General features: G+C 62.0%; 42 protein-coding genes and 2 pseudogenes (1 of these 44 running past the window's edge). 13 read left to right on the plus strand and 31 right to left on the minus strand.

What is annotated here, in order from left to right:
• The 3 genes and pseudogenes from RFM40_RS23560 to RFM40_RS23570 all read left to right on the plus strand — a co-directional run.
• Window positions 1-161: pseudogene (locus RFM40_RS23560) on the plus strand (5-aminolevulinate synthase); the annotation flags it as partial.
• A gap of 158 nt (window positions 162-319) precedes the next feature.
• Window positions 320-769, plus strand: coding sequence for a pyridoxamine 5'-phosphate oxidase family protein (locus tag RFM40_RS23565; RefSeq protein WP_320278317.1), 450 nt, complete (start codon window positions 320-322; stop codon window positions 767-769).
• Between the two features lie 337 nt (window positions 770-1,106).
• Window positions 1,107-1,282: pseudogene (locus RFM40_RS23570) on the plus strand (carboxylating nicotinate-nucleotide diphosphorylase); the annotation flags it as partial.
• Between the two features lie 232 nt (window positions 1,283-1,514).
• On the opposite strand, the gene RFM40_RS23575 reads toward RFM40_RS23570, so the two are convergent.
• The 4 genes from RFM40_RS23575 to RFM40_RS23590 are packed head-to-tail and all read right to left on the minus strand — an operon-like array spanning window position 1,515 to window position 6,816.
• Window positions 1,515-2,585 carry an adenylate/guanylate cyclase domain-containing protein gene (locus tag RFM40_RS23575; protein ID WP_320278318.1) on the minus strand — a complete coding sequence of 357 codons (1,071 nt, stop codon included), beginning with the start codon at window positions 2,583-2,585 and terminating at the stop codon, window positions 1,515-1,517.
• A 3-nt stretch (window positions 2,586-2,588) separates the two neighbouring features.
• On the minus strand, window positions 2,589-3,083 hold the full coding sequence (locus RFM40_RS23580; protein ID WP_320278319.1) for a Rab family GTPase: 495 nt from the start codon (window positions 3,081-3,083) through the stop codon (window positions 2,589-2,591).
• Between the two features lie 12 nt (window positions 3,084-3,095).
• Window positions 3,096-6,143, minus strand: coding sequence for an OmpA family protein (locus RFM40_RS23585; RefSeq protein ID WP_320278320.1), 3,048 nt, complete (start codon window positions 6,141-6,143; stop codon window positions 3,096-3,098).
• A gap of 7 nt (window positions 6,144-6,150) precedes the next feature.
• Window positions 6,151-6,816 carry a hypothetical protein gene (locus RFM40_RS23590; RefSeq protein WP_320228998.1) on the minus strand — a complete coding sequence of 222 codons (666 nt, stop codon included), beginning with the start codon at window positions 6,814-6,816 and terminating at the stop codon, window positions 6,151-6,153.
• Between the two features lie 741 nt (window positions 6,817-7,557).
• Between RFM40_RS23590 and RFM40_RS23595 the strand changes: the two genes are divergently transcribed.
• The gene (locus RFM40_RS23595; protein ID WP_320278321.1) at window positions 7,558-10,488 is read left to right on the plus strand and encodes a trifunctional glycosyltransferase/class I SAM-dependent methyltransferase/polysaccharide deacetylase; all 2,931 of its coding nucleotides are present in this window, start codon (window positions 7,558-7,560) and stop codon (window positions 10,486-10,488) included.
• A gap of 152 nt (window positions 10,489-10,640) precedes the next feature.
• Here the strand turns inward: RFM40_RS23595 and RFM40_RS23600 are convergent, their stop codons facing one another.
• Both RFM40_RS23600 and RFM40_RS23605 read right to left on the minus strand, forming a co-directional pair.
• Complete coding sequence (locus tag RFM40_RS23600; protein WP_320228996.1) at window positions 10,641-11,321, minus strand: redoxin domain-containing protein; 681 nt, start codon at window positions 11,319-11,321, stop codon at window positions 10,641-10,643.
• 18 nt (window positions 11,322-11,339) lie between these two features.
• Entirely contained in the window at window positions 11,340-14,639 is a 3,300-nt protein-coding gene (locus tag RFM40_RS23605) for an ATP-binding protein (RefSeq protein ID WP_320228995.1), read from the minus strand.
• Window positions 14,640-14,879: 240 nt separating this feature from the next.
• On the opposite strand from RFM40_RS23605, the gene RFM40_RS23610 reads away from it, so the two are divergent.
• On the plus strand, window positions 14,880-16,649 hold the full coding sequence (locus RFM40_RS23610) for an adenylate/guanylate cyclase domain-containing protein (protein WP_320228994.1): 1,770 nt from the start codon (window positions 14,880-14,882) through the stop codon (window positions 16,647-16,649).
• Window positions 16,650-16,764: 115 nt separating this feature from the next.
• On the opposite strand, the gene RFM40_RS23615 is transcribed toward RFM40_RS23610, so the two are convergent.
• The 3 genes from RFM40_RS23615 to RFM40_RS23625 all read right to left on the minus strand — a co-directional run bounded on the left by RFM40_RS23615 (window position 16,765) and on the right by RFM40_RS23625 (window position 19,969).
• Window positions 16,765-18,150 (minus strand): hypothetical protein, encoded by a 1,386-nt coding sequence (locus tag RFM40_RS23615; RefSeq protein ID WP_320278322.1) that lies wholly within the window; start codon window positions 18,148-18,150, stop codon window positions 16,765-16,767.
• Window positions 18,151-18,342: 192 nt separating this feature from the next.
• Complete coding sequence (locus RFM40_RS23620) at window positions 18,343-18,867, minus strand: GNAT family N-acetyltransferase (protein ID WP_320228992.1); 525 nt, start codon at window positions 18,865-18,867, stop codon at window positions 18,343-18,345.
• A 73-nt stretch (window positions 18,868-18,940) separates the two neighbouring features.
• Window positions 18,941-19,969 (minus strand): hypothetical protein, encoded by a 1,029-nt coding sequence (locus tag RFM40_RS23625; protein ID WP_320228991.1) that lies wholly within the window; start codon window positions 19,967-19,969, stop codon window positions 18,941-18,943.
• Between RFM40_RS23625 and RFM40_RS23630 the strand changes: the two genes are divergently transcribed.
• Window positions 19,968-21,383 (plus strand): adenylate/guanylate cyclase domain-containing protein, encoded by a 1,416-nt coding sequence (locus RFM40_RS23630; RefSeq protein WP_320228990.1) that lies wholly within the window; start codon window positions 19,968-19,970, stop codon window positions 21,381-21,383. The two genes, RFM40_RS23625 and RFM40_RS23630, sit on opposite strands and share 2 nt — an antisense overlap.
• A gap of 22 nt (window positions 21,384-21,405) precedes the next feature.
• Here the strand turns inward: RFM40_RS23630 and RFM40_RS23635 are convergent, their stop codons facing one another.
• The 7 genes from RFM40_RS23635 to RFM40_RS23665 form a co-directional block, all read right to left on the minus strand.
• A complete protein-coding gene (locus tag RFM40_RS23635) occupies window positions 21,406-21,885 on the minus strand; it encodes a class I SAM-dependent methyltransferase (RefSeq protein WP_320228989.1) in 480 nt (159 codons plus the stop codon).
• A 197-nt stretch (window positions 21,886-22,082) separates the two neighbouring features.
• Window positions 22,083-23,264, minus strand: a complete 1,182-nt coding sequence (locus RFM40_RS23640) for an ABC transporter permease (protein WP_320228988.1) — start codon at window positions 23,262-23,264, stop codon at window positions 22,083-22,085.
• On the minus strand, window positions 23,261-24,259 hold the full coding sequence (locus RFM40_RS23645; protein ID WP_292300796.1) for an ABC transporter permease: 999 nt from the start codon (window positions 24,257-24,259) through the stop codon (window positions 23,261-23,263). Before RFM40_RS23645 ends, RFM40_RS23640 begins: the two co-directional genes overlap by 4 nt.
• 2 nt (window positions 24,260-24,261) lie before the next feature.
• On the minus strand, window positions 24,262-26,160 hold the full coding sequence (locus RFM40_RS23650) for an ABC transporter substrate-binding protein (protein WP_320228987.1): 1,899 nt from the start codon (window positions 26,158-26,160) through the stop codon (window positions 24,262-24,264).
• Window positions 26,157-28,052: an ABC transporter ATP-binding protein gene (locus RFM40_RS23655; RefSeq protein ID WP_320228986.1), complete on the minus strand. Its 1,896-nt coding sequence runs from the start codon at window positions 28,050-28,052 to the stop codon at window positions 26,157-26,159. The genes RFM40_RS23650 and RFM40_RS23655 overlap by 4 nt, the downstream gene beginning before the upstream one ends.
• A gap of 141 nt (window positions 28,053-28,193) precedes the next feature.
• Window positions 28,194-29,534: an adenylate/guanylate cyclase domain-containing protein gene (locus tag RFM40_RS23660; protein ID WP_320278323.1), complete on the minus strand. Its 1,341-nt coding sequence runs from the start codon at window positions 29,532-29,534 to the stop codon at window positions 28,194-28,196.
• A 477-nt stretch (window positions 29,535-30,011) separates the two neighbouring features.
• On the minus strand, window positions 30,012-31,190 hold the full coding sequence (locus RFM40_RS23665; RefSeq protein ID WP_320228984.1) for a DUF3095 domain-containing protein: 1,179 nt from the start codon (window positions 31,188-31,190) through the stop codon (window positions 30,012-30,014).
• 77 nt (window positions 31,191-31,267) lie between these two features.
• On the opposite strand from RFM40_RS23665, the gene RFM40_RS23670 reads away from it, so the two are divergent.
• Together RFM40_RS23670 and RFM40_RS23675 are read left to right on the plus strand one after the other, a co-directional pair.
• Complete coding sequence (locus tag RFM40_RS23670) at window positions 31,268-32,356, plus strand: glycosyltransferase family 4 protein (protein ID WP_320278324.1); 1,089 nt, start codon at window positions 31,268-31,270, stop codon at window positions 32,354-32,356.
• Entirely contained in the window at window positions 32,353-33,123 is a 771-nt protein-coding gene (locus RFM40_RS23675; RefSeq protein ID WP_320228982.1) for a polysaccharide deacetylase family protein, read from the plus strand. The genes RFM40_RS23670 and RFM40_RS23675 overlap by 4 nt, the downstream gene beginning before the upstream one ends.
• A gap of 51 nt (window positions 33,124-33,174) precedes the next feature.
• Here RFM40_RS23675 and RFM40_RS23680 read toward each other — a convergent pair whose 3' ends face one another.
• The 3 genes from RFM40_RS23680 to RFM40_RS23690 form a co-directional block, all read right to left on the minus strand.
• A complete protein-coding gene (locus RFM40_RS23680; protein WP_320271425.1) occupies window positions 33,175-34,029 on the minus strand; it encodes an MBL fold metallo-hydrolase in 855 nt (284 codons plus the stop codon).
• Window positions 34,030-34,162: 133 nt separating this feature from the next.
• On the minus strand, window positions 34,163-34,612 hold the full coding sequence (locus RFM40_RS23685) for a cyclic nucleotide-binding domain-containing protein (RefSeq protein WP_320228980.1): 450 nt from the start codon (window positions 34,610-34,612) through the stop codon (window positions 34,163-34,165).
• A gap of 103 nt (window positions 34,613-34,715) precedes the next feature.
• Entirely contained in the window at window positions 34,716-37,430 is a 2,715-nt protein-coding gene (locus RFM40_RS23690; RefSeq protein WP_320278325.1) for an ABC transporter ATP-binding protein, read from the minus strand.
• A gap of 228 nt (window positions 37,431-37,658) precedes the next feature.
• On the opposite strand from RFM40_RS23690, the gene RFM40_RS23695 reads away from it, so the two are divergent.
• Window positions 37,659-38,330: a class I SAM-dependent methyltransferase gene (locus RFM40_RS23695; protein WP_320218921.1), complete on the plus strand. Its 672-nt coding sequence runs from the start codon at window positions 37,659-37,661 to the stop codon at window positions 38,328-38,330.
• Between the two features lie 201 nt (window positions 38,331-38,531).
• On the opposite strand, the gene RFM40_RS23700 is transcribed toward RFM40_RS23695, so the two are convergent.
• Genes RFM40_RS23700 through RFM40_RS23710 form a run of 3 tightly spaced genes read right to left on the minus strand, consistent with a single transcriptional unit; the run spans window position 38,532 to window position 42,185 of the window.
• On the minus strand, window positions 38,532-39,728 hold the full coding sequence (locus tag RFM40_RS23700) for a glycosyltransferase family protein (RefSeq protein ID WP_320278326.1): 1,197 nt from the start codon (window positions 39,726-39,728) through the stop codon (window positions 38,532-38,534).
• The gene (locus RFM40_RS23705) at window positions 39,725-40,969 is read right to left on the minus strand and encodes a glycosyltransferase (protein WP_320228976.1); all 1,245 of its coding nucleotides are present in this window, start codon (window positions 40,967-40,969) and stop codon (window positions 39,725-39,727) included. The genes RFM40_RS23700 and RFM40_RS23705 overlap by 4 nt, the downstream gene beginning before the upstream one ends.
• A 1-nt stretch (window position 40,970) precedes the next feature.
• Entirely contained in the window at window positions 40,971-42,185 is a 1,215-nt protein-coding gene (locus tag RFM40_RS23710) for a glycosyltransferase family protein (protein ID WP_320228975.1), read from the minus strand.
• A gap of 493 nt (window positions 42,186-42,678) precedes the next feature.
• Here RFM40_RS23710 and RFM40_RS23715 point away from each other — a divergent pair, with 493 nt between their 5' ends.
• Window positions 42,679-44,895, plus strand: coding sequence for a mechanosensitive ion channel family protein (locus RFM40_RS23715; RefSeq protein WP_320278327.1), 2,217 nt, complete (start codon window positions 42,679-42,681; stop codon window positions 44,893-44,895).
• A gap of 135 nt (window positions 44,896-45,030) precedes the next feature.
• On the opposite strand, the gene RFM40_RS23720 is transcribed toward RFM40_RS23715, so the two are convergent.
• Genes RFM40_RS23720 through RFM40_RS23740 form a run of 5 tightly spaced genes read right to left on the minus strand, consistent with a single transcriptional unit; the run spans window position 45,031 to window position 50,677 of the window.
• The gene (locus RFM40_RS23720) at window positions 45,031-45,693 is read right to left on the minus strand and encodes a TetR/AcrR family transcriptional regulator (protein WP_320278328.1); all 663 of its coding nucleotides are present in this window, start codon (window positions 45,691-45,693) and stop codon (window positions 45,031-45,033) included.
• Between the two features lie 51 nt (window positions 45,694-45,744).
• Window positions 45,745-46,269 (minus strand): hypothetical protein, encoded by a 525-nt coding sequence (locus RFM40_RS23725; protein WP_320278329.1) that lies wholly within the window; start codon window positions 46,267-46,269, stop codon window positions 45,745-45,747.
• Window positions 46,262-49,144, minus strand: a complete 2,883-nt coding sequence (locus RFM40_RS23730; RefSeq protein ID WP_320278330.1) for a sarcosine oxidase subunit alpha family protein — start codon at window positions 49,142-49,144, stop codon at window positions 46,262-46,264. The genes RFM40_RS23725 and RFM40_RS23730 overlap by 8 nt, the downstream gene beginning before the upstream one ends.
• The gene (locus RFM40_RS23735; RefSeq protein WP_320278331.1) at window positions 49,141-49,410 is read right to left on the minus strand and encodes a sarcosine oxidase subunit delta; all 270 of its coding nucleotides are present in this window, start codon (window positions 49,408-49,410) and stop codon (window positions 49,141-49,143) included. The genes RFM40_RS23730 and RFM40_RS23735 overlap by 4 nt, the downstream gene beginning before the upstream one ends.
• Before the next feature lie 13 nt (window positions 49,411-49,423).
• Window positions 49,424-50,677 (minus strand): sarcosine oxidase subunit beta family protein, encoded by a 1,254-nt coding sequence (locus RFM40_RS23740; protein ID WP_320278332.1) that lies wholly within the window; start codon window positions 50,675-50,677, stop codon window positions 49,424-49,426.
• Window positions 50,678-51,145: 468 nt separating this feature from the next.
• On the opposite strand from RFM40_RS23740, the gene RFM40_RS23745 reads away from it, so the two are divergent.
• Window positions 51,146-51,586, plus strand: a complete 441-nt coding sequence (locus tag RFM40_RS23745) for a hypothetical protein (protein ID WP_320278333.1) — start codon at window positions 51,146-51,148, stop codon at window positions 51,584-51,586.
• Window positions 51,587-51,678: 92 nt separating this feature from the next.
• Window positions 51,679-52,164 carry a hypothetical protein gene (locus RFM40_RS23750; RefSeq protein ID WP_320278334.1) on the plus strand — a complete coding sequence of 162 codons (486 nt, stop codon included), beginning with the start codon at window positions 51,679-51,681 and terminating at the stop codon, window positions 52,162-52,164.
• 97 nt (window positions 52,165-52,261) lie between these two features.
• Here RFM40_RS23750 and fhuB read toward each other — a convergent pair whose 3' ends face one another.
• Window positions 52,262-54,310 (minus strand): Fe(3+)-hydroxamate ABC transporter permease FhuB, encoded by a 2,049-nt coding sequence (gene fhuB / locus RFM40_RS23755; protein WP_320278335.1) that lies wholly within the window; start codon window positions 54,308-54,310, stop codon window positions 52,262-52,264.
• On the minus strand, window positions 54,303-55,169 hold the full coding sequence (locus RFM40_RS23760) for an ABC transporter substrate-binding protein (RefSeq protein WP_320278336.1): 867 nt from the start codon (window positions 55,167-55,169) through the stop codon (window positions 54,303-54,305). Before RFM40_RS23760 ends, fhuB begins: the two co-directional genes overlap by 8 nt.
• A 224-nt stretch (window positions 55,170-55,393) precedes the next feature.
• On the opposite strand from RFM40_RS23760, the gene RFM40_RS23765 reads away from it, so the two are divergent.
• Window positions 55,394-56,158, plus strand: a complete 765-nt coding sequence (locus tag RFM40_RS23765; protein WP_320278337.1) for a pseudouridine synthase — start codon at window positions 55,394-55,396, stop codon at window positions 56,156-56,158.
• Window positions 56,159-56,433: 275 nt separating this feature from the next.
• On the opposite strand, the gene RFM40_RS23770 is transcribed toward RFM40_RS23765, so the two are convergent.
• Both RFM40_RS23770 and RFM40_RS23775 read right to left on the minus strand, forming a co-directional pair.
• The gene (locus RFM40_RS23770) at window positions 56,434-57,015 is read right to left on the minus strand and encodes a histidine phosphatase family protein (RefSeq protein WP_320228965.1); all 582 of its coding nucleotides are present in this window, start codon (window positions 57,013-57,015) and stop codon (window positions 56,434-56,436) included.
• 129 nt (window positions 57,016-57,144) lie between these two features.
• Window positions 57,145-57,671: the 3' end of a dicarboxylate/amino acid:cation symporter gene (locus RFM40_RS23775; protein WP_320278338.1), read on the minus strand. Its footprint extends 808 nt past the window's final position; the window shows 527 of its 1,335 coding nt (coding positions 809-1,335); its start codon lies beyond the right edge, outside the window; the stop codon is at window positions 57,145-57,147.

Genomic DNA, 57,671 nt, shown 5'->3' on the forward strand with positions numbered 1-57,671 from the left:
CGCCGACGCCGTTCCATTCCGACGCGCTGATCGCCGAACTGCAGGACGCGCTGGTCGAGACCTGGGACGCGCTCGGCATACCCTATGCCACCTCCGGCCGGCCTGCCGTCGCCAAGAGCGACCGGATCATTCCGCTGCTGGTTCAAAAGGCAGGAGGGTGAGGGGCGAAAGGCAAAGAGATCGATCTGACGTCTCGTCATCCGATCCCGGATAATGCCGCTCGAATGCAAAGTGCTGGCCGGCGTAGCGATCCGAAGTCCGCCGGCTACGCGAACCAAAAGAAGCACGCAGCAACGCGAAGGAATAGGAGGCCGCGCCAATGATCATCCGTACGCTTTCCACCCTGGAATGCACCAAGCTGCTGGCGGCCAACCGCTTCGCTCGCTTGGCCTGCGCAAAAGACGGACAGCCATACGTCGTGCCGCTCTACTACGCCCATTCGGATCATCATCTCTACGCGTTCTCGATGCTGGGCAAGAAGATCGATTGGATGCGCGTCAATCCGCTGGTCTCGGCCCAAGTCGACGAACGCGGCTCAGGCAGAGCCTGGAAGAGCGTGATCGTCGATGGACGCTATGAGGAACTGCCCGACCGGATCGGGCACAAACTCCAGCGGGATCAGGCCTGGGCCCTACTCAGCAAACATGCCGACTGGTGGGAGCCAGGCGCGCTGAAGCCGGGTACCTCGCCAACCGCGGACGACCTCCCGCATGTCTTTTTCCGGATTTTCATCGCGAATGTTTCGGGACGTCAGGCGATGGAAAGCTGATCCTCGCCACGAAGCGACCAAACGAAAGCACACCCACACCGGCCGCTATCCCGACGGTTGGGCGCATATGCAGCCTATCTAACGACAGTCTATTGCGAGTTCGCCCGCAGCCCAGCTTGGGGTCACCTTGGCGACAGGGCTGCTCGTTGGGTTGGAACGCGGGCACATGTTTACTGCCATTCAGTGCAGATTCGAAAAACGCGCTCTCCACCTAGAGCAGTTCACCGTTTCACGGAAACGCCGAACTGCTCTAACTATTTGTTTCTACGCAATTCCGGACGGAAAACCGTTACACACTTTTCCTGGAATTGCTCGATGGCGCCTTGCCTGTCGGCTTGAACTGCGCCAGGCGGTTGGCATGGTAGCCGGCCGGGCGATCACCGAGGCGTCGGGCAGGTAACGTCCGCGTCGGCGCCGGCCATCGCCGCGACCGGCGTCGACCTGATCTCCATCGGCTGGTTGACTCACAGCGCCCCGATCCTCGACATCGGACTCGACTATCGGGAACTCTGAACGCGGCTCCTCTCGATTTGGAGCCGGAAGCAGCAGGTCCGCTTGTGGTGCAGAGAAGAACGATGGCGACGTTGAATCTCAGGAGATGATTCCCTGAGTTGACCCAGGACAGACCTTCGGCGCTCGCCCGGTGGTCGACTGCTTCGCGCACCGCTGCGGACATTCGAAACGATGATGTTTGACTGGCTTGAGATGCAAAGCGCTCCAAGGTCGACACTGCCAACCGGCAAAATCAGGCCGGGAGCCGCCACATTCGCACACGACCGGTGCCACGTAATTCCGTTTCCCCGAGTGGGTCGCAAGCAAAATCCGGTCCGAGCAATTGGTGGGTTGCATCCGAAATACGGATTTCATCGGGTTCCGCGGCCTTTTGAATGCGCGCGGCGAGATTAACGGTGTCGCCCCACAGGTCATAGACAAACCGCCTTTTGCCTATGACGCCCGCCACGATCGGTCCTGAGTGAATTCCAATTCTGAGGCTCAGCGGTTCTCCTGCGAAGCGTTCACGCCTGGCCGCCTCCCGGAGTTCAAGTGCATAGTGCGCAAGGGCTTCTGCATGATCGGATCGCGCGGTGGGCAGGCCAGCGACGGCCATGACACAATCGCCGATGGTCTTGATTTTTTCGCAGCCGTATTGTTCCGAGAGCAGATCCGCCGTCTTGAAGAAGTAATTTAGAATAGCGAGCGTCGTCACGGCTCCGACGCTCCGCGCTCTTTCCGTAAAACCGACGATATCGGCAAAAAGCACGCTGACCTCCGCGTGGTTGTCTGCAATTTGCTCGTCCGCCTTCAGCCGCTCCGCGATCGACGCCGGAAGAATGTTGAGGAGCAGGGATTCGGCGCGCCGGTATTCGCGCGACAAACCCTCCTGGCTCTCCCTCAATGCCTCGTTCGTCGATTGCAGCTTCGCATTGAGTTGACGCTCCCTCTCCTGCAGGAGCGTCATTTCATAAGCCTTCTGTTGAAGCCGCTGCTGGTTGTCGCGTTCGGGAGTGGCGTCGAGAAAGAGCAGCCACACCGAGCCGCCGTCGTCAAAGAGATGTAGGTTTGCGACACGCCCGCCGGGCAGTTCCACCATGGGCAAATGAAATGGAAGCTCCGGGCAAGGCAGCAGCCCTTCCATGAATTCAAGCTGATCGGCAACGAGCTCGCCTTTGCGAAGCAACGAGAGCCCGTAATGTTCGAGGTTGCCGCCCTTCTCTTCTATGCATTGCCGGGCATCGATTTTCAGATAGGCCGCAAAGCGCTCGTTAGAGAAGAAATCGTATATCCAGCTTCTGACTTCTTTCGGCAATCTGGCCATGGTCTACTTGGCGACCATCGAAGCAAGCTGACGAAACGCATCGTCGACATGTTCGCCTGAAAGCGCGCTTGTCAGATAGATTTGCCATCCACGTTGCTTCAGTTCGTCGATCTCACCGTCCGATATCGCCCACCGATCGGCCAGATCGGATTTGTTGAACAGCAATACGAACGGCATAGCGCCGAATTCGGCCTGGACCCGCTCGCGCAGTGTGAGCGCCACGGCGAGAGTAGAGGGCCGGGTCCCATCGACGACAAGCACGAGCCCGGTCGCGCCTCGCACATAGCTGACGCGGAATGAGCCGATATCGTCTTCGCCGGCCAGATCCCACAAAATCAGGTCCACTGTCTTATCCGGAAACGCGACGCTTTTCTTGTCGATCTTCACGCCCACCGTGGTCAGGTAGTTTTCCGAGAAGATGCTTTGCACGAACCTGCGCACCAGGCTCGTCTTCCCGACAGCGAACCCGCCCAACATGCAGATCTTTTTTTGCAGCATCCTGGCTCCGCACTACTCCAGGTTCACCGTAACCGAAACCCGGCGATTGGTGGAGTTCCCAGTTCGACTATTTTCATTTTCGGGCACCGCCGGCTCAAAGGTGCCGGCGCCCCGAACCAGCAGCAGTTCCGGAGCGACGCCGCGCTTGTTGAGAAGCGCGCGAACTGTCTCGGCGCGGGCGGCGCTGATCGACGCGTTGGCCGTCTCACGGCCCGTTGTGTCCGAATGGCCGGTCAACATGAACCGCGCTGTCACGCCTGCCTTGCGGGCATTTTCGGCGAATTCCTTCAACTGATCAGCCAATCTGTCGAGCACCGGCGTCTGCTCCGGTCCTGGGACAACTCTACCGGAAGGGAAGAAAATATCGGTCGTCTGGATGGCCTCTCTCAAATGATTAAGTTCTGCAAGGTTCAGCTCGCGCAGCTGCGAGACATCCAGAACCACTCCGTCCGCCGAAAGTTGGTCGGCGGCGGCCTGCGCCCGGCTGATCCAGCCGGCAGGTGCCTCGCCCACGACAACGATGCGACCCTGGACGATCGAAAGCCGAACCGATTTCGGCGGGGACAGCGACGCCGTCAGCCGCTTCACCACGAACTTCGGATCAAGACTCTGATAGAATTGCCACTGTGAATGAACGCGGGCAGGATCAACCTCCGTTCCGGACAGCAGAGCTTGCGGGTCGGCGGCAAGAGGGTCTCTCAGACCGGAAATGTAGAAATGTCCGCCCCTCGCCGTTTGTTGAGCGACGATGATTCCCGGTTGGGCCTCAAGTCGCGACACATAATACTGCCAATGCTCCGCCGCGCGTGCATCGGGGCTCACATCACGAACCTTGGAGATGTCGAACTCCGGTCCACCTGCTGAAAGCTGTCTTGCCGCTGCGCGCGCCCGATCTATCCAGGTGTCGGGAGCCTCACCCTCGGCAACGATGCGGCCATTGACGATCGAAAGTCGCACTTTATCCGTCGGATACAGCGACGCCGTCAGCCGCTTCAGCACGAATTCCGGCTCGAGGCTCTGATAGAATTGCCAGCTTGCATGAACGCGAGCGGGATCGACCTGCGTCCCGGACAGCAGCGACTGCGGGTCGACGGCAAGCGGGTCTCTCAGACCGGTAATATAGAATTGGCCATCGCGCACATTCTGTTGGGCGACGATGATGCCGGGCTGCGTCTCCAGTCGCGACACATAGGCCTGCCAGCGCTCCTCGGGGCTCACATCGCGGACCCCGGAGATGTCGAAGACCGGACCGCCGGCTGAAAGCTGCTGGGCGGCCGCCCGCGCCCGGTTGATCCACGCGGTGGTGGCCTCACCCTCGGCAACGATGCGATCATTGACTACTGAAAGCCGCACCGAATCCGGCGGCGCCAGCGACGCCGTCAGCCGCTTCAGCACGAACTGTGGCTCAAGGCTCTGGTAGAATTGCCAGCTTGCATGAACACGCGCGGGATCGACCTGCGTTCCGGCCAACAGCGACTGCGGGTCGGCGGCAAGCGGGTCTCTCAGGCCGGTAATATAGAATTGGCCGTCGCGCACATTCTGATCGGCGACGATGATGCCAGGCTGGGTCTCCAGTTGCGACACATAGGCCTGCCAGCGCTCCTCGGCGCTCACATCGCGGACCCCGGAGATGTCGAAGACCGGGCCGCCTGCCGAAAGCTGCTGGGCAGCGGCCCGCGCCCGGTTGATCCACGTGGTGGTCGCCTCACCCTCGGCGACGATGCGACCATCGACGACCGAGAGTCGTACCGAATCCGGCGGCGCCAGCGACGCCGTCAGCCGCTTCAGCACGAATTCCGGCTCGAGGCTCTGATAGAACTGCCAGTTTGAATGAACGCGGGCGGGATCGACCTCCGTTCCCGACAACAGCGACTGCGGGTCGGCGGCGAGCGGGTCCCTCAGCCCGGCGACATAGAACTCGCCGCCACGGATTTTTTGGTCCGAAACGACGATGCCCGGCTGGGCTGTCAGCCGCGACAGGTAGGTCTGCCAGCGGTGTGCGGATTGCCAGGACAGAAAAAACCAGCCGCCCGCCACGATCAAAACCAGCAGGACCGCCGTCACCACCAGCCACGGAAATCCCTCTTTCGAATCCATGTGCTGCAACTCGACGCAGGTCTGCAACTGCGTCTCCACGCCGGGCAACTGGGAACTGTCGCCGTCGAACCGCTCCAGGGCCCGCGAGGATTCTTGATGGATGCGAAGCAGTACATCGCGGATGACTTCATGCAGTTCCTCCGGGGGATTTCCCCGGATCACCGCAACCAGGGTCGCAAACTGTCCGACTTCCGACCAAAGGCGAAGTTCCCCGAACCGGATGGTGTCGAGGCCGCTATTTTCCTTCTCTTTGAAAGAGTCCTTCACAAAATCCTGGATCGCGCTCAGCATCGAGGAAATCAGTTGAGGGTCTTCGCTGGTTGCGTCTTGGGAAGTTACATGCGCAATCAGGAGCCCGGAGGCGCGACTGATGAGAAAGACATGTTCCACGCGATAGATAAGAGAATGCTTGAGAACAACTGCCGAGAAGCTTGTCCCCGTTCGCCAGGCTTCAAACCTCCACTTCAACCCATGCCATGTGAATATATGCCTTAGAGACTCATTCAATGCCTGGAAGGTCTGGTCGATCTTTTCGCCGATCGACTTGCGAATGGCCGGCAGAAACACCGGATACAATATATCCGTCAGCGTGTTCGGGTTCTTCTGGATGGACCGCTGCGCGGCCCTCTCGACAGCCGGGGCAAGGGCCTCGCCGAGTTGCGCATGGGACGCGCGCGCGGTCGCGTCGGGGAGAACGTTCCCTACAGCGGCCGCAAGCTGCTCGGGTTCGTCGAGCAGGTGCGTAACGCGTGACAGCTCCGAGATTTCGCCGCCGACGAGCAACTGGCGGAGCCTTTCCAGCCGATGGTCGGCGGCTGGAACTCCTTCGTAAAGAGCATGGTTGTCCGGATCGACGTTCCGGGCAATTTCCACCAAAAGGCGGGCCAAAGCCTCGCGATCAATCCCGGTATCGTTCGAAGCTGCTTTTTGAGGAAGGCTGATTGGTTCGACGCTCGACGTCAACTTCCGATCAACTCGCTTTCCAGCCACGCTCCGAATTGCCCTTGCTGCCGACGGGATCCTGGTTGAGACATTTCGCGACCTCGACAAACAGGCCGGCCAAAAGATTTCGGTCGGTCTTGACGTTGCTAAGGTCGGAAAAGATCTTCTCCATCAGCATTTGAGCGCTTTCGTTCTTTTGCTTGATTTCCTCGCGCAGCAAATGGTCACTTCTGTTCATGCGATCCGCTATTTCGCGCTCGAGCTCGCTCAATTGATCAGACAAAGCGCGCACCTGCTTTTCAAGCGCCTGATTTTGATCGCGAAGATTGCGGTCGATCTCCTTGTCGGCCTCGGCCCGCGCATCTTTTTCGTTCCGCAACTGCGTCGCCAGCGAGTCAACCTGCTTCTTGGCATTCGACTCGTAGGTCTCAAGATTGCGCTTGGCCTCGGATTCGACATCCTTGAACCGCTGCAGGAACCGTTCTTCAAGCTTGGAGAAGCGGCGATCATAGTCCTGCATCTGATTGCCGAACAGCAGATCACGTATCTTGTCGACACCTGGAGCGTCACCGCCGGGCCCACCCTCGCGAGCCTGACCCGCCATGAAGTTCAGCCCGTTTCCCTCTGCATTACCTATCAGATTTGCGTCCGCTTTATTTGCTGAAGAAGCGGCACTCGAAGATTCCTTAGCCATCACTATGCCCCAATTGCCCAGTGCAAAACTCGGAAGCCAGAAATTATGTCAGACAAATACCCGACCCGCAAGCCGAAATCCTGTTGGTTCGAGCCGATTCGTGCGTCGCTTGTACGCCTGTCTGACTAACAACAAATGCGCGAGCTCCGATTGATGTCGCTCTTTACCTCTTTTGATAGCGGAAATAACCAGATATCCAAATTGACCATTCGATGCAATCTACTATCGAAAAGAGTAATGCCAGGCTATATCTACTGAATCAAAAATAAATTTATAATAGTCCTTTGATGCATTGCAAATATTTGACCTAGAGGCGCAGGTACTGTCTCGCACCCGGATGTATACTGTGGCCGTCGGCCTCCGACGCGGGCCCAACCCTGGAAGGAAGCTCTTCTTTCGGACGGAGAATGGCTGTTCGAGAATGCAGGGACAACGGCTGTTATTGGCGCGAGGCTGCTTGCGACCTTTGCATTAGCGATGTCTACTTTTGATGAATCGACAGGACCTTAGAAATGACTGCCATGCGGCGCACCCCAAACAGACAGCTTTGAGGCCGGCACCGGACTGTCAGGTTTCGGGACAGCCGGGCTTTCAAATGGAAGCCGCTGTGGTATCTCGGGAGAGTTCGCAGGAGACTGTTTGGGCGCAGCGTCCCTGAGGACCGTTTCCGTTGGCAGGAAATTGCCGGCTATGTTTCGGGACCTCTTGCCATACTTTCGAACCAGGAGCGGGTAAGACGGCGTGGCGCATAATCCCTTGGTTTCAATCGTGGTTCCTGCGCACAACGCGGAGGCAACGCTGGCGCGCGCGCTCGATTGCCTTCTCGATCAGGAAATATTGGATTGGGAGGCGATCGTCGTCGACGACGCCTCCACGGATCGCACCCCCGCGATCATCGCCGGTTATGTGGAGCGCGATGCCCGATTTCGGACGTTGAGCTCTTGCGTGCATAGCGCCGCCGGCGCGCGCAATAGCGGCATTTCGACAGCACGCGGCCACTGGCTCATGTTTCTGGATGCGGACGATTGGGTGGATGCCAGCTTCCTTGCGAAAATGCTGGCCGCACTGAAAAGCGCTCCCGATGCAGTGGCAGCCTATTGCGGTTCTCGGCGCGTGATGCCCGATGGCGAGCTCGCCCCGTCGAGCATCTCGACGGAAGTTGCGATCCAGCCCTTCGAAACATTCGCCCGCCGGTGTGCCATCCGCACTCATGCGCTGCTGGTCGACCGGGAGACAATTGACGAGCTGGGCGGTTTCGATGTGTCGCTGCGCACTTGCGAGGAGTGGGATCTGTGGCAGCGCCTCGCGCGTCTAGGCAAACGTTGGGTGATGATCGACGAGCCGCTCGCTTTCCATCGGGTCAGCCCCAACTCGCTCTCCCGCAATTCGACGCGGATGCTGGCAGATGCGGAAATCGTGATCGCCCGTGGCTTTTCTCCTGATCCCAGGGTCAAACATCCAGCATCGGCACACGCCAATGGAGCGATCGAGGCGAACGGCTGCCCTGCTTCCGAGGCACTCGCGTGGTTCGCGTTGTGGAACGCCGCGTCGGATTGCGGCCGCGGCGCGCGCTCGATCGACCCGCAGTCCCTGCGCGCGCTCCCGGCAGGACGTAAGTGGGCGGGTGAGATCGCCAAGGTGGTCTTCGATGGCCTTATGGCAGGAAGCCTATCGGCGCCAGCGCAATTGGCTGCCAGGTGGGACAGGTTCGGCGGCTCCCTCACCGAGTTGATCGTTGAACTCGGCAAGGTCTGGAACGATCCCGAAGCGGGTCGCCGCGTCCAGTATCACCTTGAGCAAATGCTTCTCGACTTCGACGACCTTGCCGCGCCGCGCAGACTGGCGCGGACACTTGGAATCCGCGTCGACGCTCGAAATCCGGCCTCGACCGAGCTTCCGGAAGGAATCGATCGAATTTATGCTTATCTGATGATGGATGGCCAGATCGAGGCCCGCGTGCAGTTCGGCGCACTCGGGAAAGTGACAAAGCGTCATTGGATTGAGTTGGCCCTGAATTTCGTGCCCCCTGAGCGGCTTGCACCGCAAACGGGCGCCGGTGCCGACAAGTCAGACATGTTTGCAGCCAAGGCACCGTTGTCGATAGCGGGACGCCGGCCTGATCGGGACAGCCACTTCGGCAAACTCGCGCGATTGGCCGCGGAGGCGCGGCGGCTGGTTCGGTCGAGCGCCGAACCTGCAGAGGGTCTTGCAGCGCCGCGCCGCGCACGAGCCGCGGATGGACACGACAATGATCGTACGTCGTTCTGGAATCGCCGTTTCGCGACCGAGGATCCCTGGAACTATCGTTCGCCCTATGAGCAGGAAAAGTATGAGCGGCAGCTCGAAATTCTGCCTGCCGGTCCCATCGGACGGGCGCTCGAGCTGGCCTGCGCGGAGGGCCACTTCACGCAGCATCTGGCGGCGCGAGTGGGCCGTTTGACCGCAACAGACATCTCCGATGTGGCCGTCGGGCGGGCGCGCGCGCGATGCAGCGGTCGGCCGAATGTTGAGTTCGGCGTACTGGATTTTTCTGCGGACACGCTGCCGGGCGAGATGGATCTGATCGTCTGTTCGGAAGTGCTCTACTATCTGGATGATCTCGCCGAGTTGCAGCGCATCGCCAAAAAAATCGTTGCGGCGTTGACGCCTGGCGGCAGTTTCGTCAGCGCACACGCATTCGTGCTCCGTGACAATGTCGAAAGGACGGGCTTCGACTGGAACACTTTCGGTGCACAAGCGATCTCGGAGACGCTGGCAGCGACCGAAGGTCTCGTCCTCGAGCAATCGATCCAGACCGAGCTCTATCGCATAGATCGCTTCCGCCGCCTGTCACCAGACGACGTGGCTACGGAACCGGTGATCGATCATGTGCCAATCCGCGCGCCCATCGGTATTGGAGTCGCGCGAAATATCGTCTGGGGCGGGGCACGGGCCTTGCGCCGCGACGTCGCGCGCAGCGAGCGGCGGCAGCGTATGCCTGTCCTCATGTATCACGGCGTCGCCGATGATGGTCCGGCCTCGCTCGCCCGTTTTCGGCTCACGCCCGCCGCATTCGGCAGCCAGATGGCGTGGCTGCGCGCCAATGGCTTTCACGCGATCACGTCCGAGCAGTTGGGATGGTCCATCGCCAACCGTCAACTTTTCGCTGGCCGCCCGGTGCTCATCACATTCGATGACGGCTTCCAGAATTTTGCCGACTATGCCTGGCCGATCTTGCGCGCGAACGACATGACCGCGGAGGTGTTCCTGGTAACGGACTTGGTAGGTGAAAGTGCACAGTGGGACGTCGACAGCGGTCCGCCGACGCAGCTTATGGACGCCGGGACGGTGCGACGCCTCGCCGGCGAAGGTGCGTTCTTCGGAAGCCATCTGGCGACGCATCGCGCGATCGATGGTCTGTCGAGTTCTGACTTGGCCGCCGAGCTCCTGCGCTCTCGCATGTTCGTCGAACGGTGGACCGGTCGGCCGACCACGGCGTTCGCGGCACCCTTCTCTGTCACCGACCGACGGCTTGGCCGGCTGGCCAAGGAATGCGGCTATCGGATCGGCTTCGGCGGCAAACACGGGCCGGCGGACCTCGATTGCGATCCCATCGACCTTCCGCGCATCGAGATTCGCGGGGATCGCTCGCTCGATGACTTTGTTGCCCGTGTCGAGGCCGTGCTCGAATGAACGGTGAACTTGTCTGCAGGGTGCGAGCTGGCACGCGCATGCGGGTCATTGCCAGAACGGTACATTCAGGCTCGCCGAGGCCAATGTCTAGTTTTGTGACAAATCGGTTCCGCTTTTCGTTCCGTGTCCCGCCCGTCACCTCGTTAGCAAGTCTATTGGGCGACTTGGGACACGGCCGACATCAGCTCCTGCGGGCTCGCCGCCCCAAACATATATCGTCCACCTTCTGGAACCTCCGTGAAGCTCCAGCGAACGATCCCCTGCCGGTCCAATAGGAACTGACCGATCAGTTGTCCGTGTCCCGTCGCCATCATCTGCTCGTCGGCTTCGGTCACTTCGTAATTGTCCTTCTTGTCGAGGAATTCGCTGGCCGCAAAAGGATCCATTGGACCGGGCAACTCGCCTGGTATGTCGACCCGCATATCCTTTGCCGCTGCCATCGAGACCTTGTACGGCCAGTTCGTCTCGTCTTGGGTGAATTCGAGATTGGGCAGTCCAAAGGCACGATGTGAAGCGCGTTCAGGGTCGGAGGCCGCAAGCAGATTCGGCATCGGGTGGTAGCGGAAATAGAGACGCGCCCGTTCGATCGGCGTGTTGACCACCGTCAGGCTCTGCACGCCCTTTTCACGCAGCTCCGGATCGAGCCGCGCCTGGGCGGCGATATGGCGCCGGCAAAACGCACAATGCAGACCTCGAAACAGGCCAACCAGCACCGGCTTTTGTCCGCGAAAGTCGTCAAGCGCGATCTTGCCTTCCTGGGTAATGGCGTCGAGCACCACGTTCGGCGCACGGTCGCCCGGTTGAAGCGGTAACAAGTCAATACGCGCGGACATTTTCAACCTCCCGCCCGGCTAGTCGAGAAAAGGCAGCACCACAAGCGCTTCCGGGTCGAGCCCGTGCTGGGCGCATATACCCTGCGCCAGGGAAAAGTAGCGTTCGGCCTCGGCCAGATTGTCGAGGTCGAGATTAAGCGTTGCGAGACCATCATAGCACGGAAACAGCAGTTGGGGCTCGCCCGTTTCGCGGGCTACGTCCAGTGCTTCGTGGAACAAGCCAACCGCCAGTTCCGGACGGCCGTTGCACTGGTGGATCTGCCCAAGCACGATCAACGGCACCGGCAGGTGCTCGCGCTGGTCGAGCGCCCGGTCGATCTCGATGGCCTTCTCGGCAGCAGGCACGCCCTCCGTCGGGCAGCGATCCGTAAAAGTACAACAAGCGACCGCCAGATTGGCCAGGAGGCGCGCCTGGAAACCCAAATCACCAATATGGCGCGCCACTTCAAGACCGCGCCGGCAGACCTCCATCGCCTTTGCCGGATCGATGGTCGTGTAAAGCACGCCGAGATTGGTGTAGCCGCGGCAGGCCGCGCCCAGCAGACCTGCGGCTTCGGCCAATTCAATGCTACGCTCAACCTGGCTAACGGCTTCACGGTTTCGCCCAAGGCGAGCCAACGCAACAGCCTTGGTGTTGAGTGCCTCGGCGGTCACAAGAGTGGCGTCACGCCCTTCCTCGGAGACATGCTCCGTTGTCAGAGTGCGTACGCAATCCAGGGCCGCGTCTGCCCATTTTGCCGCGAGAGCGTGATCTCCGCTACGAAACGCCTGTCGGCCACGTTCTTGCCAGAGATGCGCCTGCTCGATCGGGGCATCCGCTCCATCGAGGAGGGCTGCGGCTTCAGCGTAGCGGGATTCTGCGTTGTCCCGCTTGCCGACGTCCCAGAGCAGCCGACCGATCTTACGCAAAACCCGCGCCGACGCGACACGATCGGCTGACTCGCGGTATGCCTGCAACACCGTCTCGTAGTGGTGATGCGCGATCTCGCGGCGGCCTGCCGGGCCGCTCAAATCGGCAATGCGCTCTGCAATTGCCAGTTTGAGCGGTGTTTGCCCGATCGCGCCCAACGCAGTCAGTGCTCGCTCGTAGAAACGAAGGGCGTCATCATTGGCGTATATCATGCGAGCGCGATCGCCCGCCGCCTGCAGGTATTGCGCGCCCCTCTCCCGCTCGGCGCTCTGTGCGAAATGATGACCGAGCACGGTCAAATCCTCGAGCCGTTCCGGCTTGTCGCCGCACAGTTGCTCCAAGGCGGCACCGACCCGCCCGTGGATGTCGGTCCGGCGCTGCAGCAGCAGATTCTGGTAGATCACGTCCTGCAGCAATGTTTGCGTGAAGCGGTAGCTTTGCGACGAGACCGAGCCTGATCCGGCAACTTCCTCGATGATTTCCGCATCGCAAAGCAGTTCGCAGCCGGCTTCCAGCCGGCCGGGGTCGGCAGTCACGGCTTTCAGAAGCGTGGCATCGAAGCGCGGGCCGATCACCGCGGCTTCCTGGGCCAACCGGCGCACCTCCTGGGGCAGCCGGTCGACGCGAGCAAGCAACATTGCCTGGATAGTGGCGGGGATGCCGGTTGCGACATCGCCTGCCACGGTCCGCCATCGCTGGCCCTCGCGCATCAGTACACCGCGATCGATAAGGCCGCGAACGATCTCCTCTATAAAAAGGGGGTTGCCGCCCGCGCGCTCGAGGATCTGGTCGAGAAGCCTTCCTGCGGAATCTACCCAGCTCTCGCCGAAAAGCGCCGCCAGAAGGCTGCGTGCGTCCTCGCGGTTGAGCGGCGAAAGCCTGAGCGCTGTGTGACTGACCCGACTTGAGTCGAGCTGGTCGTTGTCCGGCGCCGGACGATGCGTGACCAACAACATCAACCGCGTGCGTTCCAACCTGTCCATCACGAAACGCAGTGCCTCGAGCGACACGGCGTCGGCCCAATGCAGGTCTTCGACGACGATCAACAGCGGCGACAACGCAAGCCGCCGTTCGACGATTGTGCGGACCGCGTAGAGAATTTGCCGCCGCAGTTGCTCGGGCTCGACATGCTGCAAGGTGGCATCGGGGTCGCCAAGGCCAAGCACATGGTAGAGCAAAGGCATCAGCCGCTGCGCCTCCTCGCCCTGCAGGCCGAGATCGGCAAGCAAGGCCGCGAGCTTCCCCCGCATTTCGTCCCCATTGTGGTTTTGCATCATCCCGGCAGCGCTGCGCACCACTGCGCCCAAGGCGCCAAATGATTGTTCGCCCAGCGGTGAGCACGTGGCCTGCCGCACGGCGACGTTGCGAAAACGATCCTCGTCGCCGACGCGGGCTACGAACTCCTTCACCAGCCGCGATTTCCCGATACCGGCTTCTCCGACGAGGCGGACAAGTTGGGCCGAGCCGCCGCACGCCTGGTCGAGGCTCGCCAGCATTCTATTGAGTTCCGCATCACGACCTATCATCGGCGCGCTGAGGCCGAGCGCCTCGAGTCCGCGCGCTGCGCGCGGCGCCGCTAGCGGCGCATCCAGTCGATGGACGAGAACACTGCCGGCCTTGCCGCGAAGCACGACATCACCCAGCGGCTCGTAAGAGAAGGCATGCCGGGTCAGCCTGTGAGTGAGCTCGCCTACCAGCACCTGACCCGGTGCGGCCAGCGATTGCAGGCGTTGCGCCGTATTCACCGTGTCGCCGGTCACCGAATAGGATTTGGCGGTGCCGATGCCCAATCCGCCTGTGACGACCGGACCAGTGTTTATGCCGATGTGAAGTAACAGAGGCGATCCGGAGTGGGGGGCGTTTTCGCCGAGCCGCGCCGTCCGGGCGATCATGTCGAGAGCGGCGCGAAGCGCACGTTCCGGATCGTCCTCATGCGCGACCGGCGCACCGAACAAAGCGAGCAGTGCATCACCGATGAATTTGTCGACGAAACCACCAAAGCTTCGCACGGCCGCCGTCAATTCCTTGAACAGTTCGTTCTGCAGCGCTTGCATCACCTCGGGGTCGAGCTGCTCGCTGAGTGTAGTGAAGCCGCAAAGGTCGGCGAACAGGACCGTTACCGTCCGGCGATCGGCGTCAGAGACGGGATGCAGTCCTTCTTCGCTTTCGATGTTCGGAAGCAGCGACGGAGTTCGAGAAGGCGGCACAATGGTCCGGCTTGGTGTCGGGGCGGGCCGTTCGACGGCTTTTCCCGGCGCGCCGACGCTTGCCCCACATTTCGGACAGAACTCGAAATCAGGTGCGCAGAGGTAGCCGCAACTGGCGCATGGCACGGGCTGGCGCCTGCCACACCTCGGACAGAAGGCGTAACCGCCCTCAACCTCGAAACCGCAGCCCGAGCAGTCCATGGAACAAGACCTCACTTGGGGCCGTGACGGCGTGATCCCGCTACGCACTTCACGGCCGCAATATTCACAAGGATGAACCGATAACCGTCGACCAGCAAGCGGTAGCGCAAATAGCATCGAGCGATCCGTGCGGATCCGGTGGCAGAGCGCTGCCGATTGGGGCGGCTGCGTGGCCGTCGTTTGCGAAAGTTCCCTCTTACCCTCCGTCTCCTGCTATCGTGGAGACGAGGTGACGGACCCATGAGCGAGAATCGTAAGCTGGTCGCAATCCTGGCTGCAGATGTGGTCGGATACAGCCGGCTCGCGGGCGCGGACGAAGATCGTACCTTGGCGAGATTGCGGGCGCTGCGCAGCGACCTGATCGATCCGACCATCGCAGTGCACCACGGGCGGGTGATCAAGCGCACAGGGGATGGGGCGCTGGTTGAGTTTCGCAGCGTGGTGGATGCCGTGCGCTGCGCCGTTGAGGTTCAAAATGGCATGGTCGAGCGCAATGCCGGCGTGCCGCAGGACCGCCGCATCGAGTTCAGGATAGGCATCCATCTGGGGGATGTGGTCGAAGAAAGCGACGGCGACCTGATGGGCGACGGCGTCAACATCGCCTCGCGTTTGGAGGGCGTCGCGGCGCCCGGCGCCATCTGCCTGTCCGAGGATGCCTATCGCCAGGTCAAGGCGAGGCTCGACCTCTCGGTCAGCGATCTCGGCAGCACACAGCTCAAGAACATCGCCGAGCCGATCCGGATCTATTCGCTGCAAGTCGGCGCCGGAACCAAGGCGGCCGCGACCTTGGAAACCGCGACGAGCCGGCCCGCGACGGCCGCGCCGCCGAAACTGTCGATCGCCGTCCTGCCGTTCGCCAACATGAGCGGTGACGCCGAACAGGACTACTTCGCCGACGGCATCTCTGAAGACATCATCACGGCGCTGTCCAAGCTGTCGCAGCTCTTCGTCATCGCACGCAATTCGTCGTTCACCTTCAAGGGCCAGAACGTCCATGTGCAGGAGGTGGGCACGAAGCTCGGCGTGCGGCATGTACTTGAGGGCAGCGTACGCAAGTCGGGGAACAGGGTGCGCATCACCGCGCAGCTCATCGATGCAACCTCGGGCGGCCATCTTTGGGCGGAGCGGTTCGATCGCGACCTGACCGACATATTCGCCGTGCAGGACGACGTGACGCAGCAGATCGTCGGTGCGTTGGCGCTCAATCTGACCGAGGGTGACCGTCAGCGGCTGGCGCCCGAGCACCCGCGTAACATCGAGGCGTATGACTGTTTCCTGCGGGGCCGCGAGCTGTGGTACCGGCTGACGAAGGAGACGAACGTCGCAGCCCGCGACCTCTTGCAACGTGCCATCGAACAGGATCCGGAGTTTGCCTCTGCCCACGCCTTCCTCGCCCTCACGCACGGACTCGATTACCTGAACAGGTGGAGTGCGTCGCCGCCGGAATCGATGGCGCAAGCGGAAGAGGTCGCAACGCGAGCGGTAACGCTGGATGACAGCGATCCCTGGGCGCACTGGGCGCTGGCTATCGTCAAGCTGTACACACGACGGCACGATGGGGCCATCAACGAGGCCGAGCGCGCGATAGTCCTCAATCCGAACTTCGCCGAAGGGCACGTCATCCTCGGCGAGGCGCTGTACTATTCGGGCAGATCCGAGGAGGCTCTCGAGAGTTTCGGCCGGGCGAAGACCTTGAATCCATACTTTCCGGATGTGCTTCTGCACTTCCAGGCTTTGGCCTCGTTTCAACTAGGAAGGTACGAGGAGGCCGTTGACCTCTTGATGCAACGGCTGGCTCGCAACGCTGTCACCGACGTCTCGCGCGCGCTTCTGGCCGCCAGCTACGGCCATCTGGGCCGTTTCGCCGAGGCCCGCGCGGCATGGCAGGAGGTGCTTCGCGTCAATCCCGACTATTCGCTGGACTACCGTCGCAAAGTCTTGCCCTACAAGAACCCTGCCGATTTCGAACTCGTGGTGGATGGGCTCAGCAAGGCCGGTATCGTGCAATGACCGGTGAGGCCATCTCAGGTCAGGCCTTGAAATGCAGCCGATCGCGATAGTCTCTCCGCGACCGTCTATTTTCCGTTTGATTGCCGCTAACTTGAAATAAGGCCTGAAGCGAGGCTCAGGCCGCCTTGATCTCTGCCTGGCCGATCTTGCGCCACCGGGCGTCCTCGCGAACCAGTTTCAGGTCGTCGGTCGTCTCGGCAAATGTCCGCAAACGATATTGCCGGAGCAGTTCCGGGAAGAGCGCCCCTTCCGGCAGGCCGGCAAGCTGCTCGCGGACCGAGATCTTTTCATCGATGACCCGCATGCCCCAGGCATTTTCCCGAACCTGCAGCTCCGCAGCCAGATCGCGCTCTTCCGGCGCGTTTTCGTCTAGCGCAGCCAGCAGGATCGAGTGGAAAAGCGCCACATAGCCAATCTGTCTCAGGCCGCCCACAACCCGCACGCGCGGCAATATTGCGAGTACGAGGAACATCAGGAACAGGTTCGGCAGCAGCACGCCGTCCAGCAGCGCCTGCTTGAGATGCGGCCGCTCGAACGGGATGGAAAGACCATGTGGCCTGTCAGGCTCGATCAGGTACCCGTTCTCGAGGACGAGCTTGCGCACGCGCTCCTCGCGGATGCCCCAGAAATAGGCCGTGGCATCGGGCAGGAATCTGCCAAACGGGCCCGATGCGGCCTCTTGCAAGGCACGTTCGAGACGCTGGCGCCTTGCGGGCTCAAAGAGCAGCCTGGAAAGAAGGCTGCCGTCATATTCCAGATGCCGCGCCATGGCAGCCGCGGCGAGCCGATCATCGATGAAAACCGGCAGAGCCATGCCGGAACGATCCCAATCGGCGACCAGATCTTCGTTGAGGGCTGTCAGCGCCTCGGCGGCGGTTCCAAACACCTTGTCTTGGCTGGCAAGCAGTGTGCCCAGCCAGCGGCTGGCATCCGTTTCGTCGCCCACCGCTTCGAGCGCGCGCTTGTTGAGAGTGACGGGACCGGCCGCGCAGGCGCTTTTGCGGCACAGTTTGTGGCGCCCCATGCCAAACAGGTTGACCTTGTCGTCGCCGACATCGAGCCATCCCGGCCCCTCCCGGCCAATTGTCTCCATGGTCATCGTCGTTCCCATGAAGCCCAAGAAGGCCGACAGCCCGTTTTCGACCGCGCCGAGCCAGGCAAGCAAGAGGGCATCGAAGGTGATCCGGTCCATCAGAAGCAGGCAGTGCAGGCCGGACTGGATCACCGGTCTGTGCTCGAACTCTTCGAGGGCCTTGCCGATCTCTTCGGGCTGCATGATCGCACCGAGGCGCCGATGCAGGACTTCGCGCAGGATCGAGCGTGCAGCGATCGCCGGGCCCGATGCGGGCTTTGCCACCGGCCGCCACAAATGGCGCGCGTAATCGGAAACCGGTGCATTCCAGTTCTGCTCGATGTCACGCACGACTTCCGGGCAGAGCAGCGACAGCACAGCCAGAATTTCCCCTGGAGGCGTAGGGATAGGGTCAACGACAGCGGTCATTGGTTCCGTCTAGCCGCTTGCGGTGCAAACGCCAAGGGAGACCAGACTTGCTGAATGCGGCCGGCCACACATGGATCGTCAACTCGATCAAGATGGTGTGAGACAAAATCGACCGTGTCCAATGAGGTCTCCATGACCAGTCACGAATCGTTTCGTTGGATTGGCTAAACAGCCAAGGCCAAACAGCGGATCTCAGAACCGCAGCCGGGCCATGCTCAGGAGGTCGTGGTATTGCCCGTCGGTAAAACCGGCCTTCACATGCCGGCCTTCGACCTCGAAGCCGTGGCTTGTGTAGAGACGGATGGCCGGTTCGTTGTCGGCATAGACGGTCAATTCGACCCGCTTCAGGGCGCGCCAGTTGTCGGCCACGTCAAGCAGCGCGCCAAGTATGGCAGAGCCGATGCCCTTGCCGATAAAGGCATCGTCAAGGCCGATATTGATCTCGCCGACATGCGAACGGCGCGGCGAACCCTGCACGACCAGCCTGCCATGGCCGACGACCTTGCCGTCCAATTCCGCAACGATCCAGGTGGTCTCCTGGCCGGACTTGGCGATGCGCCGCTCCACCTGCTCCACCATCTCGAAAGGCATCCTGAGCGTGCCCCGGCGGAAGCCCGGCATGTTGAAGATAGCGCAAAGCGCCTCCGCGTCGCTTGGCCGGACTGGCCGGAGCTGCGGCTGGATTTTCTCGGAGGATGGCGAGGTCGTGCTGGTCATGGCGTTCCGGCGAAGACAATCGGCCCGGCACGATGCACCGGACGGCACCTGAAAATCCAGCGGTCTCTGCAACCTATGATGCCGATTGCGAGCTAAAATACCGCGAGGCGGCGTAGAGTTTAAAGACGCCGCTGACGCCGATCCACCCGAAAAGGGCGAGCCAGCACAATGTCCCGGTCGCCCTCCAGTCGATCCGGTGCACCGCAGCGTCGGTGAGGGCGAGGCCAAGGATGGCAAGCAGGCCAACCAGAAACTGCGCCAGGCCGAGCACCAGCAGTTCCTCGCGCGGCGCGCTTCTCCAGACGAGATATGTACCGCCGGCACCGGCGAGGAAAATGGCGCTGTAGACCTGAGCGTGGAAGCCATCGATCGGCCATGGCCAGAAGCCGCTGAATGGCAGGGGGAACAGCAGCAGGCCGACGCCATAGAGCCCAAGGATCGCCGATTCCACCGCCATGTAACCGCGCCATGCGGGATTTAAGGCCACGCCTTTTGCAGAAGGACGGGCCCTGGTCCGCCACAGGAACAGCCCGGATACAGCGACCGAGCCCAGATAGACCAAAAACCAGAGCCAGGGCGCTTTGCGCTCGAAGTTGAAATAGCCGAGATTGACGAACGAGGCCCCCGACACGATGACGGTGAAGATGAAGGCCATAACGAGCACGAGCCTGCCGGGCGACCAGCGATTCCAGAGCAGCAGCGCCGCCATCACCACCATTTCGGCCGTGTAGAAGCCCCCGAGGAAGCGGGCATTGAACGGCGTGACGGCCCAGGGCCAGCGCGGCTTGACCAGCACAGGCGCGAAAAACAGGCCGGCGCCTACGATCAGGACGATGATGACAACCGCCGAGAAAAGCCGCAGGGCCGCGGGAAATGGCGGGTTGTCGGATGTCGGCATGGGAGAAGCCCCAAAGATGAATGCCCTAGGGACCATCATAGTGCCGGTTGCGGCCGGTGAAAATCCGCCGAACGGAAATTGAACTGTCATCAGACTTATCCATTCGAATGGCCGTACGGTCCGTTTCGAAGTAAGATGGAACGCTCGGACCGAGTACCGGCCGGTCAACACCGCTCGGGGCGCATTTTCCGGAGCCTGCACCATGAACGAAGCTCAGGATCTGTTCTCGCTTCTGCGGCAATCGACCGACGTCGATCCACAGGCAATCAACGCGATCAGGCGAACCATCGCGGAGGGCGAGGACCGCGAGCTTTGCCGCATCAATGCGCCGGCCTTCGCCAGCAGGCATGGCCTCGACGAGGAACGCACCATAAGCGCCTTCCTCCATGCGGCGCGGGTGGGCATTTTCGACATTTCCTGGAATGTTCTATGCCCCGGCTGTGGCGGCGTGCTCGACACGAACGCCACGCTGAAAACCCTGCAGAAGGACGAATACACCTGCGCGCTGTGCTCGACGGGCTATTCGCCGACCCTCGACGAGATGGTCGAGGTGACATTCACCGTCAGTCCCCGCGTGCGCAGGATTGCCGCGCACAATCCACACGAACTGCCGTTGGTGGAATATTTCCGCCAGATCTACTGGGCGTCGGGCGTCGATCTGCCGGAAGAAGATTTCGCGAAAACGATGGAAGCGTTCTCGCTCGAGGATATCGAGCTTGCGCCCGGTGAAAGGGCGGTTCTGCCCGTACAGCTTCCATCCGAATTCATCATCGTCTTCGAGCCGGTCACCCATTCAGTGCAGTTCATCGACGTGAAGGGCGAACCAACAAAGGAGCGCCGAAGCCTCTCCTTGGTCTTCGATCGCGACCATGTTCAGAACCAGACGCTGGAGATGCAACCCGGCCCGTTGCGCATTTCGCTGGAAAACAGGACCGACACCCGCGTGCTGCCGGCGGTCTTCATCGCCGGCCACGAATTGCATGATCTCCTGGGCAAACGCCGGCCCTTCCTGACCGCCAAGCGCCTGCTCACCAACCAGACGTTCCGCAATCTCTATCGCACGGATACGCTCGACATCAACCAGCGCCTGAAGATCACCAGCCTGACCTTCCTGTTCACCGACCTGCGCGGATCGACCGAGCTTTACGAGCGGGTGGGCGACCTTTCAGCCTTCGATCTCGTGCGCGAGCATTTCCAGGTTCTGCACGAGATCGTCGCGGCGGAGGCAGGCGCGGTGGTGAAGACGATCGGTGATGCGGTGATGGCGACCTTCCCGACGCCCGATCGTGCGATTGCCGCGGCCCTCAGGATGCGCGATGCCATGCGTGCGCTCAACGACAAGAGCGGTCGCGAGGATCTGCTGCTCAAGATCGGAGTCCATGCCGGCCCCTGCATCGCGGTGTCCATGAATGAGCGGCAGGACTATTTCGGCCAGACGGTCAACATCGCTTCGCGGGTCCAGAACCTTGCCAACGCACAGGCGATCTTCGCCACTCGTGCGGTGGTCGACGACAATCTCACCGCCGATCTGTTGCAAAGGAACGCGCTGACGCCCGTGGCCCACGAGGTCTCATTGCGCGGCATTGATCGGGAGATAGCAGTCTACACCATCCCCTGAAGTCTTGGGTTGTTTCGGCCTCTCACACGCGCCTACAAATAAAATAGCGATCAGCGGGCACCGAGGGCGGCGGCGGGAGGCGTTGCAACCGCGGGTGATCGAGCGGCGTGCCGCTGACCGCGATGCCGCCGACACGTAGCAGGCGCGCGGTCAGATCGGGAAGCCAGGTAGCGGTCACTGCATCGCGATCTTCATAACCGGTGCCGATGTCGGCATGAACAAGAGCGGCATCGATGCCGATGAACCTGGTCGCCGTCTCGCGTATTTCGCCGAGCACGAGGTTTTCAGGCTCGGGAATTGAGCTGGCGTGTGCGGCAAGCGCGCGGTCGAACGCTACGATCCGGCGTCCAGGCAAGCGCTCGCGCAGATGGTGGAACGTCCGTCCATTGCCGAGGCCGAACTCGATCACCGGCCCCTCCATCTTCGCCACTTCTGCGCAGACTTGATCGAGAATGTCGCGCTGTGCCGTCATCCTGCGGATGAAACTGTCGAGGCGACTCATATGCGATTGTATGTCCTGAACCGGTCCACGAAATCGGCAATGCCCCCGACCAGAGCGTTTGGCGGCTGAAACCCGAGGACGGCGCGTTAACCCCGATCGAGTCTTGCCGCGTATAGAGGCCAACAATGAACATTGCAACAATCGAACAGGCCGCCGACAAGGACCTTACCGGCGCGCCGCGCAGTGGAATAGCAATCTCATTTGTAGGGGTCTGCGGCGTCCCGCAAGCCGTCGCCAAGGAAGTTGAACGCCAGGATGACGAGAATGACGGGGAGGATCGGCAAGAGCAGCCATGGATAGAACGCGATCACGCTGACGCTGCGGGCCTCGGTGAGCAGAATGCCCCAGCTGGTGATCGGCGCCCTCAGGCCGAGCCCGAGGAAGCTCAGCGCCGTCTCGCCCAGGATCATGCCGGGTATGGAGATCGTCGCCGCAGCGATCAGATGCGACATGAAGCCTGGAATGAGGTGCCGCCGAATAATGCGGCTGCTGCTGGCACCCATCAATTGCGCGGCCAGAACGTAATCCTCCTCCCGCAAGGCTAGAAGCTTTGAACGCACGGCCCGCGCCAGTCCAGTCCAGTCGAGCAGCCCGAGAATGACGGTGATGCCGAAATAGATCAGAATCGGACTCCAGGTTATCGGCATGATCGCCGCCAGAGTCATCCATAGCGGAATGCTGGGGATCGATTGCAGAACTTCGATTATCCGTTGAACGATCAGGTCGAAGATACCGCCGTGATAGCCGGCCAGTCCTCCAATGACTATGCCGAGCAGGAAGCTGAAACTGATGCCGACAAGGCCGATTGTCAGTGAAATGCGTGCGCCATAGATGATGCGCGAGAGCACATCGCGCCCCAGCCTGTCAGTGCCGGCCAGAAAGAGCTGGCCGTTTTCGGCAGGGCAGACAAAATGCCTGTCACCTTCGATCAGGCCCCAGAACCGGTAACTGTCTCCCTTGCAGAAGAAACGGATCCGCTGAACATCATCCTGTTTGTCGACGTAGTTCCGCTTGAGCGTGTCCATATCCAGCATCATCTGGCGGCCATAGACGAAGGGCCCGACGAACTGGCCGTTGTGGAACAGGTGCACCCGCTGCGGCGGCGCATAGATGTAGTCCATGTTGCGCGTGTGTAGATTGTAGGGCGCCAGCCACTCGCATATCAGTATCCCGAAATAAAGCGCCGCCAGGAATATGCCGGATATTAAAGCCAGCCGGTGCCGCCGGAATTTCCACCACATCAGCCGCAACTGCGACGCCTGAAAGACCTTCGACTGCTCCGGCGTCATCGCCTCGACCGACTCCAGGTCAAAGGGCGCGATGGAAACGTAGTGTTGCAGCGGGGCACCCGGCGCGGGCAGCGGCGATTGGGTGTTCATTTGGTGCTGCCGCCCTGCAATCGAATTCGCGGATCAAGCAGCGCCAGCGCCAGGTCGGAAATCAGGACGCCGATGACCGTCAGGAAGGCGAGGAACATCAGGAACGACCCTGCCAGATACATGTCCTGGCTTTGCAACGCCTTGATCAGCATCGGTCCGGTCGTTTCCAAAGACAGCACGATCGCCGTGATTTCGGCGCCGGAGATGATGGCCGGCAGGATGGAGCCTATATCCGAAATGAAGAAATTGAGCGCCATGCGCAGCGGATATTTGACCAGCGCCTTGAAGGGATGAAGGCCCTTGGCGCGAGCCGTCACGACATATTGCTTGTGAAGCTCGTCGAGCAGATTGGCGCGCAGCCTCCGGATCATGCTTGCCGTGCCGCCGGTGCCGATGATCAAGACCGGGATCCAGAGATGGGCGAGGATCGACTTCGCCTTGGCCCAACTCATCGGCTCGCCGAGATATTGCTGGTCCATGAGATGGCCGATGGACGTGCCGAACCACATGTTGGCGAAATACATCAGGATCAGCGCCAGCATGAAGTTCGGAATGGCAAGCCCGAGAAGGCCGAAGAAAGTCAGGCCATAGTCGCCCCAGCTGTACTGATGCGTGGCGGAGTACATGCCGATCGGAAAGGCGATGAGCCAAGTGAAGACGATCGTGACGAAGGAAACCATCACGGTCAGCCACATTCGGTCCCCGATGACGTCGCGAACCGGCAACTCATATTCGAAGGAATAGCCGAAATCGCCGTGCAGCATCCCGCCGACCCAGTAGAAGTAGCGAATGACCGGCGGCTTGTCGAAGCCATATTCCTTCCGCATCATCTCGATGCGATCGGAATCCACCGCTTCGCCCTGAGCCCGAAGCTCGGCGACATAGCTGTCGAAGTAGTCGCCTGGGGGAAGTTCGATGATCGTGAACACCAGCGCCGATATGATCAGCAGCGTTGGAACCATCACAGCGATGCGCCAGACAATATATCGAAGCACGCTCAGGACTCTCCAAGCCAGAATGTATCCGGCATGTAGACACCGAAATAGGCGGTCGGGTCGTAGCCGTAGAGCGCCTTGTCAGGCAGATTGCGAAGCCGCGAGGATGCCAGGACCGGCTGATACGTTCCGTTTACCGTGCCGATCGAAAACACCTGATCGGTGTAGATCGACAGCATTGAATTCCAGATTTCGGCGCGCTCGGCGGCTTCGGTCGATGCGTTCCAGCGCTTGAGTAAAGCCATCAACTCGACCACAGGCGGAAGATCGGGCGCCTCACCGACCGTGCCATGAGACAAGTAGTGAGCGCCCCAGAGCGGCCATTGCAGCTGGTCGTCGATGGTGGGGGCCAGCTGGTACGGGTTCATGTCGGCGGTCGGCACGCCATTGTCGATGCCCGACCACATCGACATCATGATCTGGCCGCCAAGCGCACGGCTGCGGAAGATGTCGCGCTGCGAAGTCCGGATGAACAGGGCGATGCCGATCTGGAGCCAGTGATCGGTGATGAGTTCGAGCGCGTCGGTTTCCAGCGTGCTTTCGCCGGCCGTTTCCACTACGATCTGCGCCGGGCGCCCGTCGGAAAGTATCCGCAGGCCGTCATCGTCACGCGTCTTAAGCCCGACCTCGTCGAGCAGGGCATTGGCCTGGTCCGGATCATGGGCGACCCAGGCTTTCGCGAATTCCGGCCGGTAGAGCGGGCTCTCCGGCAGGACCGTATCGGCACTTTCCTGCGCCAATCCGTAGAAGACGGCCAGATTGATCTCGCGCCTGTCCACAGCGAGCGAAAGCGCGCGGCGCACGCGCACGTCGCGAAGAAGGCCGCGCCACACCTGGTCGGCACAATTCAGATTGGGCAGCAGCGCCAGCCGCGAACCCTGTGTGCGCTTCCAGAGATGCATCTTCACCGGGTAGCGCTTCTCCGCATCCTTCAGGAAGGCGTAATCGCTGAAATCAATTCCCATGCATTGCAGGTCGCTCTCGCCCGCGCCGGTCTTGGCGGAAATGATCGCCGACGAGCTGACATTCATGACGATCCGGTCAACATAGGGAAGTTGCCGGCCATTCTCGTCTATTCGATGAAAGAACGGGTTCCGCTCGAAGACGAACTGCTCAGCCGGCGGCTTGGTCCGGTTCCGCCAGGGATCGAGCGTCGGCAGATCCGGATTCTCCGGGCGATACTGCCGCGACATGCGGATATGCAGGAGCGTCCATTTCTGGACCCGGTTCTCCTTCATCAGGCCGGCGAGCCGGAATGGGTCCTGGTATTTTTTGTGGAACTGCTTGAGATAGGCGGCCGGCAGAACGAGCGATAGCGGCGAAGCGGCAGCGAGCTTGGGCAGGAAGTCGGGATTGGGCGCATCCCAACTATAACGGACCGTCAAAGGATCGACGATCTCGAAGCGCGGCGGCTTGCCGTCCGCCAGCAGGGCAGGGGCGAGTCCGCCTTGCGAAAGCTCATCGTTCAGCCAGACATCTTCCCAGCAATAGCGAAAATCCTCTGGCGTCAGCAGGCTACCGTCAGACCATTTGTGTCCTTCCCGTATCTTGAAAGTGAAGACGCGATCATCCGCTACGTCGAAACTTTCGAGAATGTCGGGCTGCATGTTGAGCTTTTCGTCATAACCAACCAGGCGAGCATACCCGTAGATCGTCATCATCCGGATATCTTTCTGGCTGCCGATAATCGTGCGCAGCGTGCCGCCATACCGGCCGGGCTGCCGGCCCATCGCAGCGAGATTCAACGTGCGCGGGCTCTTGGGCAGGCGTTCGGCGAGTGCCGGCAGCGCCCTGGCCTTCAGCTGCGGCTGAAGAAATTCCGGCTCCAGATCGCCGGCACGCAAGGTGCCCGGCAGAAACGCCGAAGCCATGAAGCCAAGGACTGTGCGCCGGCTGATCAATGGCGTAGCTCGCTGACATCGGCCGAACGTCGGGCCAGCACGAGGTGGCCGCCGCCAAGATCGAGCGGCGACAGCATGTCCTCGTCGCCCTCGTCGCGGAATTGCGGTCCCCATGCGCTGGTGTCGGAAGCGCCGATGAGCTTCAGCGTGTTGAAATCCATCGGCCTGTCGAGGTCTGGGAAAGGCACTGCGGCGACCAGCGAGCGTGTGTAGGGGTGGACCGGTTTCCTGAGCAGAACTTCGCGCGGCGCAAGCTCGACGATACGCCCGCCGCACATCACCGCGATGCGGTCTGCCATGTAGTCCACCACCGCCAGATTGTGGGATATGAACAGATAGGTCAGGCCCAGTTCCTTCTGCAGGTCCTTCAGAAGGTTCAGGATCTGCGCCTGGACAGAGACATCGAGCGCCGAAACCGGCTCGTCGCAGATCAGCAGTTCAGGTCCCAGCGCCAACGCGCGCGCGATGCCGATACGCTGACGCTGCCCGCCGGAGAAACTGTGCGGATAGCGCTTGATGAAGCGCGGATCGAGACCGATTGCCTGCATCAGGCTCTTGACCGTGGCGAGACGGGACGCGGCATTGCCACGTTGATGGATTTCCAGCGGCTCGCTCAAGATGTTCTCTACCGTCATGCGAGGTGAAAGCGATGAAACCGGATCCTGGAAGACCATCTGGATTTTCGCGCGCAGCATACGCAGGGCGTCTCCGTCGCCTTGCAAGACGTCGATCGCTCCATCGCGGCCGTTGAAGATCACAGAGCCGCCGTTGGGGGTGACAGCCCGCATGAGGATCTTGCTGACGGTGGTTTTGCCGGAGCCGCTTTCGCCGACCAGGCCCAGGCACTCACCCCGCCTGATATCGAAGCTCACACCGTCCACGGCGCGAACAGTGGTTTGATGATCCCCGCCGAACCATCCGGACTTGTGGATGGTGAAGACCTTTTTCAGATCCCTGACCGACAGCAGGATGTCGTCCGGTCCCTTCGATGCCGGCGCCGTCTGCTTGCCGAGCAGGTTCCCGACATTCACCGGCACCTCACGGAGCGCCTTCAGCCTTTCGCCAGGCTTCAGGTCGAAATGCGGAACGGCTGCCATCAGGCCCTTCAGGTAAGGGTGGCCTGGCCGGCGGAAAATCGCCTCGACAGGTCCCGCTTCCATGATCTCTCCATGGTAGATGACCACCACCTCGTCGGCGACATTGGCGACCACGCCGAGATCGTGCGTGATTAGCAGCATCGCCATGTTCAGCTTGGTCTGAAGCCCGCGCAGCAATTGCAGGATTTGCGCCTGGATGGTGACGTCCAACGCCGTCGTCGGCTCGTCGGCGATCAACAGGGCCGGCCGGCAGATAAGCGCCATGGCGATCATGGCGCGCTGACGCAATCCTCCTGAAAGTTCAAAGGGATACATGTGATAGGCGCGTTTGGGATTGGGAAAGCCGACAAGGCTGAGCATTTCCTCGGTCTGCGCCTTGCGCTCCGCCCGAGCCATAGGCGAATGAATCTGCAGGGATTCGCTAACCTGATTGCCGATGGTGTGCAGTGGCGATAGCGATGTCATCGGCTCCTGAAAGATCTTGCCGATGCGGCTGCCTCTCAACGCCCGGATTTCGGGTCCATCACGCGGCATCTGCAGGATATCCTGCGTCGTGCCGGGCTTTTCAGGATCGGAAAACAGAATACGGCCGCGAACATGGGCTGAGCTTGGCAAAATGCCCATCACCGCCTGGCTGAGGACCGATTTTCCGGAACCTGACTCGCCCACAAGCGCGGTAACCTTGCCGGGCAGGACGCGAAGATTTGCGCGCCTGACGGCATGCAGCGGTCCCCCGATGATGGCAAAAGAGATGCCAACATCTTCGATCCGCAGCAGATCAACTCCCGAATTCATTCTACCCCAGCCCCACTCTGGCAAGTCCAGAAAGCGAGACTAGCGCATTGCCAGCCTAGAGCAACTTGGATTCGCAACGGTCGCCGGTGGCGGAACCGGCGACTAGACCGCCTACCGCGCGTTCGGGTCAGGTGATGGCGGTTACTGGAGCTTCCTCCGGTCGCCCGCCGATAGCCGCGAGGCATCGCGATGAAGCAGCATGACCCGCTCGGCATCCGACATTCGGTCGTAAATCGGCTCCAGCGCACCGTCTTCATCGAGTGCGAGAGCGCCCGATAGATCGGGTGAAAGCACCGTCAGCTTCTGCTTGATGCCAGGCAGTTCCTCGTTGCCGAGCGTCAGCCAACTGTTGGCACCACAATAGCTGGCGAAGTCTTTGCTGGCGAGAACGCTGTGCGGATATTTCTTGGTCAGGATCTGGAGGCGCTGAACCTCGTTTACAGCCGAGCCGAAGACAGAGAATGTGAGCCGGTCGGTAAGCCCGACATTGCCGAACATCACATTGCCGACATGCAGACCGATACCAAATTTTATGTCGGATAACCCCTCTTCCTTTCTGCGCAGATTGAGATCCACCATGCGCGCCGTGGCCTTGTGCGCTGCCGCAAGAGCAGCCTGGCAGGCGGTCTCGGACTGCGAGCGATGCCTTTCGCAAGGGTAGACGGCAATGAAGCCATCCCCGATGAAACTCATGATCTGCCCGCCTTTGCGATTGAAAGGTGCAGCAACGGCGTCGAAAAACTGGTTCAGCGTATCGATATAGATTTCGCGGCCCGAGGTTTCGGCAAGCCTTGACGACCCGCGCATGTCGCCCATGACCAGTGCGGCCCGGATCGTATCGCCCTCGCCGCGCTTGATCTGACCGTCAAGCACGCGCCTGCCGGCGTCGCCGCCGAGATAAGTGGTCATCATGTTGTCGGCGAGCTTGGTGAGCACCGCCATCTTGGTTGCGATGGCGAGATGGCTCTGGATGCGCAGCAGCGCCGAAATCATGCTGTCACTGAAGCCGGCAGCACTGTCGGTGGACCAGGACCCCATCATGCCCTGACTGGTGTTGCCGCTGAAGGGAAGGACGAAAGCCATGTAATCGGTGATGCCCATAAGCCGGAGGTCATCGAAAACAGGAAACTCCGATGGCACCGATGGGTCGAGCCGGCGTCGCAGATGCTCGAGCTTGTTGCTGAGCAGATGGTAGTATGGGCTGGTCAGGAATCTTTCAGACGGCAAGCCGGCCTTATGGCGGAAGCCTTCCACTTCCATGCCCTTGCCGCGAACCCAGGTGAAGCCAAGCGCATCATAAAGCGGATGAAGCATCGAAAAGCTCAAATGCACCCGCTTCAGCGGCAGGCCGGCAGCAGCCAGCCGTTCGCAAAAGCCTTTTACCAATGTTTCCAGGTCGTTGCCCGCCAGAGCCGATTGGTTCAGCCAATCGGCAACCTTATCCATCAGAATGGTGGAAATTTCTGCTTGCGCTGTGCTCATGCGATCTCCAAACCCGTCGAAGACGAGCCATTCTCCTTTGACCCGCCACCCCCTCAAAGTCAATTAACCCGGCTTCGGCGGCAAATGCCGGCGAAGAATTCCCGAATGACTGTCCTTGCAGGAAGCAGACGTAACTGCATCTATCTTCTGGAGCGTTATGTGGCGAGGCTGTCGACGGAGTGCAATCACAATCATCAGGCAAAAAATTCGCTGGCCCAGACGCGGTTCAGAAGACGATCACATGTCGATCGCGAGGCGTCCAAAAATCTGCCTTCCCGTCAATCCAGACAGACTATCCGCTCGCATGGCGAGGCTCACTATGGTCCTAGAGCAGTTCACCGTTTCACGGAAACGGCGAACTGCTCTAACTATTTGTTTCTACGCAATTCCGGACGGAAAACCGTTACACACTTTTCCTGGAATTGCTCTAGGAATCATGGCCGAAGCATTTTGCGGAGAATCGATTTCCGCAAGCCGTTAGACCGGCACCTTCCCCTTCAGGCTTGCGGCCGCCATCGCATAACCGCCGGCGGCGCCATCGATGAAGTGAATATGATCGCGCTGCAGCGGCGAGGCGACGAGGCATGTCATCAAGGCCGATTTCTGGCGGTGCAGGCCATAGTTGCAGATGCCCGCCTCTTCCGCCTGTTTCAGCCGGTTCTCGATCCGTTGCAACACATCCGCGTCAACATCGATGGTCATTTTCAAGCCGTCGTCGAACTTCCGGAAATCCGAATTGCTTGCCACGTCGCGCTTGTAGACCTTCGGATCGAAACTGCCGATCGTCCAGCCAAATCGATCGGTGACAGCCGTAAGCGTCATCAGGAACACTACCCACAGCTTCGCCAGCCACCGCCGTCCTGCCGGCGCCGTGGCCCGCGCCTCGATATCGAGACCGGCGGGCAGTAGACTGTAGTCCGGCCCGTTCACCGGCACCGGGTGGCCGTCGCGTTCCTGCCTGCCGGCAAGGGCGATGATGTCGGAAGCCAGAAACTGAAAACCGCGCAAGTCGCGCGATACCCCCGGTATGGCTATGATCGAGACGATTTCGCCATGCCGGGCTTCGATCGGGTTCCAGCGGCAGGAGAGACCGGTCAGATCCGGACGTGCGCCGGCCGGCGCTGGATCGATGCGGTAGCGCCCCGCCTTCATCTCGGCTTCCGCCCAACTGCCGCCGCCGCCGGCGAACATGGCATAGAAGACCGCTTCGGAGGCCCGGAACCTCGCCACCCGAACGTCGAGGCCTTGCGCTCTTATATCTTCTATCGGCACGATTGCGGCGCGCAAGGTCAGGTCCAGTTCGTCCGCCACCCATCTCTGCACAGCCGCCAGCGCGTTGCGGGTGACCGCCAGCGCCGAGCCCGGAAACGCCACGAGCGCGCCGTCGCCGCCGAAGACAAAGGGAAGATCTTGCCGACCCAGCGCATTGAGCAGCGCCGAAATGACGCTGGCGCCGGCCATATTGACGGTTTTATAGCGCCCAGCCCCGATCGCCTTGGTCGAGCCGACGATATCGGCGGTGGCCAGCGCCCAGCCATCCGGGATGGGACGATAGTTATCGATATCGGCAACGCTTTCGAACTTTGCGAAGACCGGCAAAGAAGCGACAAACGGGTCGGGCGCGGCAGCTGTTTCCATGAGCGTCAGATAGCACATTCCCACTGCTTGAAGGTGATGTCGATCATGCTTCGAAAAATTGACTTGCACCGGCTTTCCGATGATAGGGTCTGGCGATGCGAATTGCCTTCTACGCGCCGCTGAAGTCGCCCAACGATCCCGTTGCCTCCGGCGACCGCCAGATGGCACGGATGCTGGTCAAGGCGCTGGAGCATGGAGGGCATAGCGTCGAACTGGCATCCGAATTGCGCTTCTATCTACGCGAGCCGGAATCGAAAAGTTTCGATGCGCTCAAGATCGCGGCCCGAGAGGAAGCCGCGCGGTTGACCAAGCTTTGGGATCGTAACGGCAAGCCCGATCTCTGGTTCTGCTATCATCCCTATTACAAGGCGCCCGACCTGATCGGGCCCGAACTGGCGTCGGCCTTCGCTGTCCCCTATGTGACTGCGGAAGCCTCCTATTCGAGGCGGCGCAACGCCGGTTTGTGGGCCGACACGCAAGCGTTGGTGATGCGAGCCGTCGAACAGGCAGCGCTGAACATCTGCTTCACGCAAAGGGATCGTCAGGGACTGACAGAGGCGCTTCCCGGCGCCGCTCTCGGTATGCTTTCGCCCTTCATCGACACATCGCTGTTCCGGGAAACGCCGGCACGGGGTTGTCCGACGCGCCTCGTTACCGTCGCCATGATGCGCCCGGGCGACAAAGCCGAAAGCTATCGCATGCTGGCGCAAGCGCTCCGTCCGATCGGCCATCTGCCCTGGACCATGTCGGTTGTCGGGGACGGGCCTGCCCGCGACGAGGTCAAAGCGCAATTCGCCGGCTTGCCGGCCGACCGTATCGAATGGCTTGGCGCGATCGAGCCAGCCGCCGTGCCGGATGTCCTCTACAGTGGGGGAATTTACGTCTGGCCGGGTTGCGGCGAGGCCTATGGCGTTGCCTATCTTGAAGCGCAGGCCGCCGGCCTCCCGGTGGTGGCTCAGGACATCGCCGGCGTTCCGGAGGTCGTGCGGCATGGCCGCACCGGGCTTCTCACCCCGCCGGGCGATGTGGCGGCGTTCGCTTCCGCCATTGAAAGGCTTCTGGCTGGTAACGACGAAAGAACCGTCATGGCCGCGGAAGCCAGACGTTTCATCCTCGAAGAACGTTCCCTCGGTGCTGCAGTGGCGCGTCTGGCCGAACTTCTTGCGAAGATCCCGGTTTCATGACATCCGATCAGATCTGGCAGCCCCTGGTGGAAGAACTGGCGTGCCGGCAACGGGCGGACCGTAAGGCAGAGTTCTGGCTTCGCGACGATGACGCCGTGGATCCGACGCCTGCGCTTGATCGGCTGCTCGCCCTCACCGCTGAATTCGCGGTTCCGGTCACTCTGGCCGTCATTCCGGCGCTGACTGATGAGAAGCTTGTCGTCCGGCTTGACGAGGCGCCGCATGCCACGGTCGCCACCCATGGCTGGGCGCACCGAAATCATGCGCCCGAGGACCAGAAAAAGCAGGAGCTCGGCGCGCATCGGCCGCGCGAGGCGGTGCTCGATGATCTGGCTCGCGGGCTGTCGCACGTGACCGGCCTGCACGGCGCACGTGCCGTTCCGATGCTGGTGCCACCCTGGAACAGGATCGACGCCGGCTTGGTATCCGACCTTGGATCGATAGGATTTGCGGCATTGTCGGTCTATGGGCCGCCGAAGCCGGCTTCACTGGCGGTCGTCAACAGCAATGTCGACATCATGGATTGGCATGGCACGCGCGGCTGCCGCGATCATGACCTGTTGGTTCAGGCTATCATCGCGCAATTGCGGCGCGACGGCGGCGAGCCGGTCGGCCTGCTCACCCACCATCTCGTACATGATGAATCGGCCTGGCTTTTCCTCGAACGGCTGTTCACAGTCACCGCACAGACTGAAGCCTGCGCATGGCTTCCGATCAGGACATTGATCGGGCGCAGCGCGAGTAGAGCAATTCCAGGAAAAGTGTGAGCGGTTTTCCGTTCGGAATTGCGTCAAAACAAGGAGATAGAGGCAAATAGCTCAGCGCTTTTTGCGCAATGAGACTGGAAACTTGAGCGTCTGGCCATCCCGTGCGGCAAAAGCGCCGGCAAACCTGCCTTTGGCCAGTTTCTCGATCTCGTCCAGTTCCTCGTCGGTGCGGGTCGGATCGTGGTGAATCAGCGCAAGCCCCCGTGCACCGGCCGCATCGCAGAGCTTGACGCCCTGTTGCCAGGTCGAGTGCCCGTTACCGCGGCGGCGTTCCATTTCCTCCTCGGTGTAGGTGCAGTCGTAAATGACGAGGTCGGCATCTTCGATCAGGTCGAGCACCGCCTGATCGAGTTTGTCCGGCTCGTGCTCAGTGTCTGTGATCACCGCCACGACGCGGCCGCCCCATTCGACCCGGTAGCCTATGCAGCCGCCTGGATGGAAAAGACTGCCGGTTCGGACCACCACCCCTTCGCGCGGCCGAAGCACGTCCCCGGATACGAAATCGCGGTAGTCGAGGCTTGCCTTGCAGACGTCCAGTTTCACCGGAAACCACGGCGGCTGCATGAACTCATCGACCATCTGCCGGGTCGTCATGCGTCCTGCGAGATGCCCGGACCAAAGCGTAACCTTGACGCTCCGGTCATAGATCGGCGCAAAAGCCGGCAGGCCGATGATGTGATCGTAATGGCAATGGGTAAAAAGCAAGTCGAAATCGTTCACGCCCGACGCCCGAAGCTCCCAGCCGGCAGGCCGTATGCCGGAGCCCGCGTCGAACAGAAGCGTATGCTTGCCGCACCGCATCTCAATGCAGATTGTGTTGCCGCCATAGCGAGAGAATTCTGGCCCCGATACCGAAATGCTGCCGCGCACGCCCCAAAATCTGACCAGGAAAACGTCGTCGTCCATGCTAGCCCTTCGCAGTCCCCGTCGCCCATCGTAGCCAAACAACTGCTGCTAGGCGAGACGGGTTTCTCCGGAAGATATTCTCAGCAGGAGGCCAGTGCCGTCACGACGGCGAGGATTGAGCGCACGTCATTCGTTATCTGGCGATTCGTGCGTCGATCAGATCCGCGGTCGTATGGCTCAGGCGATCGGCAAGAACCCGCAATATCTCGATAGTCATTTCCGGGAACTCCTTCATAAGCCTCAGAAAATGATCCTTGCGGATTCTCAAGACCTCCAGCGGACTTGCCGCTCTGACGGTGGCGGTGCGGGAGCTGTTGCACAATATGGCGATCTCGCCAACAATCGAATTTGGCAGCAATTCGGCAACTTTTATCGGTCCGCTGTCGGAATCGACCAGAATATCCGCCGTGCCTGAAAGGATGACATAGGCCGCGTCTCCCTCGTCGCCTTGCCGGAAAAGGATCTGGCCGGCGCTGTAGCTCACGCGATCGGATGTGAACGCAAGCAGCTTGAGCTTCGTCGGCTCGATGCCTGAGAACAAGGGAACGCGTTGCAGCATTCCAACTTCATCCTTGAGCAGCATTGTCGCAAACCTCAAAATTCGCGTTTGCCAGACTAGATCAACGGACGCTCAGTTGAAATCAGTTCCCACCGGCAGAATGATCCCATCCGAATGTCGGGTCGCTCTACGACACCAGTTCCTTGAAGATACCGTTCCCTGCCAAAAGTGTCTCGTGTGTTCCGTCTTCCACCAATTGACCCGAATCGAAGACGACGACGCGATCGAACATCGTCCCCATTGCCGGATTCGTCACGACCCACACAATTGCCGGCGAATGGCCGTCGCGTCTGGCTTCCTCGAGTACGTTTCGAAGCACCTTATCCTGCATGCGCTGGTCGAGCGCCGACAGCGGGCGGTTGAGAATGAGAAAATCGGGACGCTTGAGCAGGGCCCGGGCGACATCAAGCTTCTGTCGCTGTCCACCCGTCAGCCGCCTGCCGCCGGCGCCGACGTTGAAGTCCAGGCCGACATCCAGAAGTTCGGCATAAAGCCCCAATTCGTCAACAATGTCATAGACGATGGACCGAATGCGATCCGGCGCATCGGGATGGTTGTTGCCCACACGCCCGAACAGGACATTATCCATCACGGTGGCTGCGGCAATGTATTTGGCAGGATCATACCGTTCGATCGCATTTTGCAGCTCGGGGGGCAGATTTTCATAGAACCGGTTGCGTGCAGCGACGATCTTGCTCATCAGCTCGTCGCTGAGCAGGCCGAAGCGGTGCCGGGGCTCGATATAGGCAAAGCTCAGGGTGACGATCATGGCGCGGTCGTTCTCCGAAACCGCCTCATACGGACGGTTCTTGAGCCGTTGCAGCAAGGTTTCGTAGGCGGGTATCTCCTCGGCGCTCATGAAGGCGAGTTGCTGGAAGAACTGGTGATCGGGCGGCAGGTCGGCAAACAGCTCGATCGCCTGTTGGGCGATCTCCATGCCCATTTCATAGAGCGTGCGGTCGAGGCCGGCTTGCCTCAGCACGGAAGCAAAATACGGATTGGCCGCGAGAGCCCTGTCGGCCAGATCGGGGCCGGCGGCAGCGCCGAAGAGCAGGTTTTGGCCGATCGTTGCTTCCTTGTTGTAGGCGCCCGGTTCGAAAGGAACCACCAGTTCGCTCAGCCCTTCGCGTTCCAGCCTGGTTCGCAGCGCAGCACGCAGTTCGACGATCCGCCTGGCAAGCTCCGTGTGACGCGTGAGGTCGGCCGAAGAGCGCAAGCCGAGATCCAGAATGTCGCGTGACAGAACAACCGCGTCGAGCACCCGCCGCACGGCTTCAAAGAGGTCGTGCGGGCCAGTCGCGCCGGCGGAAGCATAGTTGATCCAGTCGCTGTGGATATCAAGATCGGGGTTGCCCGACCGGCGCGCCTCGTCGATGTTCCAGCGCTGCTGCTCTGCCGCGGCACCGTCATAAGGCACCGATGTCAGGGGCGCATGCTTCAATCCGTAGAGCAGGTTGTCGCGCAGGCTTGCCTGGAACAGGAAAACATCCGACGAGGCATAGGACATGCGCCGCCCGGTTACTGCTTCCGGGAGTTCAAGCAGGTCGTCGGTGCCGGAAGCGACCCTTCCGCTGGTCGGCCAGTTCAGCCGCGCGAAGGCTTCCGCAAGCGCCTCCGCTCCGCCTGTTGCGGTGCTGACCAGCGCCACCGTCTCACCGGGCTTGACCTGGAGGGAGATACGGTCGAGGAGCATTGCACCGCCATCGTCTGCTATGGATAGACTGATCGCCGACAGCGGGCGGGTCATCGGATCGGGATCGTCGATCGTCAATGCCCCGATTCTCGGCGCGATGAGACCCTCGACGGTGAACTGCTCAACGACCTGCTGATACTTGACCTGGACATCCTGCCGATCCTGATCCCAGTCGATCAGTTCTTTCATCGGTCCGGGCAGGTCCTTGTAGGCGCCGATCACGGCCACGAGCTGGCCGACGTCCAGCCGCCCCTGGATGACCAGGTATCCGCCGATCATGTAGAATAGAAAGGGCGTGAGCTGCGCGAGAAAATTGTTGAGGAACTTCACCATGAATTTCCATTGGTAAAGATCGAAGCGGATCTTGAAGATGAGCCCTAGCCGCGCAGCTATGTCGGCGCGCTCGTAGTTTGACGTATCGTGGACGTGAACCGCGCCGATGCCGTCGACGATTTCGCCAACCCGGCCCGAAAGCGCGCGCGCCGTCAACTGCCGTTTGCGCCCGAGCACGATCAGCCGCCGCCGCATTCGCGGGATGAGCACGATCTGGATCGCCACGATCACAACCGCTATCATTCCGAGCCAGAAGTTCTGGACCATGATGAACAGCATGGCCGTCAGCGCCTGGCCGCCGAGCAATACCGGCTGCAGGAAGGCGTCGCCGATGAAGCCGCCAAGCGGCTCCACCTCGTCCTTCACCATGGTCGCCACCTCCGCGGATTTCACCCGCTTGAAATAAATAGGCGGAAACCGCAGCACACGATCGACCAGGTCGAAGCGGATACGCCGCAGCATGCGTTCGCCGAGGCGGCCCTTGTAGGTGTTGATGTATAATTTGAACAGCCCGTTTATGATGACGAGCAAGAGGAACACAACGCTGAGGGCAAACAGCGTCGCCGTGCGGTCGAGCTGAAAACCGGAGAAGAACTGCACCTCTCCAATGAACGGCAGGTTATAGTGTAGCCTCATGAATGACTGGGTCGCGCCCGGCTGCTCGAAGCCCTTACCTTGGATCGGGCCGTTGACGATCAGCTTCGGCAGGTCGAAGGACATGAAATACGGGATCATCGAAAGCAGGACGATCGTCAATATCCAGAGCTGCTGCTTCCTGGTGTGCGTCCAGATATAGCGGGCTAGGCTGGGTTCCATGCGACTATTTCAGGTGGAAGGAAGCAGGTTGTGAAAGCACCTGGCCGCGGCTGCGCGGCTGGTGCTGGTCGATGGATGCCGATGATCCGGACAGATGCAAGCGGCTCTCTCCGGCACCGGGCAATGGCGAAGCGGCTTGCAACATAGTTATGTCCGCGAATCAAGCAGCCTTGCCGGAGGCAAGATTGCGTTGTGTCGCCCGAGATCCCAACATACAAGACGAATATGATGGATATCATGCAACCACGCAATGCCGGCATGGACTGGCACGAGCAAGCCTCGGATCTCACGCGGGGAATTGCCGCCTATGTCGACTGCCCTCTCGTGGCGGGGCTGGCGCGCGTCATCGCCAAGCATCCGAAGGCCGATATCGCCAACGCCTTCAACCACAAGCAGGTCGCCTGCAAGATGTGGGCGCTCGACAGGCTGTTCGAAAGCTGCGGCGGCCGGTTCGGGCGCATATGGGTTCTGGGTGGGTGGTACGGCGTATTGCCGGCAATGCTTTTCAACGACGCCCGCTTCGACATCGCGGCGGTCGATAGTATCGACATCGATCCCGAAGTCGCGCCGGTCGCTCGGACCCTCAACCGGGAAGCCGGTGACCGGTTCCGGGCGCTGACGGCAGATATGTACGCACTCGACTATGCGGCCGGACGGCCCGACCTGACGGTCAATACGAGCTGCGAACACATAGCCGATCTGCGCGCCTGGCTTGCTCTGCTTCCGCGGGGCGCGAATGTACTGCTGCAATCGAACGATTATTTCAGCGAGCCAACGCACATCAATTGCGTGGCTTCACTTGCAGCCTTCGAAGCAATGGCGGCGCTACGGGAGGTGCGGTTCTCCGGCGAGCTGCCGACAAAAAATTATACGCGCTTCATGCTGATTGGAACTGTTTGAGGCATTTCGCCCAAGAGGGCGTAGCGTTTATGGGACAACGACACACATAAAAACAAGGACTTGAACCGCATCGCACAAATCTCACCACACGCGACGCCGCTAAAGCATGGTTCCCGAAAGTGGGAACCGGTTTCGGGACAAAGACATGCGCAAAATCAAAACTAAAGCGCATGGAGTGAATTTGAAAGATCGCGACGCGCTTTAGCGTCCAGCGGATGTTTGATCATGAACTTTTCCGGAATCGGGCACCGCTTTTAGGGACCATGTTCGATATCGCTCGCGCAGGATTTGCGCCGAGCGACGCGCGCCTTCCAGATCGAGACGATGCGCGGATGGCGTCGGTCCCACAAGCGCCTGTTCGATCGCTTGCGCCAAACCTTCAGGCGTCAGGTCCTTTTCCATCAGCACCGTTGCCAGACCGAGTTCCTCGAGCATCAGGGCGCGTGCCGTCTGTTCGGTTTCCCCTCCGGCCGCAAATGGAACGAGCAGGGAGCGACAACCCGCGCGCAAGACATCGCAGACCGTGTTGTAACCCGCCTGCGAGACTGACAGGCGGGCGCCGGTCAGCAGACTGGCGAAATCCTCGCGGAACCGGAAGATGGACAGGCCCGGCGTGGCATCGCGCGCGATCGCGTCAAACTCGTCTTTCGGCAGGTTCGGGCCGGTGATCAAACACCATTTCCAAGCGTTGCTGGCATTCAGCGCCGCCGCGATGGTGGAGCTGACAAGGCTCTTTCCGGCAGCCCCGCCGCCAACCGACACCAAGACGTCGAAGCGCTCGGCGGCCGCGGGCGGTGGCGGCGCGGCAACGAGCCCTGTGTAGGTGACCTCGGTCCTGATCGCCCCAGCCAGTGGAAATGTCTTGTCGATGGTTGCGAAAGCCGGATCGCCGTGGACCATGACAAGCTCGAAATGCCTGTTGACGAGATCGACCGTTTCCTCGTCTCGGCCCGGCTTGACGCGCTCCTGAAGGATATCACGGACGGACGTCGCCAACAGCGGTCTGGGCGACCTCGCTTCGATGGCCTCGATCAGTGGCAGGAGTTCGAAACGCATCTGCCGGCGTCCAAATGGAAACGCCTCGACAATGACGATATCGGGCCTGCAATCGCAGAATGCCTGCAGCAGCATCTCTGAACGGCATTTCTTGAAATCATCGTCGATGGGTTTGCCCTGCAGGTCGACAAGCGCGGAAAATCCTTCATCACCGGAGGTGACGGGTGGCAGGGTTACAGATTTTACACCCAGTCCTGGAAACCCCGCGATCGGCGCTCCGCCGGTCACCACGGTTACGTCAAACCCGTCATCGACCAGAGCCGTCGCAATGCGGCTGGCGCGCGCGAGATGGCCGATACCGAGGAGGTGCTGGACATAGAAGAAAGCGCGCAGTCGCTTCATCCGGCGGCCCGCCACCCCCGCTCGAACAGTTCCTTGAGCTGTCCAATGCTTGCTATGTGATCGAAATTGCCGCGCACGCGCCGCTCCGCGGCGTCGCCGAGGCGGGCGCGCAGCACGGGGTCACGGATCAGGCGCTCCAGCGCCTGTGCCAGGGCAATTGGGTTTTCCGTCGGAACCAGCAGCCCGGTTTCATCCGGCGATAGAAGCTCCGGCACCCCGGAAATATCGGTCGACACGCAGGCAAGCCGCTGGCTAGCCGCCTCCACCAGAACATTCGGCAGACCATCCCGGTCGCCATTCGCGGTGATCCTGCAGGCCAGGGCGAAGATGTCGGCGCAGCGGTAGTGCTCAAGCACCTCCTTCTGCGCAAGCGCGCCTTTCCAAGAGACGCGACCATCCAGACCGAGCTTTTGCGCCAGCGCCTTGAGCCGTTCCAGTTCCTCGCCGCCGCCGATATGCTCGAAACGCCACGCCAAATCGCCAGGCAAGAGGGCAAGGGCCTCCAGCAAGGTATCGTAACCTTTCTTTTCGACGGCGCGTCCGACGCTCAGAACTACAACCGGTTCGTCCGGCGCCGAGCCGTCATGCTGTTTCCGCGCCTCGCCGAAACTGCCGAAGCGATCAAGGTCCAGCCCATGGTAGCTCAGATGCACAGGCGACTTGCCGTTGGCGAGTTCTTTCAGACGGTCGAAGCCGGTTTTCGTGCAAGTGACCGTCCAGCGCGCCGAGGAAAGCTTGCCGGCCAGATCCCAGTCCGCCGAAGTCCAGATGTCCTTGGCATGGGCTGAGCAGCTCCAGGGCAGGCTACGAAGCTGACTGGCATAGCGCGTCACCGATGCCGGCGTGTGCGCGAAATGTGCATGCAACCATCCCGCGTCTTCCGGCCATTCGGCAGCCAGCACGAGCGCTTGCCCGAAGCGGCGCACGCGATTGCGCGTAAAGTCGCGGGGGATATCGGCAGCCAGCGATCCGAGCGCGCGCCAGAAGCCCGGCCGCAGCAGATGAGCAAACAGCGAGCGGACCACGCGCAGCGGCTCTTCATGCAGATATTCCGGCAGATAGTGGACGGGCGCTTTGATCTCGTCATGCACGGGGTGGCGTTTTGCGTCGGTCGGCCGCCTGAGCGCAACGAGTATCAACTCGAACCCCGCACGCTCCAAACCAAGCAGTTCTTGCGCGATGAAAGTTTCCGACAGCCGCGGATAGCCTTTCAGAACCACGACGATCTTGCGATGTTGCAACTCAGTTCAGTCCTTCGATGACCGAAAGCTGAGGGCTGGCCCGCCGGTCGAGCAATTCCGCGACGATTTCGGAAATATGAGGCAGCCCTTCCAGTCTCAGATGCGGATTGCTCTGTGATGGGGGGGGCCGATCCGGCAGCGCCACCAGCGCATCGGCAAACCGCTGGGAATCCTTGGCTTCTTCCGGCAAGAGCATCTCGATGAGACCGAGTTCGGCTGCGCGCCGGGCGCGGATCAGTTGTTCCTCGCGGGGTTCGACGCGCGGCACGATCAGCGCCGGCTTGTCGAAAGACAGTATTTCGCAATAGGTGTTGTAACCGCCCATCGCCACTACCGCCTTGGCGCCGGCAATCAGGTCTTCCATGCGGTTGTCGAACTCGATGATCTTGATATAGGGGATCTTGGACCCCTTCTTGAGCAGCTTGTTGCGCTTGCGCGCCGGCATGTAGGGCCCAAGCACGATCAGCGCCCTATGCTGCAATTTGGGATCCTGCTGATAGGCATCGATGACGTCGTGGATCAGTTCGGCGCCGTCACCGCCGCCACCGGTGGTGACGAGGATATAGTCGCCCTCGGGCCGGTGGCCGGGCAACTCGTTCCGCGGCAGGCTCCGTTGCAGGAAACCGACGAACCTCATCTTTGCCCTGACCGCCGGCGGCACATCCAAGCCGGTCAACGGATCGTAGAAATCGGGCGGACCATAGGCCCAGACCTTGTCGTAGAACAGGCCTATCTTGCGCATCACATCCTTACGTGCCCACTCTGCCTCGAGCAGATGCGGCGCATCCATCACCTCGCGCAGGCCAAGCACAAGCGTGGTGCCCCGCGTCTTGAGGTAGGACAGCGTGTCCTCGATCTCACCGCGCAGGCCGAGCGGTTCCTTGTCGACGATGAAGATATCCGGCCGAAAGCTCTCGGCTGTGTGGCGGATGATCGACTGGCGCATCCTTAGCGTCTCATCCAGATCGATATCTTTTTCCAGCGAGGTGTATTCGCCGTTGCGCAACTTGATGACGCTGGGGATCTTCACGAAGTCGACACGGGCGCGGTAGTCGAAGGCGCCGGCGATGGTCGCACCCGAAATGATAAGCACCTGAAGTCCGCGGAAATCCTCGACCAGCGAATGCGCGATCGTCCGGCAGCGCTGCAAGTGGCCGAGCCCGAACGTGTCGTGGCTGTACATGAGAATTCGAGCGTCTTGTGCGTGCTGGGTCATATTTGAACGAATTCTTGTCTTTAGGAGCGTGGACGATCCACAGGATGCGAAAGCGGGTCTACCGGCATGTTTTGAAACATGAGGAGGCAATTTTCAATTTGTATTACCCAAGAAGCCGCCAATCCCTCACCATCCGCGCGCTCGGCGCCTTTATAAACTGCGTCGACCACGGCAGCGCGCACATGCTGCGCAGCGGGCTTTGGCTCTAAAATCGGCGCGGCGATAGTGCCGCCCTGGGGCTGGACGACCTCGTAACTGAGAAGATTGAACTGTTCGACGGCTCGCTGGAATACCGCCAGGTACCCGGCGCGACAGTCTAACTCGGACCGATGACGTCTTGCACCACATCATGGGCTTCTTCAAGGTAGGAGCAGCGATGGACGTAGATGTCGTTGCTTGCCGATTCGACCGGAAGGTTAACAGCACGATGCCACTCATGATTCGACGATTGGGAGCCGGGAACCTGGCACAACGTCTCGGAGATCTGACTGCGATGTTGATCCTGATTGCCAGGCCGCTCGTCTTTGGAATCGCCCTTTTGTCGGCTGGTCCGGCACAGGCGCAGGCGCCGGCGACCGTCCCGCCTGAAAGGGTCAAACAGCTATTCGAGCTTCTCGACGATCCGTCAGTGAAGGCCTGGGTGGCTGAACAACGAAATCAAAACGCAGGGTCAACCGGAGCGCCTGCAGAAGCAGGAGCTTCGCCGGCCGACGCATCGTCGGACGCCGTGGCCGCACCAGGCCAGATGAATACGATGGCATCCTCGACGCTCGATCGGATCAAGCATCATATCGAAAGAATCGTGCAAACTTTGCCCCTGCTGCCGGCGCAGTTCGCGCGCGTTCGTGCTGAGACCATGGACGATATGTCCAGCAAGGGGTCTGCCGGCGTGCTTTTGCTGATCGCGATGTTCATCGCTGCCGGCGTGGCGCTCGCTTGGGCAACGTACAGGCTTACCCGTCCGTTTCGTCTTTGGATCATCGCGCAGCCGAAGGATACGCCCATCGGGCGGGCCAAGAAGATTGGCGGCCGCACGCTTTATTCCAGCCTGCTGATCGTCTCGTTCGCGCTTGGCAGCGCCGGCGCGTTCATGTTGTTCGACTGGCCAATGCTTATCCGCGAGATCGTGCTGACATTTCTGATGGCTGCAGTCGTTACATCGGCTGTGCGCATGTACCTCGCAGCTATGCTCGTCCCTTCCTTCATGCAGGTCGAGAACGCCGTCGAGGTTCGTGCTTTGCCGATCACCAACGAGACGGCTGACCATTGGTTCTATTGGCTACCCCGGATCGTCGGCGTCTTCGCCTTCTTCGCCGCCGCGTTCATCCTCTTGCCGGGTCTCGGTATCGATCGGGACGGGATGATGGTCCTGTCGGTGGGCGCCGATTTCGTGCTGCTGTTGCTGTTGCTGCTTGCCGTTTGGCGTCGGCCAAGAACGCAGCGGGAAGGTGCGCACCACACGGCAACGACATGGTTATTGACTGCTTACTTCGTCGTTCTGTTCCTGCAGCGCATCGCCGGCCTTTATATACTCTTCTGGTTTACCTTCGCCGCATTCTTCCTGCCTTTGGCGGTCGTACTGGCGCAGCGCGGGGTCAATTTCGTCCTGCGACCGGGTTCGGAAGAAGCAGGCCGGCCCACGATCCCGGCGGTGACGATCGCTGTCATCGATCGCGGGATCCGGATGATTTTCATCCTGGCGGCGGCTTATTTTCTCGCGCGTGTCTGGGGTCTGGACATGCAGTCCATGCAAGACGGCGATACGACGACCATGCTCATACTGCGCGGCCTGATCAATATCATCATCATTGCGCTTGCCGCCGATTTCGGCTGGTCGATCATCAAAGCGTTGATCGAACGAAAGCTGGGCATCGAAACACCGCACGCGGTGATAGGCGAGGAGGACGTCCCGACCCTCGATCCTCAGCAGGCTCGGCTGCGCACGCTGTTGCCGATCATCCAGAACATTCTGCTCGCAGTGATCGTCGTGATGGCGGTGCTGATGATGCTGGCCTCGGTGGGTATCCAGATCGGCCCGCTGATCGCCGGCGCCGGCGTCGTTGGCGTCGCTGTGGGATTTGGAGCGCAAACCATCGTCAAGGACGTCATTTCGGGCGTGTTTTTTCTGCTCGACGATGCGTTTCGTGTTGGCGAATACATTACATCCGGCCGTTACGTGGGAACGGTGGAGAGCTTTTCGCTGCGCTCGGTGAAGCTGCGCCACCATCGTGGACCGCTGTTCACAATACCTTTCGGCGAACTCGGGGCGGTCCAGAACCAGAGCCGCGACTGGGTCACCGACAAATTCAACATCACCGTTGGTTATGACACCGATATTGACTTCGCGCGCAAGCTGATCAAGCGAGTTGGCCTTGAGCTGGCGGAGGATCCCGAGTTCAAGCACTGGGTGCTCGAACCGATCAAGATGCAGGGCGTACAGGAGTTCGGCGAGTACGGCATCGTATTGAGGGTCAAGGTGACAACCAGACCGGGAGGCGCCTTTGGGATGAAGGGCAAATTCTTTGTACGCCTGCGTCAAGTCTTCAAGGAGCAGGGCATCGAACTTCCGCTTCCGACCGTCCAGGTCCAGGGGCCACACAGCCCACATGGGGCAGAGAATGCGCCCTTGGAGATCACACCCGAATTAAAAATTGCCGCCGCGCAGTCGCACACCAACCGGCGCAGAAAAAAAGCTAACACGACGGAGTAGGAAAGCTGTAACACCTGCCGGTCGCAGCATGACTTTCCGCGCATCGATCGCGAAGAGGTCAAGGAGTTTCCGCGCGACCTGAATTGAGGTGATGGCGGCCCACGGTGCTCAGCAGCGTCGATCAGTCGGCCTTGCTCAACCGCGGGTTCGCGACAGCATCTTTTCGGCAAAGGCTTCCACCTCGCCTTCGCGAGGTTCTTTGCCGGTGTGGGTGAGCAGGTAGGCCGGCGTCAGGAAGAGACGGTTGCTCACCGGCTCGACGATTTCGAGCGAGTAGTAGCCGATCTGGGTGAAGTACAGCACGCGCGCCCGCACGAACGCTTCCGTGTCCGCATAACCGTGCCGCGAAAACATCGCGCGGATGGCGTCGACCCGCGCGTCGTCCTCCTCGTTCACGATCCGGTGCACTTCGGCGGATTGGCGCGACCAGGCGCGCACGGCGAAATCCAATCGCGGATTGAACAGCTTCTCATCCAGCCAGCACTCGAAGACATTCAGCACGGCCTCAGTTATCGATGCGGCGGACCGACCGGCCTGCTCGACAATGAAACGGGTGTTGTTGTTGCGCCAATGGTCCAGAAGCTGATCCAGCAGGTCCTGGCGGCTCTTGAAATACCAGTAGAAGCTGGAGCGGGAGACATTCAGCTTCTGCCCGAGCGCAAGCACGCGCACCGCCTCCACGCCCTCGGAGATCAGCGTCTCCAGCGCGAGCTTCATCCAGTCCTCGCGCGTCACCTTGGTGTTGCCGGTCAGACCGGACCGTCGCGCGACTTCATCAGCACTGGAATCAGGAAGCATAGCGAGCCGGCCGAGATTGAACGCCGGCTAGATAGACGCGAAACCGCGTCGCTACAATACTGACAACCGTTCCAGCCATTCCCAAAGATAAGGAGCGAGGCCGCGGTCGACATGGAGGCGCGCCCGGTCGGGGCTGCCGAGCCGGTAAAAGAGGACACTGACGCCGGCGAAAAGGATCGAAGCCGAGCGGCTTGCCTGGCCCGGATCGAGCGCAGTGCCCCTGGCAACGAGACCGGCCAGACCCGGCCCCTCGATCTCGAACACATGCAGCCCGGCATCCATGACCGAGACCGCGAAACCGGCCTCGTGCCAGCCGGCCGCGATGGGGAATGGCCGTTCGCCAACGGCGAGTATGCGATCGCGCGCGATCCGCACCTGGTATTTGTCGCCGCTGGCTAGCGCGCCGGCTCCAACGCCTTCGCCGGCAAGGCCGGAAACCTGCGCCCAGGCTGTCAGGTCGCCGCTGACCAGGAGCTGATTCAGCCCGCCAAGCGTGCGTACACTGATGCCGTCCTTGTTCAGCACCGCCGTGGTCCAGTCCGGCGCTGCCGGCCACTTTTCGGCAAGGTTACGCATGCAGCCGCCTCCCTTCCGGATCGAAGGCGCAGGGTGCGACTATGGTCGCCTGCCGCACGACGCCGAGATGCCGAACGTCGATCGTTTCGCCATGCCGCGCGGCGCCCCGTTCGATGAGCGCCAGGGCAACCGGGCGGCCGAGGGTCGGACTTTGATAGCTCGAAGTGACGAAGCCGATGCTTCGGAGGCGGCCCCCGCTTTTCTCGACGCCGTGCGCGCCGGTCGCCAGCGGCACCTCGCCTTCGTGGACCGCAAGCCCGACAAGCTGGTTGCGGTCGGCCCTGTTCGCCGCTTCGGTGAACAGCGAACGCCGGCCGACGAATTCACCTGTACGTTTGGTTCGCGGTCCGCCAACGCCCAGGTCGTGCGGCATGATGTTGCCGTCGGTGTCCTTGCCGATGACGATGTAGCCCTTCTCGGCGCGCAGGATCATCAGGGATTCGAGCCCGAGCAGAACGGCGTCGAACGCTCGGCCCTCCTGCTGCATCCTTGACCACAGCGCTTCGGCCCGATCGGCGCGGATGGAGATTTCATAGCTTCGGTCGCCGGTGAAGGATACCCGGGCGATGCGCACCTCGTCGCCGGCAAAATGGCCGGCGCCGACGGCCATGTGCGGCAGGCTGGCATCGTCCAGCGCAGCACCCAGATCGAGCGCTTCCATCAGCCTGCGCGCGTTCGGTCCCGACACGGTCAAGGTAGCGTATTGCGCGGTGGCGTTATGGATATAGACGGCATCGCGGCCGAAACGATCCTGCCGCCATTCTTCGAGACGAGCATGGACGGCCGCGACATGCGACGACGAGCACGAGACGATGAAGCGGTGCTCGTCCAGGCGAACCAGAACGCCGTCATCGAACACGACGCCGTTTTCCGACAGCATGAAGCCGTAGCGGCAATGGCCGGGCTTCAGGGTCGACATGGTGTTGTAGTAGATGAAATCGACGAATTCCGCCGCGCGCGGGCCGATCACCTCGATCTTGCCGAGCGTCGAGCCGTCGAAGAGCGCGACGGATTGCCGGGCACGCCGCGCTTCCTCCTGGATTGAAGCCCTGGCCTCGCCGCGTCCGTAATAGGCCGGCCTCAGCCAGCCGCCATATTCCTGGAACACCCCGCTTGCCGCGCGATGGTTTGCCTCCAGCGGCAGGCGGCGGACCGGAGCGTGCATGCTTCCCCGGCGCGTTCCGGCCAGGCTGGCAAACGGGACAGGCGTGAATGGCGGCCGGTAGGTCGTGGTGCCGACTTCCGCGATGGCGCGGCCGGTGACATCGGCCAGCAGCGCCAGGCCGTTCAGATTGGACGTCTTGCCCTGGTCCGTCGCCATGCCGAGCGTCGTGTAGCGCTTCAAGTGCTCGACGGAGACGAAATTCTCCCGCGCCGCAAGCTCGACGTCCTTGGCGGTGACGTCGCTCTGATAGTCGATCCACACACGGCCCCTGGCCTTGGGCTTCGGCCACAGGCCGACAATGCCCAGCGTCGCTTCCGCACCCGTGCTGCGCGGCGCGGGCGATGACGAGGAGCCGAACGGACCGAGGGCCGCTGCGCCGCTCGCCAAGGTCTCGGAAAGCGAGACCGTGCCGGCCACAGCGCCGCCCACGCCGATCCCGTCGACAGCCTCTCCGGGAACGAAAGCCGCGAGGTCATCGCTCCAGGCGAGGTTGCCCTTCGCCTGCGAGAACAGGTGCACCGTGGGTGTCCAGCCGCCGGAGACGAGCACGCAATCGGCCGCCAGCGTCGGGCCGTCGTCGAGCAGCACGCCCTGGACGGCGTTGCGCCCGCGCGCCGCCGCCACCGTGCGCCCTGCCAGGACGCGAATACCGGTCCTCGCTTGAGCGCCGCCATGACGCCGGCAATCGACCACCGTCACCGAGGCACCGGCCGCGGCGATCGCCGACGCCGGCTCGTAGGCGCTGTCGTTGTTGGTGGCGACCACGATCTGGCGGCCGACAAGCAGGCCATGCCGGCGCAGATAGACAAGTGCGGCATCGGCGGAGAGTATCCCCGGGAGGTCGTTGTTGGCGAACGGAACCGGCCGCTCGATCGCGCCCGTCGCCAGCACGATGCGGCGCGGCCGCACCCGCCACAACGTGTCCGGCCGTCCGTCGCGGTGCCGCTGGTTGAGCGCCACCAGATTGTGATCGTAAAGGCCGAAGGCGGTCGTATCGGCGAGCACGAACTGGCCGCCGCTCTTCAGCCTGGCAACCGTCGCATCGACCCACGCCGTCCCCTCGACACCATCGACTTCGCCGGCGCGGTGGCGCAACGATCCGCCGGGATGCGTCCGCTCGTCGACCAGGACGACCGAGTGGCCCGCCGCCGCCGCGCCGGCAGCCGCGGTGAGCCCCGCCGGTCCGGCGCCGACCACCAGGACGTCGCAGTGATGGTTGATCTGGTCCGCCACCTGGCGCGGCTTCCAGTCGCGGTCGACGACACCAAGCCCGGCCATGGCACGGATACGCGGCTCGAACAGGTGCCAGTCCGGCCACATGAAGGTCTTGTAGTAGAAGGCGGCGGGCAGGAAGCGGGCGAAGCGGTCGAGCACCGCATTGCGGTCGGCCAGCGCCGTCGGCGAAGCGTTGACGCTCCTGACCACGATGCCGTCGCTCGCCGGCACCGTCGTCGCCCGCGCATTCGGCACGCGGCCGTCGGCGCTCTCGACGTCGACCAGTGCGTTGGGCTCCTCCACGCCGGAGCCCCAGATGCCGCGGGGCCGGTGATATTTGAAGCTGCGGCCGACAACGGCCTGGCCGCTCGCCAGCAGGGCAGAGGCGATCGTGTCGCCGGCAAAACCCTCGACGCGCCTGCCGTCGAAGGTGAAGGTCAGCCGGCGCGCGCGATCGATATCGCTGCCGCCATTGGGGAGACGCGAAGCGCTCATGCGCCGTGCTCCGTTTCGCCGAGCGCGGAAGAACCCGAGACCTTATGGCTGACGCTGTCACGGCTCATCGCGAAGAATTCGCCGCAGGTAAGATGCACCCAGATCTCGCGGGTCGGCCCTTTCGGATTGTCGCGCATGTGGAGATAGCCGGCCCAGCGCTCGGCCGTCACGTCGCTGCCGTCGGGCCTGAGGTTGCCGGCCTCGCCGCCATGGTGAAATTCGCTTTCTTCACGCGGCCCGCAGAACGGGCAGGGAAAGAGCTGCATCTTTTTCTAACCTTCAATGGGCAATGCCGGAGCCGGCCGCCTCGTCGATCAGCCGGCCGCGGGCGAAGCGGTCGAGATCGAAAGGCCGGCTGATGTCGTGGTGGCTGCCGGTGGCAAGCAGGTGGGCGAGCAGCGTGCCGCCGGCCGGAATCGCCTTGAAGCCGCCGGTGCCCCAGCCGCAATTGAGGAACAGGCCGGGCAGCGGCGATTCACCGATGATGGGCGAGGAATCCGGGACCACGTCGACGATGCCCGCCCATTGCCGCATCATCTTCAGCTGGCCGAAGATCGGGAACATGTCGAGCATGCCGGCGATCACGCCTTCCAGCACCGGCAGGTTGCCGCGCTGGCCATAGGATGGGATGCGGTCGAGCGCGCCGCCGATGACCAATTCGCCCTTGTCCGACTGGCTGACATAAACGCCTGTGTCCGGCGAGATCACCACCGTGTCGATGATCGGCTTGACCGGTTCAGACACACAGGCCTGCAATGCGTAGGAGTTGACCGGCAGCCGGAATCCCGCCTTCGCCGCCAGCACCGATGAATGGCCGGCCACCGCCATTCCCGTCCGCTCGGCCCGGATTTCGCCGCGCGACGTGACGACGCCGCGGCAGCGTCCGTTTTCGATGATGAAGCCGGAAATCTCGCAGTTCTGGATGATATCCACGCCGAGGCGGCTGGCCGCGCGCGCATAGCCCCAGGCGACAGCATCGTGGCGGGCGGTGCCGCCGCTTGGCTGCCAGGTCCCGCCATAGATCGGGTAGCGGGCATCCGGGCCGAAATTGTAGATCGGCACGACGCGGCGCACGTCCTCGACGGAGAACAATTCGCAGTCGATGCCGTTCACCTGGATGGCGTTGACGGTGCGCGCCGCGGTTTCCATTCCCGCTTCGCTGTGCGCGAGGGTCAGGATACCGCGCGCGGAAAACATCGCATTGTAGTTCAGATCCTTTGAAAGCGTCTTGTAGAGGCTGTGCGCCAGCCCGTAGATCGCCGCGCTTTCGGGATAGAAGTAATTGGAGCGCACCACGGTGGTGTTGCGGCCGGTGTTGCCGCCGCCGATCCAGCCCTTCTCCAGCAATGCCACGTTGGTGACGCCGTGGTTCCTGGCGAGATAGTACGCGGTGGCGAGGCCGTGGCCGCCGCCGCCGATGACGATGGCGTCATAGCGCGGTTTCGGATCGGGCGAGCGCCAGGCCTTTTCCCAGCCGGTCTGGCCGGTGACGCCTTCCTTGAAGAGTGAAAGCGCTGAATAGTGTCTTGTCATGCACTCAAGCCCGCATCATCAGGCGACTGGTATTGCATCGGTACGCAGGGGCATTGAGACGCCGCGTCGCCGGCGTGATGCCAAGCCGGCGCAATCAACTCGCCCCGCCCTTGAAGGTCCATAATCCGTTCCGTCCCGCTGCGGATTGGCGAAGGCCGTCGACCTTCGCGCGGCGCGAACTTAGCTTGAATGTACACTTGTGTCCATTAGGCGCGGACATAATCCGAAATCTATTCGGCGGCAAGGATCTGCGGTCGTTGCGAATGTCGGGCCCTGGCGCTCAACGACCGTGGTGATTGCGTGATAAGGGGGTGGTGCCGTGCCGATCTCAAGCCGGCGCGCCGCACAAGCACGGCGATCACGGCATTGTGAAATGCATTTGCGCGCATCGGCCTGACGGCGGATTTGCTTTGCTTGGTGATCCCCCATCGATAGGGCAAACTGCCTCCCGGGCTGTCTGGAGGAGAAATGAGAGCACGCGCAGCGACGGTCGGAGACCTTGAGGATGTTTTCCGCGGCCTGTCCAAGCGAATGTCGGAGGAGTACCTGGCGGCCGGCAAGGACAGCAAGGCCGCCTACGACAATCTGATGATGAACCTGAAGGAAGGCCGGGCGCATGCGCTGGTCCAGGACGACAAGGCCGTCGCCATCATCGCCTGGCATGAGCACGGCGACGCGGCCGACACGCTGTTTGCCGCACAGGAGGACTTCTTCAGCGCGGCAACCGTTCGCTTCTGCAAGCGCCACATCCGCCATATCCAGGCGCTCGCCGGCAACCTTCCCGTACACTCGCGCAGCTGGCTCCATCGCCCGGACGTCGCAAGATGGTTCCAGGTCATCGGCTATGTCGAGCGAGGCCAGGAGAACGGCGCCACCCTGTTCGAGCTGCCGCCGTCCCCTACCGGCTGAGGCGGCTTGCACCGCGAACCAATTGGCGGGATGGTATGGAAGGCAGCCGGGGGCGCTGGCACGCCGGATATGCATGGCTGCTGGAAATCGAGATGTTGCGCGCTTGCTTGGCCTTTGCCGCCCTTGTTGCCCTGGTGAGGCCGACAGAAGCGGGCGAGCGGCTGCCTCATCTGCTCGACAACTCCGACCTGGCGACCGCCTATCTGGGTGAGTCCGACCTTGTGACGGCCTATACGACCGGAATGGCCCGCTACCGCCTTCAGCTCATGGCGCGTACCGGTACAGCCAACCTCGCCGTCCCTCTCGAACCTCTGGCTTTGCGGCCGGAATTCCGCCAGCGGACATGGCGCTCGGCCGACGGCAGCCTGCTGCAAGGTTTTGCCGGCAAGGGCGGCTTCCGGCTCACCGTCGGGAACTGCCTTGCGCGCATCTGTGCGGCAAACGAATGCAGCGAAGCCGGCTGGCCGGTCTATGCCTGCAGCGACGGCCGCAAGCGCAGGATGTCGGTCCAGAGCTTCGTGACGGCGACTTTCGACGGCGTCCCCTACCGGCGGTTGAGCGCGCCGCCGGAACCATGACTTCGCGGCGTCCGATCGGCCTTGGCCGCTCCGATACCCTACCCGTGTTCCGGTCGTTTCTGCTCACCGACCGCGTCGATCTGGAACAGCGCGAGCTTCAGCGGCGGCGCAGCAGCCACATCACCACCGGGCCGCCGATGAGCGTGACGACGAGGCCGGCCGGGACCTGGCGCGGGAAGATCAAGGCGCGGCCGATCCAGTCGGCCAAGACCATGATCAGTGCGCCGGCAAGAATGGCGCCGACGACCTGCGGCAAAGCGCGGGCAAGGCCGAGGCGCCGGGCCAGATGCGGCGCCATCAGGCCGATGAAGGTCAGCGGGCCGACGATCAGGGTTGACGCGGCGGTGAGCACGGCGACCATCAGCAGCACCAAAAGCCGAGTGCTCGCCACATCGACGCCGAGCGAGCGCAGCGCCGGCACGCCCAGCGGCAGCATGTCGAGCCAGCGGATGAATAGCGGCGCCATCAGCAACAGGCAAAGCGCGATCGACGCCGTCAGGACCGCCGAGCCTTGATCGACACCGTAGGTCGAGCCGGTCAGCCAGTTGATGAGAAGCATGGCGCGCGGATCGCCGGTGGCGGTGAGCACCAGGATCAGCGCATCGAACAGCGCCGTCAGCGCGATACCGGCAAGCAAGAGCCGCTCCGGCGCGTAGGCGGCGCGGCGACTGATGGCAAGCACGACAAGCAAGGATGCGAAGGCGCCGCCGGCGGCGGCCGCGGTCTGCACAGGGCGGCCCGGATCGGAGACGGCAAACATCGCTATCACCATGCCAAGCGCGGCACCGGCGCTGATGCCCAGAACCTCCGGGCTCGCCATCGGATTGCCGGACAGGCGCTGCATCATCAGCCCGGCGAGCGCCAGCATGACGCCGGCGGACAGGGCGGCAAGCACGCGCGGCCAACGCCAGGACAGCAAGGGCTGCAATTGATCGCCGACGGCGAAGCTCCAGCCTTCCGGCGCGGGTCCGCAAGAGAGAGCAAGAACCAGAACCACGAGCATGGCGAGGCCCAATACCGCGAGCAGCATGCCAGGGCGCCGTAGCCTGGGCAGGCGCTCCGCGGCGAGCACCGGAAGTTCAGCGCCGAGGCTGAGGCGAGGCAGCAGCCAGAGCAGCAGCGGCGCGCCGAGCAGCGCGGTGATGGCGCCGGTGGGCAGCAGGTCGCCCCGCGGTCCGGTTGCGAGTTGCACGCCCTGGTCGGCGGCCCATAGCAATGCGGCGCCGATCAACGGCGCCACGACCAGCCGCTGACCGAACCGGCGCGCCCCGCCGATACGGGCAAATGCCGCGGCCGCGAGGCCGACGAAGCCGATGGCGCCGACGGCCGCGACGACGAAGGCGATGAGCGCCACGGCCATGCCAAGCCCGGCGAAACGATAGACGCCAAGCGGCACGCCGAGGCTGCGCGCGCCTTCGTCCTCGAGGCCGAGCAAGGTCAGCGGCCGCGTCATCAGGCCGATCGCCAGCGCGGCAATGCCCAGGCGCGGCAGCAGCCAAAACGTCGTCACCCAATCCTGCTGGCCGAGCGAGCCGGCGCCCCAGATGAACAGGCCGGCCAGCCATTCATGATTGAGAACGACAAGCGCTGCGCCGGTCGCTCCGGCATAAAGGCTGACGACGAGGCCGGCGAGCACGACGGAAAGCGGCGACAGGCCCTTGTGCCAGGAAAGCGCAAGCACGGCCGCCAACGCCGCAAAGGCACCGGCAAGAGCCACCCATTCGCGCCCGAAGGCGAGCAGCGAGGGCGCGAAGAGCGTGGCAAGCGCCAGCGCCAGATAGGCGCCGGCGGAGACGCCGACCGTTTCGGGCGAAGCCAGCGGGTTGCGCAGCACCTGCTGCAGCACGGTGCCGGCCAAGCCCAATGCCGCGCCGCAGAGCAGGCTGACGATAAGCCTGGGCAGGAAGGCATAGTGGACCAGCACCTGCCGCATGTCGTCGATGTCGGGCACAAGCGCCGCGTCGAACCAGAGCGCCGACGGCAGTTGGACGGACAGATTGCGAAGCGTTGCCGCTGCAGCCAGGGCGGCGAGCGTGACGCTCAGTAGGATTGCGACAAGCGGCCAATCGCGCCTGGCCGCAATCCGGCGTTTGGCGCCGGCCGGGATCTCGCGGCTTTGCACCATGCTGGCCGCGTCCTCAGCCATGGGCGGTCATCGCTTCGGCAAGCAGGCAGGCGAAGCGCGAAGCCGCGGGAAGAGCGCCAAACATCAGCACCGGGGGCAGGCGCATGATCGAGCGATTGCGCACGAAGGGCATCGCGTTCCAGACCGGGCTTTCGGTCAGCGTGCCGCCGGCTCCGGCGGGCAGAGGTTCGAGATAGGCAAGACCCGCCTCATCCACCGTCGCCAGGCCGTCGATGCCGACGGTCGCAAAGCCCCAATGATTGGTCTCGGCGGTCCAGGCGTTGCGGATGCCGATGCGGTCGAACACGTCCTGGAACAGGCTCATGCGGCCATAGACGCGCACATTGCGCTGATCCATGAAGGAGACGATGTAGAGCGGCCTGGCTGCAAATGGCGTCAGCTCCTGCCTGACCTTTGCCAGGTCTGCCTCGGTCGCTTCGATCAGCGCCTCGCCTTCGGCTTGCCTGCCGACCAGGCGAGCGAGTTTCCGGGTGGCTTCGACGGCGTTGCGGTAGGGTTGGCCGTTCTCCGTATAGATGCCGATCGTCGTCACAGGTGCGACACGCTCGAGCAGCGGCTTGATGCCATCCAGATAGGGGGTGCTAAGGATAAGATCCGGCTTGAGCTGCTGAAGAAATTCGAGATTGGGCTCGAGCAGCGTGCCGATATCGGCGACCTGTGGCGGCAGCGCCGGCTCGACCACCCACTCCTCCCAGACCTTGCGGTCGGCGATGGCGACCGGCCGGACACCCAGCATCAGCAAGGTCTCGGCCAGGCCGTCGTCGAGGCAGACGATGCGCGGCAGCCTCGACGACGCGGCGACCGGCCGGATACCCGCGAAAGGCGATGCAAGAAGCCCAAGCGCCGCTCGCCGGGTCATACCAGGGGGTTGAAGCCGAGGCGCGTCGGTTCTCGTTCCAGCCGCCGGAAAGTCGTCTGGCACCACGGTCCCCGCCTTTCTTGCGCATCTTCGAAATCCGTTTCGTTGGCTGGTTGATTATGAAACATGAATTCTGTAGTCAACATTTAAACGTTGACCAGGTGCCCTCGTGTTCGAAGGCGCCGGCTTGCGTGGCCGTTGCCATGCATGGCATCTGCGCGGGAATGACACGCAAGTTCATCCACGCGCGGCCGGAAGCCAAACAAGCCGCTTCGGCTTCCAAGGTCAGTCTCAACCGGGCGCTGTCGAAGCTTGGGCTCTGTTCGCGCAAGCAGGCCGAACAGATGATCGCCGAGGGGCGCGTGCGCGTGATGGGCAAGGTGGTCAGCAATCCGTCACTGCGCGTCGATCCGGATCGCGATCGCATCACCGTCGACAGCGAGCGCATCGTCGCCGAGCGCAAGGTCTATCTGATGCTCAACAAGCCGCGCGGCCTGGTCACCACGCGCGACGATCCCGAAGGGCGCGGCACCGTCTACAATTGCATTGCGGATCTCGGCCTGCCTTTCGTCTCGCCGGTCGGCCGCCTCGACAAGGCGAGCGAAGGCTTGCTCCTGATGACCAACGACACGCGCTGGGCAAATGCCCTGCTCGATCCGGCCTCGCATGTCGCCAAGACCTATCACGTGCAGATCGCTTCCGCCCCCGACGAGGCGATGCTCGAGCGGTTCCGCCAGGGAGCTGCCGTCGATGGCGAGCTGCTGACGGCAAGCTCGATCGAGCTATTACGCAGCGGCGGACGCACCGCCTGGCTGGAGATCATGCTCGACGAGGGCCGCAACCGGCAGATCCGCCGCCTGCTCGGTGCTTTCGACATCGAGGTGCTGAGACTCGTTCGGGTAGCGATAGGGCGGCTGCAGCTGGGTGATCTGACGAAGGGCAAGGCGCGACATTTGACGGGTGAAGAGCTGGCGATGCTGGGAGCCTAAAGTCGGTTCCCGTGACGTCCTATCAGCGTTGCTAGCGGAGAAGCCTTGAAACGCCGGCGGGACAGCGCCCCCCTCTGTCCTTGCCGGACATCTCCCCCACTTGGGGGGAGATCGGACGTCGCCGCCGCTTTCGCCAATCGCCAACGTCGCAGGATTGAGCGGGGCGCCAAAGCTGCCAATCTCCCCCCTTGTGGGGGAGATGTCCGGCAGGACAGAGGGGGGCGCGACGGATCACGACAGACCTCCCCCTTGCGCCGCTGCGTTCCTCGCCGGAGCTACCGCTGGTTCCACCTGCGAATGACCGGTTCGGTCAGATCATGCTCATGGCCGAGAATGCTGAGGCTGGCTGTATCGAGCACGAAATCCGCGCCGCCCTCCGGCGGTAGACCGATCCAGCGGGCGGCAAGCACACGCAGGAAATGCGCGCTCGAAAAGATCAGCACATTGCCGGCGACGGCACGCAGCCCGGCGATGACGGCATCGGCCCGGGCGCCGACGTCCCTCGCCGTCTCGCCGCCCGGGCAGCCGTCGCGAAACACGTTCCATCCGGGGCGCTGGCCAAGGATTTCCTTCGTCGTCACGCCTTCATAGGCGCCATAGTCCCATTCCTGCAGGTCGGCCTTCTTCACCGCGCGCTCGCCGAACCCCGCAAGCCGGCAGGTGTCGAAGGCGCGCTGCGACGGGCTCGACCAGACGGCTTCGAAGGTCAAGCCCTTGAGACGCTCCGCAACGTCCCGCGCGGCATCCTCGCCCTTCGCGGTCAGCGGAATGTCAGTGCGGCCGGTATGCTTGCCCGACGCGCTCCACTCCGTCTCGCCATGGCGGACAAGGTAGATCTCGGGAAACGCGCTGCTCATCGACCGCCCCTCGCGATTGTTTGCACCGGCGGGAGAGCCGGGCCGCGCCACCCTATGCGGCGTCCGGCAAAAAGAACAGGTCGCGGCGGGAGCCGCGACCTGTCCAGAGTCGGGAGGATGCTGGTTGCTTCAGGCAGGCTGCAGGCCGCCGGAGAGCGACAGATCGGCTTCTTCCGGCAACTGGCCGGCCATGGCGGCGGCGAATTGCTTCTGGTCGAGCTCGCCTTCCCAGCGCGCCACGACGATGGTCGCAACCGCATTGCCGACGAAGTTGGTGAGCGCGCGACATTCCGACATGAAGCGGTCGACGCCGAGGATCAGCGCCATGCCGGCGACAGGCACCGAAGGCACGACCGACAGCGTGGCGGCCAAAGTGATGAAGCCGGCGCCGGTGATCCCGGCAGCGCCCTTGGAGCTCAGCATGGCGACCAGAAGCAGCAGGATCTGGTCGCCGAAGGTGAGCGGCGTGTCGGTCGCCTGGGCGATGAACAGCGCTGCAAGCGTCATGTAGATGTTGGTGCCGTCGAGATTGAAGGAATAGCCAGTCGGGATGACCAGGCCGACCACCGAGCGGTTGCAGCCGGCGCGCTCCATCTTGGCCATCAGGCCGGGAAGGGCCGCCTCCGACGACGACGTGCCTAGCACCAGGAGCAGCT

The organism is Mesorhizobium captivum, assembly GCF_033977165.1.
In the GTDB taxonomy this organism is placed as follows: Bacteria; Pseudomonadota; Alphaproteobacteria; order Rhizobiales; family Rhizobiaceae; genus Mesorhizobium; species Mesorhizobium captivum.

Bases quoted from the DNA above. Each gene is read 5' to 3' on its own strand.
- RFM40_RS23590 (WP_320228998.1), bottom strand. From the start codon at position 6,816: ATGGCTAAGGAATCTTCGAGTGCCGCTTCTTCAGCAAATAAAGCGGAC.
- RFM40_RS23575 (WP_320278318.1), bottom strand. From the start codon at position 2,585: ATGGCCAGATTGCCGAAAGAAGTCAGAAGCTGGATATACGATTTCTTC.
- RFM40_RS23720 (WP_320278328.1), bottom strand. From the start codon at position 45,693: ATGCTTCCTGATTCCAGTGCTGATGAAGTCGCGCGACGGTCCGGTCTG.
- RFM40_RS23740 (WP_320278332.1), bottom strand. From the start codon at position 50,677: ATGACAAGACACTATTCAGCGCTTTCACTCTTCAAGGAAGGCGTCACC.
- RFM40_RS23675 (WP_320228982.1), top strand. From the start codon at position 32,353: ATGACATCCGATCAGATCTGGCAGCCCCTGGTGGAAGAACTGGCGTGC.
- RFM40_RS23640 (WP_320228988.1), bottom strand. From the start codon at position 23,264: ATGAACACCCAATCGCCGCTGCCCGCGCCGGGTGCCCCGCTGCAACAC.
- RFM40_RS23680 (WP_320271425.1), bottom strand. From the start codon at position 34,029: ATGGACGACGACGTTTTCCTGGTCAGATTTTGGGGCGTGCGCGGCAGC.
- RFM40_RS23685 (WP_320228980.1), bottom strand. From the start codon at position 34,612: ATGCTGCTCAAGGATGAAGTTGGAATGCTGCAACGCGTTCCCTTGTTC.
- RFM40_RS23730 (WP_320278330.1), bottom strand. From the start codon at position 49,144: ATGAGCGCTTCGCGTCTCCCCAATGGCGGCAGCGATATCGATCGCGCG.
- RFM40_RS23620 (WP_320228992.1), bottom strand. From the start codon at position 18,867: ATGACCAGCACGACCTCGCCATCCTCCGAGAAAATCCAGCCGCAGCTC.
- RFM40_RS23745 (WP_320278333.1), top strand. From the start codon at position 51,146: ATGAGAGCACGCGCAGCGACGGTCGGAGACCTTGAGGATGTTTTCCGC.
- RFM40_RS23600 (WP_320228996.1), bottom strand. From the start codon at position 11,321: ATGTCCGCGCGTATTGACTTGTTACCGCTTCAACCGGGCGACCGTGCG.
- RFM40_RS23635 (WP_320228989.1), bottom strand. From the start codon at position 21,885: ATGAGTCGCCTCGACAGTTTCATCCGCAGGATGACGGCACAGCGCGAC.
- RFM40_RS23665 (WP_320228984.1), bottom strand. From the start codon at position 31,190: ATGTGCTATCTGACGCTCATGGAAACAGCTGCCGCGCCCGACCCGTTT.
- RFM40_RS23610 (WP_320228994.1), top strand. From the start codon at position 14,880: ATGAGCGAGAATCGTAAGCTGGTCGCAATCCTGGCTGCAGATGTGGTC.
- RFM40_RS23630 (WP_320228990.1), top strand. From the start codon at position 19,968: ATGAACGAAGCTCAGGATCTGTTCTCGCTTCTGCGGCAATCGACCGAC.
- fhuB (WP_320278335.1), bottom strand. From the start codon at position 54,310: ATGGCTGAGGACGCGGCCAGCATGGTGCAAAGCCGCGAGATCCCGGCC.
- RFM40_RS23695 (WP_320218921.1), top strand. From the start codon at position 37,659: ATGGATATCATGCAACCACGCAATGCCGGCATGGACTGGCACGAGCAA.
- RFM40_RS23725 (WP_320278329.1), bottom strand. From the start codon at position 46,269: ATGCGTAACCTTGCCGAAAAGTGGCCGGCAGCGCCGGACTGGACCACG.
- RFM40_RS23655 (WP_320228986.1), bottom strand. From the start codon at position 28,052: ATGAATTCGGGAGTTGATCTGCTGCGGATCGAAGATGTTGGCATCTCT.
- RFM40_RS23760 (WP_320278336.1), bottom strand. From the start codon at position 55,169: ATGACCCGGCGAGCGGCGCTTGGGCTTCTTGCATCGCCTTTCGCGGGT.
- RFM40_RS23670 (WP_320278324.1), top strand. From the start codon at position 31,268: ATGCGAATTGCCTTCTACGCGCCGCTGAAGTCGCCCAACGATCCCGTT.
- RFM40_RS23715 (WP_320278327.1), top strand. From the start codon at position 42,679: ATGTTGATCCTGATTGCCAGGCCGCTCGTCTTTGGAATCGCCCTTTTG.
- RFM40_RS23580 (WP_320278319.1), bottom strand. From the start codon at position 3,083: ATGCTGCAAAAAAAGATCTGCATGTTGGGCGGGTTCGCTGTCGGGAAG.
- RFM40_RS23770 (WP_320228965.1), bottom strand. From the start codon at position 57,015: ATGAGCAGCGCGTTTCCCGAGATCTACCTTGTCCGCCATGGCGAGACG.
- RFM40_RS23690 (WP_320278325.1), bottom strand. From the start codon at position 37,430: ATGGAACCCAGCCTAGCCCGCTATATCTGGACGCACACCAGGAAGCAG.
- RFM40_RS23660 (WP_320278323.1), bottom strand. From the start codon at position 29,534: ATGAGCACAGCGCAAGCAGAAATTTCCACCATTCTGATGGATAAGGTT.
- RFM40_RS23605 (WP_320228995.1), bottom strand. From the start codon at position 14,639: ATGGACTGCTCGGGCTGCGGTTTCGAGGTTGAGGGCGGTTACGCCTTC.
- RFM40_RS23700 (WP_320278326.1), bottom strand. From the start codon at position 39,728: ATGAAGCGACTGCGCGCTTTCTTCTATGTCCAGCACCTCCTCGGTATC.
- RFM40_RS23735 (WP_320278331.1), bottom strand. From the start codon at position 49,410: ATGCAGCTCTTTCCCTGCCCGTTCTGCGGGCCGCGTGAAGAAAGCGAA.
- RFM40_RS23750 (WP_320278334.1), top strand. From the start codon at position 51,679: ATGTTGCGCGCTTGCTTGGCCTTTGCCGCCCTTGTTGCCCTGGTGAGG.
- RFM40_RS23625 (WP_320228991.1), bottom strand. From the start codon at position 19,969: ATGGTGCAGGCTCCGGAAAATGCGCCCCGAGCGGTGTTGACCGGCCGG.
- RFM40_RS23765 (WP_320278337.1), top strand. From the start codon at position 55,394: ATGACACGCAAGTTCATCCACGCGCGGCCGGAAGCCAAACAAGCCGCT.
- RFM40_RS23710 (WP_320228975.1), bottom strand. From the start codon at position 42,185: ATGACCCAGCACGCACAAGACGCTCGAATTCTCATGTACAGCCACGAC.
- RFM40_RS23565 (WP_320278317.1), top strand. From the start codon at position 320: ATGATCATCCGTACGCTTTCCACCCTGGAATGCACCAAGCTGCTGGCG.
- RFM40_RS23615 (WP_320278322.1), bottom strand. From the start codon at position 18,150: ATGACCGCTGTCGTTGACCCTATCCCTACGCCTCCAGGGGAAATTCTG.